This window comes from Clostridium ljungdahlii, assembly GCF_001636845.1.
Lineage (GTDB): Bacteria > Bacillota > Clostridia > Clostridiales > Clostridiaceae > Clostridium_B > Clostridium_B ljungdahlii_A.
Genome location: NZ_LITT01000046.1, coordinates 230,687 through 288,357 on the forward strand (window position 1 = coordinate 230,687; position 57,671 = coordinate 288,357).

At 29.9% G+C, this 57,671-nt stretch carries 52 protein-coding genes and 2 pseudogenes (1 of these 54 cut by a window edge); 12 read left to right on the top strand and 42 right to left on the bottom strand.

All coding sequences use genetic code 11. The annotated features are described in order from the left end of the window. The 3 genes from WY13_RS15120 to WY13_RS15130 all read right to left on the bottom strand — a co-directional run. Nucleotides 1-520, bottom strand: partial view of an ABC transporter permease gene (locus WY13_RS15120; RefSeq protein WP_063556441.1) — the 5' portion only. It extends 203 nt beyond the left edge of the window; only the first 520 of its 723 coding nucleotides appear in the window; its start codon is at nucleotides 518-520; its stop codon lies beyond the left edge, outside the window. Further along, complete coding sequence (locus WY13_RS15125) at nucleotides 520-1,362, bottom strand: ABC transporter ATP-binding protein (RefSeq protein WP_063556442.1); 843 nt, start codon at nucleotides 1,360-1,362, stop codon at nucleotides 520-522. Before WY13_RS15125 ends, WY13_RS15120 begins: the two co-directional genes overlap by 1 nt. Nucleotides 1,363-1,505: 143 nt before the next feature. Beyond that, nucleotides 1,506-2,513 (bottom strand): LytTR family transcriptional regulator DNA-binding domain-containing protein, encoded by a 1,008-nt coding sequence (locus tag WY13_RS15130; RefSeq protein ID WP_063556443.1) that lies wholly within the window; start codon nucleotides 2,511-2,513, stop codon nucleotides 1,506-1,508. Nucleotides 2,514-2,719: 206 nt separating this feature from the next. Between WY13_RS15130 and WY13_RS15135 the strand changes: the two genes are divergently transcribed. Then, on the top strand, nucleotides 2,720-3,640 hold the full coding sequence (locus WY13_RS15135; RefSeq protein ID WP_063556444.1) for a DMT family transporter: 921 nt from the start codon (nucleotides 2,720-2,722) through the stop codon (nucleotides 3,638-3,640). A 5-nt stretch (nucleotides 3,641-3,645) separates the two neighbouring features. Here WY13_RS15135 and WY13_RS15140 read toward each other — a convergent pair whose 3' ends face one another. The 7 genes from WY13_RS15140 to WY13_RS15170 all read right to left on the bottom strand — a co-directional run bounded on the left by WY13_RS15140 (nucleotide 3,646) and on the right by WY13_RS15170 (nucleotide 14,313). Further along, complete coding sequence (locus tag WY13_RS15140; RefSeq protein ID WP_063556445.1) at nucleotides 3,646-4,518, bottom strand: cation diffusion facilitator family transporter; 873 nt, start codon at nucleotides 4,516-4,518, stop codon at nucleotides 3,646-3,648. A 22-nt stretch (nucleotides 4,519-4,540) separates the two neighbouring features. Next, nucleotides 4,541-8,065, bottom strand: a complete 3,525-nt coding sequence (gene pglX, locus WY13_RS15145; protein WP_063556446.1) for a BREX-1 system adenine-specific DNA-methyltransferase PglX — start codon at nucleotides 8,063-8,065, stop codon at nucleotides 4,541-4,543. Between the two features lie 157 nt (nucleotides 8,066-8,222). Then, complete coding sequence (locus WY13_RS15150; protein ID WP_063556447.1) at nucleotides 8,223-8,543, bottom strand: hypothetical protein; 321 nt, start codon at nucleotides 8,541-8,543, stop codon at nucleotides 8,223-8,225. A gap of 66 nt (nucleotides 8,544-8,609) precedes the next feature. Then, complete coding sequence (locus WY13_RS15155) at nucleotides 8,610-9,704, bottom strand: YibE/F family protein (protein ID WP_347459434.1); 1,095 nt, start codon at nucleotides 9,702-9,704, stop codon at nucleotides 8,610-8,612. A gap of 93 nt (nucleotides 9,705-9,797) precedes the next feature. Further along, nucleotides 9,798-12,038, bottom strand: coding sequence for an ATP-dependent Clp protease ATP-binding subunit ClpA (gene clpA, locus WY13_RS15160; RefSeq protein ID WP_063556448.1), 2,241 nt, complete (start codon nucleotides 12,036-12,038; stop codon nucleotides 9,798-9,800). 2 nt (nucleotides 12,039-12,040) lie between these two features. Beyond that, on the bottom strand, nucleotides 12,041-12,340 hold the full coding sequence (locus WY13_RS15165; protein ID WP_063556449.1) for an ATP-dependent Clp protease adaptor ClpS: 300 nt from the start codon (nucleotides 12,338-12,340) through the stop codon (nucleotides 12,041-12,043). A 254-nt stretch (nucleotides 12,341-12,594) separates the two neighbouring features. Then, nucleotides 12,595-14,313 carry a cell wall-binding repeat-containing protein gene (locus WY13_RS15170; RefSeq protein WP_063556450.1) on the bottom strand — a complete coding sequence of 573 codons (1,719 nt, stop codon included), beginning with the start codon at nucleotides 14,311-14,313 and terminating at the stop codon, nucleotides 12,595-12,597. Between the two features lie 230 nt (nucleotides 14,314-14,543). Here WY13_RS15170 and WY13_RS15175 point away from each other — a divergent pair, with 230 nt between their 5' ends. Continuing rightward, nucleotides 14,544-14,750: an alpha/beta-type small acid-soluble spore protein gene (locus WY13_RS15175; protein ID WP_063556451.1), complete on the top strand. Its 207-nt coding sequence runs from the start codon at nucleotides 14,544-14,546 to the stop codon at nucleotides 14,748-14,750. A 59-nt stretch (nucleotides 14,751-14,809) separates the two neighbouring features. Here WY13_RS15175 and WY13_RS15180 read toward each other — a convergent pair whose 3' ends face one another. After that, nucleotides 14,810-16,804, bottom strand: a complete 1,995-nt coding sequence (locus WY13_RS15180; protein ID WP_063556452.1) for a methyl-accepting chemotaxis protein — start codon at nucleotides 16,802-16,804, stop codon at nucleotides 14,810-14,812. A 259-nt stretch (nucleotides 16,805-17,063) separates the two neighbouring features. Here WY13_RS15180 and WY13_RS15185 point away from each other — a divergent pair. Then, nucleotides 17,064-17,516, top strand: a pseudogene (locus WY13_RS15185) (iron chelate uptake ABC transporter family permease subunit); the annotation flags it as partial. A gap of 305 nt (nucleotides 17,517-17,821) precedes the next feature. After that, on the top strand, nucleotides 17,822-18,367 hold the full coding sequence (locus WY13_RS15190; protein ID WP_013239126.1) for a flavodoxin family protein: 546 nt from the start codon (nucleotides 17,822-17,824) through the stop codon (nucleotides 18,365-18,367). Nucleotides 18,368-18,435: 68 nt separating this feature from the next. Here WY13_RS15190 and WY13_RS15195 read toward each other — a convergent pair whose 3' ends face one another. From WY13_RS15195 to WY13_RS15220, 6 genes are all read right to left on the bottom strand, one after another. After that, complete coding sequence (locus WY13_RS15195; protein WP_063556454.1) at nucleotides 18,436-19,605, bottom strand: CynX/NimT family MFS transporter; 1,170 nt, start codon at nucleotides 19,603-19,605, stop codon at nucleotides 18,436-18,438. 46 nt (nucleotides 19,606-19,651) lie between these two features. Next, nucleotides 19,652-19,858 (bottom strand): helix-turn-helix domain-containing protein, encoded by a 207-nt coding sequence (locus WY13_RS15200; protein ID WP_063556455.1) that lies wholly within the window; start codon nucleotides 19,856-19,858, stop codon nucleotides 19,652-19,654. A gap of 12 nt (nucleotides 19,859-19,870) precedes the next feature. Next, nucleotides 19,871-20,407, bottom strand: coding sequence for a DUF2975 domain-containing protein (locus tag WY13_RS15205; RefSeq protein WP_063556456.1), 537 nt, complete (start codon nucleotides 20,405-20,407; stop codon nucleotides 19,871-19,873). Nucleotides 20,408-20,454: 47 nt separating this feature from the next. Beyond that, the gene (locus tag WY13_RS15210) at nucleotides 20,455-21,219 is read right to left on the bottom strand and encodes a hypothetical protein (RefSeq protein WP_063556457.1); all 765 of its coding nucleotides are present in this window, start codon (nucleotides 21,217-21,219) and stop codon (nucleotides 20,455-20,457) included. A 252-nt stretch (nucleotides 21,220-21,471) separates the two neighbouring features. Continuing rightward, the gene (locus WY13_RS15215; RefSeq protein WP_063556458.1) at nucleotides 21,472-22,365 is read right to left on the bottom strand and encodes a hypothetical protein; all 894 of its coding nucleotides are present in this window, start codon (nucleotides 22,363-22,365) and stop codon (nucleotides 21,472-21,474) included. Then, nucleotides 22,362-22,880, bottom strand: a complete 519-nt coding sequence (locus WY13_RS15220; RefSeq protein ID WP_063556459.1) for a PadR family transcriptional regulator — start codon at nucleotides 22,878-22,880, stop codon at nucleotides 22,362-22,364. The genes WY13_RS15215 and WY13_RS15220 overlap by 4 nt, the downstream gene beginning before the upstream one ends. A 204-nt stretch (nucleotides 22,881-23,084) precedes the next feature. Between WY13_RS15220 and WY13_RS15225 the strand changes: the two genes are divergently transcribed. The 4 genes from WY13_RS15225 to WY13_RS15240 all read left to right on the top strand — a co-directional run bounded on the left by WY13_RS15225 (nucleotide 23,085) and on the right by WY13_RS15240 (nucleotide 29,901). Beyond that, nucleotides 23,085-24,983 carry a sigma-54-dependent Fis family transcriptional regulator gene (locus WY13_RS15225; protein ID WP_063556460.1) on the top strand — a complete coding sequence of 633 codons (1,899 nt, stop codon included), beginning with the start codon at nucleotides 23,085-23,087 and terminating at the stop codon, nucleotides 24,981-24,983. A gap of 238 nt (nucleotides 24,984-25,221) precedes the next feature. After that, nucleotides 25,222-26,277, top strand: coding sequence for an NAD(P)-dependent alcohol dehydrogenase (locus tag WY13_RS15230; protein WP_063556461.1), 1,056 nt, complete (start codon nucleotides 25,222-25,224; stop codon nucleotides 26,275-26,277). A gap of 305 nt (nucleotides 26,278-26,582) precedes the next feature. Continuing rightward, entirely contained in the window at nucleotides 26,583-28,484 is a 1,902-nt protein-coding gene (locus tag WY13_RS15235) for a sigma-54-dependent Fis family transcriptional regulator (protein ID WP_063556462.1), read from the top strand. Nucleotides 28,485-28,734: 250 nt separating this feature from the next. Then, entirely contained in the window at nucleotides 28,735-29,901 is a 1,167-nt protein-coding gene (locus WY13_RS15240; RefSeq protein ID WP_063556463.1) for an iron-containing alcohol dehydrogenase, read from the top strand. Nucleotides 29,902-30,361: 460 nt separating this feature from the next. Here the strand turns inward: WY13_RS15240 and WY13_RS15245 are convergent, their stop codons facing one another. The 7 genes from WY13_RS15245 to WY13_RS15275 form a co-directional block, all read right to left on the bottom strand. Further along, complete coding sequence (locus tag WY13_RS15245) at nucleotides 30,362-30,577, bottom strand: heavy-metal-associated domain-containing protein (protein WP_063556464.1); 216 nt, start codon at nucleotides 30,575-30,577, stop codon at nucleotides 30,362-30,364. 34 nt (nucleotides 30,578-30,611) lie between these two features. Then, entirely contained in the window at nucleotides 30,612-33,062 is a 2,451-nt protein-coding gene (locus WY13_RS15250; protein WP_063556465.1) for a heavy metal translocating P-type ATPase, read from the bottom strand. 219 nt (nucleotides 33,063-33,281) lie between these two features. Further along, nucleotides 33,282-33,548, bottom strand: a complete 267-nt coding sequence (locus WY13_RS15255) for a metal-sensing transcriptional repressor (RefSeq protein ID WP_063556466.1) — start codon at nucleotides 33,546-33,548, stop codon at nucleotides 33,282-33,284. 128 nt (nucleotides 33,549-33,676) lie between these two features. Continuing rightward, nucleotides 33,677-34,507 (bottom strand): HAD family hydrolase, encoded by an 831-nt coding sequence (locus tag WY13_RS15260; protein WP_192845043.1) that lies wholly within the window; start codon nucleotides 34,505-34,507, stop codon nucleotides 33,677-33,679. Between the two features lie 148 nt (nucleotides 34,508-34,655). Next, a complete protein-coding gene (locus WY13_RS15265) occupies nucleotides 34,656-36,041 on the bottom strand; it encodes a DUF4179 domain-containing protein (RefSeq protein WP_063556468.1) in 1,386 nt (461 codons plus the stop codon). After that, nucleotides 36,038-36,595, bottom strand: coding sequence for a sigma-70 family RNA polymerase sigma factor (locus WY13_RS15270; RefSeq protein ID WP_063556469.1), 558 nt, complete (start codon nucleotides 36,593-36,595; stop codon nucleotides 36,038-36,040). The genes WY13_RS15265 and WY13_RS15270 overlap by 4 nt, the downstream gene beginning before the upstream one ends. A 198-nt stretch (nucleotides 36,596-36,793) precedes the next feature. Next, nucleotides 36,794-37,702: a WG repeat-containing protein gene (locus WY13_RS15275; protein ID WP_063556470.1), complete on the bottom strand. Its 909-nt coding sequence runs from the start codon at nucleotides 37,700-37,702 to the stop codon at nucleotides 36,794-36,796. A 312-nt stretch (nucleotides 37,703-38,014) separates the two neighbouring features. Here WY13_RS15275 and WY13_RS15280 point away from each other — a divergent pair, with 312 nt between their 5' ends. Beyond that, complete coding sequence (locus tag WY13_RS15280; protein WP_063556471.1) at nucleotides 38,015-38,731, top strand: TerC family protein; 717 nt, start codon at nucleotides 38,015-38,017, stop codon at nucleotides 38,729-38,731. 116 nt (nucleotides 38,732-38,847) lie between these two features. Here WY13_RS15280 and WY13_RS15285 read toward each other — a convergent pair whose 3' ends face one another. From WY13_RS15285 to WY13_RS15305, 6 genes are all read right to left on the bottom strand, one after another. Beyond that, on the bottom strand, nucleotides 38,848-39,330 hold the full coding sequence (locus WY13_RS15285; RefSeq protein ID WP_063556472.1) for a PadR family transcriptional regulator: 483 nt from the start codon (nucleotides 39,328-39,330) through the stop codon (nucleotides 38,848-38,850). Nucleotides 39,331-39,335: 5 nt separating this feature from the next. Then, nucleotides 39,336-40,187: a DegV family protein gene (locus tag WY13_RS15290; RefSeq protein ID WP_063556473.1), complete on the bottom strand. Its 852-nt coding sequence runs from the start codon at nucleotides 40,185-40,187 to the stop codon at nucleotides 39,336-39,338. A 287-nt stretch (nucleotides 40,188-40,474) separates the two neighbouring features. After that, nucleotides 40,475-41,038: a uroporphyrinogen decarboxylase family protein gene (locus WY13_RS21920; protein ID WP_347459436.1), complete on the bottom strand. Its 564-nt coding sequence runs from the start codon at nucleotides 41,036-41,038 to the stop codon at nucleotides 40,475-40,477. A 3-nt stretch (nucleotides 41,039-41,041) separates the two neighbouring features. Further along, complete coding sequence (locus WY13_RS21925; RefSeq protein ID WP_242866526.1) at nucleotides 41,042-41,590, bottom strand: hypothetical protein; 549 nt, start codon at nucleotides 41,588-41,590, stop codon at nucleotides 41,042-41,044. Between the two features lie 66 nt (nucleotides 41,591-41,656). Next, nucleotides 41,657-42,832, bottom strand: a complete 1,176-nt coding sequence (locus WY13_RS15300) for an MFS transporter (protein WP_063556474.1) — start codon at nucleotides 42,830-42,832, stop codon at nucleotides 41,657-41,659. A gap of 86 nt (nucleotides 42,833-42,918) precedes the next feature. Beyond that, the gene (locus WY13_RS15305; RefSeq protein WP_063556475.1) at nucleotides 42,919-44,031 is read right to left on the bottom strand and encodes a uroporphyrinogen decarboxylase family protein; all 1,113 of its coding nucleotides are present in this window, start codon (nucleotides 44,029-44,031) and stop codon (nucleotides 42,919-42,921) included. Between the two features lie 150 nt (nucleotides 44,032-44,181). Between WY13_RS15305 and WY13_RS15310 the strand changes: the two genes are divergently transcribed. Both WY13_RS15310 and WY13_RS15315 read left to right on the top strand, forming a co-directional pair. Continuing rightward, a complete protein-coding gene (locus WY13_RS15310; protein WP_063556476.1) occupies nucleotides 44,182-44,538 on the top strand; it encodes a hypothetical protein in 357 nt (118 codons plus the stop codon). Further along, complete coding sequence (locus WY13_RS15315) at nucleotides 44,523-45,749, top strand: PucR family transcriptional regulator (protein ID WP_063556477.1); 1,227 nt, start codon at nucleotides 44,523-44,525, stop codon at nucleotides 45,747-45,749. Before WY13_RS15310 ends, WY13_RS15315 begins: the two co-directional genes overlap by 16 nt. A 48-nt stretch (nucleotides 45,750-45,797) precedes the next feature. On the opposite strand, the gene WY13_RS15320 is transcribed toward WY13_RS15315, so the two are convergent. After that, nucleotides 45,798-46,589, bottom strand: a complete 792-nt coding sequence (locus WY13_RS15320; protein WP_082848535.1) for an ABC transporter substrate-binding protein — start codon at nucleotides 46,587-46,589, stop codon at nucleotides 45,798-45,800. A gap of 101 nt (nucleotides 46,590-46,690) precedes the next feature. After that, nucleotides 46,691-46,960, bottom strand: coding sequence for a hypothetical protein (locus WY13_RS15325; RefSeq protein WP_063556479.1), 270 nt, complete (start codon nucleotides 46,958-46,960; stop codon nucleotides 46,691-46,693). A 363-nt stretch (nucleotides 46,961-47,323) separates the two neighbouring features. Between WY13_RS15325 and WY13_RS15330 the strand changes: the two genes are divergently transcribed. Continuing rightward, the gene (locus WY13_RS15330; RefSeq protein ID WP_063556480.1) at nucleotides 47,324-48,352 is read left to right on the top strand and encodes an AI-2E family transporter; all 1,029 of its coding nucleotides are present in this window, start codon (nucleotides 47,324-47,326) and stop codon (nucleotides 48,350-48,352) included. A gap of 327 nt (nucleotides 48,353-48,679) precedes the next feature. Here WY13_RS15330 and WY13_RS15335 read toward each other — a convergent pair whose 3' ends face one another. From WY13_RS15335 to WY13_RS15380, 10 genes and pseudogenes are all read right to left on the bottom strand, one after another. Continuing rightward, entirely contained in the window at nucleotides 48,680-49,114 is a 435-nt protein-coding gene (locus tag WY13_RS15335) for an MOSC domain-containing protein (protein WP_063556481.1), read from the bottom strand. A 14-nt stretch (nucleotides 49,115-49,128) separates the two neighbouring features. Continuing rightward, nucleotides 49,129-49,605, bottom strand: coding sequence for a cyclic pyranopterin monophosphate synthase MoaC (moaC, locus tag WY13_RS15340; protein WP_063556482.1), 477 nt, complete (start codon nucleotides 49,603-49,605; stop codon nucleotides 49,129-49,131). A 24-nt stretch (nucleotides 49,606-49,629) separates the two neighbouring features. After that, nucleotides 49,630-50,118 carry a MogA/MoaB family molybdenum cofactor biosynthesis protein gene (locus WY13_RS15345; RefSeq protein ID WP_063556483.1) on the bottom strand — a complete coding sequence of 163 codons (489 nt, stop codon included), beginning with the start codon at nucleotides 50,116-50,118 and terminating at the stop codon, nucleotides 49,630-49,632. A gap of 71 nt (nucleotides 50,119-50,189) precedes the next feature. Then, nucleotides 50,190-50,459 carry a hypothetical protein gene (locus tag WY13_RS15350; protein WP_063556484.1) on the bottom strand — a complete coding sequence of 90 codons (270 nt, stop codon included), beginning with the start codon at nucleotides 50,457-50,459 and terminating at the stop codon, nucleotides 50,190-50,192. 387 nt (nucleotides 50,460-50,846) lie between these two features. Then, nucleotides 50,847-52,730 carry an LTA synthase family protein gene (locus tag WY13_RS15355; protein WP_063556515.1) on the bottom strand — a complete coding sequence of 628 codons (1,884 nt, stop codon included), beginning with the start codon at nucleotides 52,728-52,730 and terminating at the stop codon, nucleotides 50,847-50,849. A 169-nt stretch (nucleotides 52,731-52,899) separates the two neighbouring features. After that, nucleotides 52,900-54,425 (bottom strand): annotated as a pseudogene (locus WY13_RS15360) (HAMP domain-containing sensor histidine kinase). After that, complete coding sequence (locus tag WY13_RS15365; protein ID WP_063556485.1) at nucleotides 54,422-55,105, bottom strand: response regulator transcription factor; 684 nt, start codon at nucleotides 55,103-55,105, stop codon at nucleotides 54,422-54,424. The pseudogene WY13_RS15360 and the gene WY13_RS15365 overlap by 4 nt, the downstream one beginning before the upstream one ends. Nucleotides 55,106-55,663: 558 nt before the next feature. Then, entirely contained in the window at nucleotides 55,664-56,449 is a 786-nt protein-coding gene (locus WY13_RS15370; protein WP_063556486.1) for a hypothetical protein, read from the bottom strand. Beyond that, nucleotides 56,449-57,144: an ABC transporter ATP-binding protein gene (locus WY13_RS15375; protein ID WP_063556487.1), complete on the bottom strand. Its 696-nt coding sequence runs from the start codon at nucleotides 57,142-57,144 to the stop codon at nucleotides 56,449-56,451. Before WY13_RS15375 ends, WY13_RS15370 begins: the two co-directional genes overlap by 1 nt. Before the next feature lie 2 nt (nucleotides 57,145-57,146). Continuing rightward, nucleotides 57,147-57,515 carry a GntR family transcriptional regulator gene (locus WY13_RS15380; protein ID WP_063556488.1) on the bottom strand — a complete coding sequence of 123 codons (369 nt, stop codon included), beginning with the start codon at nucleotides 57,513-57,515 and terminating at the stop codon, nucleotides 57,147-57,149. Nucleotides 57,516-57,671: the final 156 nt, after the last annotated feature.

Here is a 57,671-nt window from a genome sequence, read left to right on the forward strand (position 1 = left end):
TCATAAATAAAAACATGCATAGAGGGGTACCAATAGTCCCTGTTGCCATTTGATTTTTAGATATAATTCCAATTACAGCTCCAATTTCTACCATACTAATTAAAACTACAATCGTTATAATAAAATACATTAACAAATACTGCAGCTGAATTTCCAACATAAAAAATATAGCTATATTTACAATCATTGAAATGAAAATAGTTATAAGTGCCTTTCCAATTAAAAATTCTGCAGGAGAAAGCGAAGTTAACATAAGAGTCTTCAATGTATTTTTTTCCTTTTCCTCTGCTATTAACATGGCCATTATAAGTGTGGCCACCATAACCAAATTCATATTAAGTATCGTATTTAAAATATACATTTTACCTTGTTGTGAATTCATTATATTCCCAAATATCTTTAAATATATAACACAAAATATTACTGGAAGTGCAGCCATAAAAAGTACATTTATATTTTTAGGCAGTTCCTTTAACTCCTTGTTAAATAATGCATTTACTCTTCTCATTGAAAATTCCATTATAATTCCCTCCCTGTAATATCTAAAAATATTTCTTCAAGATTTGGCTCCATTGAATGAATGGATAAAATCTTTCCATCTTCCATCCAATTTTTAATTTTAATTGCTCCATCTCCATTATTCTTCACGGTTACTTCTTCGTTATTTCTTAAAACAACTTTGATATTGTCTTTTGCATATTTTAACTTTAATTTTTCAGGAACTCCTATATCAACTATCTCTCCTTCATTTAAGAAAGCTACTCTATGACACAGCTTGTCAGCTTCATACATATTATGAGTAGTTAAAAATATAGTTGTCCCTTCTCTATTAAGCTCAAGAAGTAATTTGTGAACTTCTAAAGCCGTGCCAGGATCTAAAGATGATGTAGGTTCATCAAGAAATAACAATTTAGGGTTGTGAATTACTGCCCTTGCTATCATAAGTCTTTGTTTCATTCCTTTAGATAGTTTCTTCACATCCCTTTTTCTATACTCTGTCATTTTCACTTTTTCAAGTATTTCATCTACATTTTTCTTTTTTACCCCATTTATCTTTGCAAATAGCATCAAATTATCATCAACTGTAAGTCTTTCGTATAACCCACTGTTATCTGAAAGCACTCCTATATTTTTAAAAATATCTTTTTTTTGTGAACGCAAACTTTTATCAAATATTTTCACATCGCCGCCTGTTGGCATTAATTGGCAGGTGAGTATCTTAATTGTAGTAGTTTTTCCAGCTCCACTTGGTCCTAAAAATCCAAATATTTCTCCTTCTTTAACATCCAGAGTTAAATCTTTAATTGCTGCATTTTCCCCAAAATCTTTTCTAAGATTTTTAATAGAAATAACATTTTCCATATTTAAAAACTCCTTTCAGTTTTACTATGGTTAATTATTATACAAATGCTGCTATTAAACCATAAAATCAACATGAAAAGAGTAATACAACTTATGAATGCTGCTTTTTTAAAACTGAATTTTCACATTTTGAGTTAAAAGTATCATATATTTAGAATATCTTTTAACTCTTTCATTCTCCCTTTTGAAAGTGGAATAGAACTTTTACTTTTATCATCAAGACTTAAACTATAACTATTTCTTGTCCACATCACAACTTCACGTACCCTTTGAAGATTTACCAAATAAGATCTATGACATCTAAAAAATCCGAAATGCTTTAGCCTTTTTTCCAGGTCTGTAAGTGGCATCATGCATGGAAACTTTTCTCCTTTTATGTTTAAGTTACTTACACCCTGTTCACTTTCTACATAATCTATTTCCATAGGATCAAAGAGAATCATTCTTTCATCAATTTTAGCAGGAATCTTTTCAATTTTATATACTGACTCATCTCCACTATCTGATTCTTCCTGGCTGTTTTCCTCTCCCTGTATTTCTTTTAATCCATTTTCATCTACGCTATAGGATTTTCCACCAAGGAGTAGTATATCTTTAAAAGATACAGAAGTATTGACTACAATTGCACCACCTAAAATCAATTGATCCATACTTTGTATTATAAGTTTTGCATCATATCTGTCCATATTAAGTATAGGTTCTTGAAATATTAGAAACTTAGGTTCTTTAAGCAATTCCCTTGCAAAGCTAAGTCTCCTTTTTTGAGAATAAGTAAGCTTGTTTATTTTAGTATTTTCAATATCTATAAGAGCAAGCTTTACCATTATTTCCTTATAATTAACTTTAGAATTGGCCATATTCTTATAAAATTTCATATAGGATTTTACAGTCATATTTTCATAAAAACCTTCTTTTCTAAATACAACGCCTATGTATTTCATATTTTTTCTTATATAAGTTTTGTTATCTTCTCCATGAATATATATCTTCCCCTTAGTAGGCACCTCTTTGTCTAAAATAAGATCAATCAATAAATCACTTATTTGATCACTACACTCTATATTTATCAAATTACCCTTCGTAACTTTAAATGTTATATTATTTATTACAATATCGCCTTTTACCTTATATAACTCACTTATTTCCAGCAAAACTAACCATCCTTGTACGATATATTTAGATTAGTAAAGTCAACCTATAAAACTCTTTTAAAACATTTCCAAATATCACAGTACAATTATAAATTAAGCTTGATTTCAACTCAACATTTATTTGACCTATATCCAAAATTTTACCTTCACTTAATTTTAAAAAAATGTATAATATAATTATTGCTTAAAGAAAGGAATTGACATAATTGGACAACAAAAGTTTTTTTACAAATAAAAAAGTAGTAATACTACTTGCATCTTTTTGCTGCATACTATGGGGAAGTGCTTACCCTGGAGTTAAAAGTGGGTATGCCCTTTTTAAGATAGGCTCAAAAGATATATTTTCAGAATTGTCTTTTGCCGGCTACAGATTCATACTTGCAGGATTAATGGTTTTAATAGCAGCCCTATTTTCTTCTAAAAACATATTTTCAATAACTAAAAAAAATGTCAAACAGATTATCCTACTTGGTTTGACTCAAACTACTCTTGAATACATATTTTTCTATATTGGACTTGCTAATACCACGGGATCAAAAGGCTCTATAATGAATTCTACTGGCACATTCTTCAGTGTAGTGCTGGCCCATTTTTTGTATAAAAATGATAGGATAAATACTAAAAAAGCCCTAGGCTGCATACTTGGTTTTATTGGTGTGCTAATTGTAAATTTCAGCAGTGAACTTTTGAGTTTTAGCTTTAAATTTACAGGTGAAGGTTTTATTATATTATCTGCTTTTGTATTTTCTGCATCTTCAATTTACGGAAAACAAATCTGCAAAAATATAGATTCAGTGCTTGTAACAGGGTACCAACTCCTTATAGGAGGTTTAGCTCTTTTAGCTCTTGGAATTTTCAATAAAGGCTACGTGACAAACTTTACAATTGGTTCTACTGCTATTTTATTATATTTAGCAATACTGTCAGCTGCTGCCTTTTCAATTTGGACAGTGCTATTAAAATATAATAAGGTTGGCTTTATTTCCATGTTTAATTTTGTAATTCCTGTAGCAGGTACCATTCTATCTTCTATATTTTTAGGCGAAAATATCTTTAATCTTGAAAACATTGCAGCTCTTGTGCTTGTATGTATAGGAATTTTTATAGTAAATAGGGATTCAAAATAATAAAATTATTTTGAATCCGGTTCTACATGTATAATTGCATGTTTGATTTTAAATTCTCTATTTAACATTTCTTCTATTTCTTCTGTGATTTCATGACTTTTAACTACAGTAAGCTTAGAATTAACTCCTATTACAATATCAATCAAAATATTATTACCATGAACACGTGCTTTCGTCCCTTTAACGCAGCTCACACCATCAATTTCCTTTATCTTAGAAACTATACTATCTAACTGTTTGCTATCAAAGCCATCTGCTAAATTATGCGCTGCTTCCTTAAAGATTTCTCCACCTGTTTTACAAATTAAAATTCCTACTAGCACTGCTGCCAGTGGATCTATCCATGGAAATCCAAATTGAGAAGCTATAATTCCAGCAGCAGTACCCATGCCCACCCATGCATCTGAGAGGTTATCTTTTGCAGCAGCCATCAGTGCAGAGCTGTTGATTCTAAGTGCCACCCTTTTATTATATACATAAACTGCATATATAAGTATTGCACAAATAATAGCAACCACTGCTGAAATCATATCTGGTGCCTTGTTCTTTAAAAAAATAGTGGAGTACACTGCATTGTAAATTACATCTAAACCTACGCCTATCATTATGATAGAAGCAACAAGTGAGGATATAGTCTGTGCTCTCAAGTGACCATAAGCATGATCGTCATCTGCAGGTTTTTTAGATATTTTGAGTCCTATAATAATAGCAAGTGATGCAATTATATCCGTGGAATTATTTATTCCATTAGCTATAAGTGCTTTAGAGTGATAAAAATAACCTAAAGTTAGTGTAATCATTGATAAAATTATATAAGCTATAATACTAATACGCGCTCCATTTTCTGCAATTTTAAGATTTTTATAATCTTCATCCATACTTTTCTCCTTAAAATAGAAATTATATTTTGCACAGTAGCTCTTTAAAGTTTTTATAGTTAGTTTTGACACCTTTATCTAAATTTATTTCTATTTTTGTAGAATCCATGTATTTCATCATTTCATCATACTTTTCCAGTTCATCTATTTTTTTAAGAAGTACTAAAAGCTCTTTTTTCATTTTCTTTTTTTTCGAACATCCACAATCTTCTTCCATTACATTAAAGAACTCCTTCCTTTTTTTATACAATATACTTTTAAGCTTTCTTATATAAATTGTGCTTATTTTATATAAAGTATCTTTATCATATCTGTGCATATAAACCAGGCAATTAAATGTCTTTTCCTTGCCAGATGTAAACATCCAATATATAGGTCTCTTTTTATACATCTTTACATGATCTTTAAAGAAATCACATGTAAAGTACCTCCTTATAGCGTCTTCATTTGTTTCATGCTTCTTTTTTCCAAGGGCTTTTACAATAAATTGAAGATTTTCTGATAGATTTTTTTCTCCAAAAGTAACGCTTACAAATTTTACAAATTTATCTACTATATCATCTTCAAAATAGTGTTCTGAAAGTACAGGAATTATATTATCCTTATCGGGTGAAAAAGTAGAGTAACCCCACGTATCGCTTTTTTGATTTTTAACCTCCCATTTTCCATTTTCAAGTTTCCATTTATCATAAAAATTTCCTCCAGCATATACAATTCCATCTACATCTAAAGAATATCTGCCAAACATACATCCCACAGCATAAGAAATAAAACCCCTTATATCTCTTGATAAATCTGCTTTTCTAATAGTTATTTCCTCATCTGGTACTTCTGGCGTCAATTCATTTTTAAGTCCATAAATTTCTATAAAAATGCTGTTTAATTCTTCTTCATTAAATCTTAATCTAGTAAACTGTTTATCAGTGAATATTTCCCAAGTATTAAATGCATCTGACAAATGAGTAGTATTTTTTTGATTTTCATTGCTTTCTACTGATAACTGTTCACTATCAACTATCAATTTTCCACTCTCAACTGACAAAAGAGGATGCCTTGTAAAATTCCAGGAAATTTCAAAAAAGTCCCAATCCAATTTAGATATAACTATGCACTCCTTACAGAGTGAATCTATTTTTTTTCTGACAATTATTTTATTGTTCATATATATAGGAATTTGCTTAACAGTTCCTGCAGTTAAATTTAATGTTGGAGATATAAATTCAAAAATATTCCTCATTATTTTAGTATTAAAAAAAGCCAGTATATAATTGTAATCAAGCTTATTTTTTACAAATATAGAGTCTGCAGATTGGTCAAAAATAAAGCCTTTGTTTAACACCCTTATAGTATTATTTCCTGAAGTTATCCTTTTCCAGCTTATACCTCTTTTAAAATAAAATCTCTCATTTCTTATAACGGCACCTTTTTCTTCTTTCAACTTTTCTCCATTGTGTTTCCAGTAAACTACTTCCGAAATATTTCCATACCATTTTCGGGCGTCTCCTCCCATTTGATAGGGTATCCAATATTTATTTTCATTATTTTTACCTGTGAAATTAATAGTTTCATATTCCACCTCAAACCACTGTCTTACATATTTATCATTATTTCCGGTCTGCATACCAGTACAGGGGAATGAAACATCAGCTATAACTTTTGCTTCATTTAATACTTGAATTTCACTATCTGTAAGCCAGTAACCAAATCTATTTTGTGGAATGTTATTCATTTTACCTTGCTTTACTTCATACCTGTAACCCACAGCTGGATTATTTATTGCCTCCTTAACCTTCTCTGGCTGGATGAAAACTCCCTTAAAGCGTGACAGTTTAATATAATTTTCTTTAATTTGTGCATTATAATTTCTTAAAGTGAACGTACAGATTGGAACTGTTGCTTCTTCAAATGCAGAATACTCCAGCTGTATTAAATTATTTATGTTTTTATCATCTACTATAATTTTCCTCAGCTTTTTATAAGACTGTATGAACATCCACACAAAAGGTGTCATAAACCCCAATTGACCGCTCACCTTAACTTTTGAAAAACTATATACCATAAATGCAGAAAATATATCTGACTTTCCTTCTGGATACTTCTCTCCAATATATTTAGCCAAAAGTGGATTTAAATATTTGTTTCCTATATAAGGTGGATTTGCTACCAAAATATCATAAGGTTTAAGCATTATTTCACTCTGCTTTATAAGCTGCAGCATAAGTATTAAAACCTTTTTTCTCCTGCTTTCTTCAATCACATTATTAGAAATTCCGTCCCTTATATACTCTAGTCTATTCTTAAAAAATTGCATATTGAATTTATCTAATTGTAAAAGGGAACCATATATTTTTGCATTCTTAAAATTTTCTATGAAAGACTTTGTTCTGTTATAATTTTCTCCTGAATTTTCTCCAGCTATATAAGCTATGTCTTTATCGTCAAGGCTATTAGTCTCTTGTATAGATACTATGTTAAACCTTATAGACTTTTTATTTGTGTTATTAAGTAACTCTTTATCATACCTCATCCCCCTCATTATAATTGAAAAACGTGCAAGCTGACATGCCCTATCATCTATGTCCAGCCCATAAAGATTATTTTCTATTATAAGAGTTGGTATATTTACCTTTTTATATCCACATTTTACATATATATCATATAACAGATCAAACATATATATAAGTATGTGCCCCGAACCGCAAGCAGGATCAAAACATTTTATTTGTTCAACCTTCAATTTTTTATCTATATAAGGTTTCAGTTTATGACCTATATCCTCTTTTTTCTCTGAATTTTCTATATAAAATTCCCACTTTTCCTTTAAATCATTGTGCTCTGGATGTAACTCTATCCAGTATCGTCCCAGAGAATTTTGAACCATATATTTTACTATCCAATCTGGTGTAAACAGCTGTGTTGCACAGGGAATTTCTTCTTTAGTATACTTCTTTTTTGACTTTATTATCCTATTTTTTTCTTCAATTTCATAGTATTCGTAAAGCCATCCTATAATTTCTATGTTCCTCCAATCGTTTTCAGATATAATATTCTTATCTAATAGATTTTTTATAAAAGAACCTTCTTTTATGAGTTTATGTGGAAAGAGTAATTCTACATAGTTTTTATTCTTTTTAAACACAGAAGGCAGTATTTTATTTAAACTGTTCCATTCAGTTATTATTATATGCTTAAATAATTCATCTACATTTTCATTTAATTTCATTTCATCAATTTTTTCACTATCCATATTAAATTTCAAATCATTTGCTTTTGCTAATATATTTATTTCAATGTCAGCTGGATTAAAACAAGATAATACTCCTATTTTTGTAGGAATATAATGATTCACTTCCATAAATCTGATTGAAATAAATCTATTAAACCAAATATATGCGGTTTCTTCAATGATTTTGTTATAAGCATTATTATCTTTTTCATTTAAGCTTTCAATTTTACCCTTTCCCATATCATATAATGATGCTTTAATTTTTACTTTAAGTTCTTTTCTACTTTGAATGGCAAAATTTTTTATTATACTTTTGTTCACTTTTGCACTTCCTAACTTAATGCATTTTCAAAAAATAACTAGTGAGTATGCTAATCTATTTTCTTTCAAACGCCTAAATAAAATTTCTATAAAAAAACACTATTAAAATCATTATATCAAATGATTTTAATAGTGTTTTTAAATTACTGTCTATAAATTACTCTTTTTTATCAGAGTCAAATGTATCTTTAATAGAATCCAATACTGATTTTACAGTCTTATTAGCCAGTTCTTCTATTTCATCCATTACTTCATCTTTACTTTTTATTCTACTTATATATATATCCAATTCTTCTTTTGCAAAATTTCTTACGGTTTTTAAAACCATATATTCTTCGTTACCTTCTTTAGGAATTATAGTATCCCCGCTTTGTATATTTGTAAATATAGGATTATCTGAAGTTATCTGACTTTTCAATTCTTTTTTATTTTCTCCATTTCCATCTAAAACAGCATAAAAATTTATAACAGTTTCCATTAATGTTCATCTCCATATTTTCAAATTGTTTCACTATATTATAATATTGTTTTAGATGAAAAAATGTTACTTTTCCTTACCTTTGTTCAGTTTAATTAAAAACGCAGTTATAACTGCTGTTATAGGTACTGCAAATATAAGACCTATACTTCCTGCCAGAGCTTTTAAAACTTCAGAGGCAATAACATCCTGATCCAAAGCTGTAGAAATAGATGTACTATAAGAGTAAGATGAAATCATAATCATTATGTACATGGCCCCTCCTACATAAGCAAGTATCAAAGTATTGGCCATAGTACCCATAATATCTTTTCCCACATTCATACCGGATTTCACAAGTTCCTTCATAGTCATATCAGGTTTTACTTCTTTTATTTCCATTATAGAGGAAGCTATAGACATACTTACATCCATAACTGCTCCAAGCGCTCCCATGATTATTCCTGCAAACAGCAAACCTGAAAAATTAAAATTAGCATTTTGTGAGGTATATATAATAGACTGCATTTGATCATCAGTAAGTCCATTTAACATCATTATAGAGTTCGAAAAGAAAGCTATAGCCCCTGCAATAAGCACTCCACCAGAGGTTCCTATAATAGCAGCAAGTGTTTTTTCATTTTTACCACTTATTATAAGTAGGTTCACTACGGTTACAAAAATACATACTGCAATAGATACTGCCATTGGGTTGAATCCTTGTAGTATAAGTGGTATAAGTACTTTTATTACCACAATTCCAGTTATGGCTAAAGTTATCACAGATTTAAAGCCTTTTAAGCCACCTATAGCTATAAGTAATATAATTAAAAATGCAGCCAAGCCATATAGATATTTATACCTTACTATCTCATAAATATAAGCTTTTTTCACATTGTTTTTTGAGTCATATTGTATATTGACTAATACTTCATCTCCTACTTTTGCAAAACTCTGTGTACTGCTTCCTTCATCTTTGATTTGACCACCTGCAAAATTTTGAACTGTAATAACTTTGCCTTTAAGACTTCCCGATATAATCTTTACATCTGCATTGGAAAATCTTTGGGAATTCTTGTCTCCACCTGCATGTATTTTAATAACTTTGCCATGAACTGGTTTGTTATCGGTATCTGAAGTTCCGCTTGCCATAACTTTTTCAGAAAACATACCTACAGTCATTACAATAAAAGCCAACAAACTAATTACAATAATCTTGCTTACTTTTTTCACTTTAACTCATCCTTCCGTCATAGACCCCCTCTAATATTTAACTTACTGTCCTTCTACTTTAATCTTTATGCTATCATTTTCTATATCTATGACGCTAACGGTATCCTTAATTTTATTGTCAAAGAGCACTTTATCTACAAAATAAGGCTTTATTTCCTGCTTTACTATCCTCATTATCTCTCTTGCACCATATTCTAATGACACGCCTTTTTTTGCCAGCCATTTATAGCAATTATCTGTAACTCTTATCTTTATATTCTTAGTCAAAAGTTGCTTTTCAAATTCACCCATGGCTTTTTGTGCTACACGATATGCCATCTGTTCATTCATTCCATTAAAAAATATTATTTCATCCAATCTATTTCTGAATTCTGGAGAAAATACTCTATTTACTTCCTGGGAAATTGCATCATCTTTTACAATTCTATTTCCAAATCCCATAAGTGACTTTCCTAAATATCTTGCTCCTGCATTTGAAGTCATTATAAGTATTACATTTTTAAAATCAGTTTTTCTTCCAGTATTATCTGTAAGAGTAGCATAATCCATAAGCTGCAGCATTATATTAAGTACATCTGGGTGTGCCTTCTCTATTTCGTCTAAAAGCAGTACACAGTAAGGAGTTTTCCTTATAGTATCTGTTAAAAGTCCACCTTCTTCATATCCTACATATCCTGGCGGCGATCCAATAAGCCTTGCCACTGTATGCTTTTCCTGGTACTCACTCATGTCAAACCTTATTAGTGGAATATTTAAAGCATTTGACAGCTGTTTACTTATTTCCGTTTTTCCCACGCCTGTTGGGCCTACAAAAAGGAGGTTTGCCACAGTTTTGTTGTCTTCATTAAATCCAGCTCTAGACCTTTTAATTGCCCTTACTACAGCCTTAACAGCCTCATCCTGCCCGAATATCTTTTCCTTAAGAATCTTATCTAAATTCTTAAGAACTTTTGTCTCATCCTGTGACAACGTTCTCTCTGGTATTTTTGCCATAGATGAAATTGTCTTTTCTATATGTTTCTTTTCAATAACTATTTGTTCTTCATCTTTTCCATGAAGCCTTGCATAGGCACCAGTTTCATCTATTACGTCTATAGCTTTGTCTGGCAAATACCTATCATTTATATATTTTATAGATAAATCTACTGCTGCTTTTAAAGCTTCATCTTCATAAACCACATTGTGAAATTTTTCATACTGTCCTTTTATTCCTAAAAGTATATTATAAGTATCTTCTGCCGTAGGCTCCGGTACTTCTATTTTTTGAAATCTTCTAGCAAGAGCTCTATCCTTTTCAAATACCTTTTTGTATTCGTCGTAAGTAGTAGAACCTATAAATCTAATTCTCCCACTAGTCAAAAAAGGCTTTAAAATATTTGCAGCATCAAGAGATCCACCAGATACAGACCCTGCCCCTATTATAGTGTGTATTTCATCTATATATACTATAGCCTTATCTTCCTTTTCTATTTTCTTCAATATATTTTTTATTCTCTCTTCGAAATCTCCCCTGTACTTGGTACCTGCTAAAATAGATCCCATATCCAAGGAATATATCTTACTGTCTTTTAAATTTTTAGGCACTTTGCCATCTGCAATTAAGCTCGCCAGGCCTTCTGTAATGGCTGTCTTTCCAACCCCTGGATCTCCTACATGAATTGGATTATTTTTGTTTCTTCTTGAAAGCACCTGAATTGTTCTACTGAGTATATCATCTCTGCCAATCAAAGGATCTATTTCACCATTTCTTGCCTTTTCAGTAAGTTCTACTGAGAAATCTGCTATTTGAAAAAATAAGGGCATATCCTGTTCGTCAGATGAGTATATAGCATCATCTTCAATATTATAATTAAACATATTTGCTGGAGTTCCATGAGTTATATAATTTAATATATCTATTCTCTTTATCCCTTGTTTTTTTAGAAAAAAACTGGCAAAACTCTGTTCTTCGTCATATATGGATATAAAAATATCTCCTAATTTTATTATTTCCTTTTCAGCTGCTAAAACATGTTCGCCTGCAGAAGTTAATATATTTTGCAAACTTACAGTTTCCAGCGGCTCTTTTTTTTCTGTAACTTGTATATTATCACTAAAATACTGCAGCAAATCATTTTTTATATCCTGTACACTTCCGCCGCATCCTTCTACTATTTCCATTCCCTCCGGAAAAAATAAGGCAGCATATAATAAATGTTCTGGTGTAAAATATTCATGCTTACAATACTTTGCTTCATTGTAAGCTGCAGTCATAATTTCATTTACTATTCTATCTAGTTTCATAATTATTCCTCTTCCATACTAAATTTTAGTGGGAACCCACTGCTCTCCGCCATCTTTACAGCTTGCATTATTTTAGTAGCAGCAATATCATAAACATATACGCCCGCTACTCCTATACCTCTTCTATGTACATCATACATTATTTTGGTAGCTTCTACAGCACTTTTTTCAAATATTTTCATTAAAACTTCAACTACAAATTCCATAGTAGTATAGTCATCATTGTGTATAATGACTTTATACATAGAAGGTGGTTTAATTTTCAATTGAGGACTTTGCTTTAAAACAGTTTTTTGCGTCATTTTAACAACTCCATAGGTGTAAGGCATTTTCAAAGAAATAACCAGTTAGTATACTAGCCTATTTCTTTCAAATGTCTAAATATATAATACATAAAATCATTTTAACATAATTTAATTTCAAAGTGTACAATAATGAATTGATATTACTGGAAAAGTAGATCACGGAAGCTTCAATTATACACATTTGGAAAGTAATTAATTGTATGCATGTAAAAAAACATCCCTATAAAAAGGATGTTTTTACATACCATTTTTTACTTTACAGGATAATAACTTCCCATATCAATATTCATAAGTTTCAAAGATGAATCCTTGTATTTATAAGATCCCCTCGCCCATCCAATTACATCTGCATGACAGCTTCCTGATATATCCTCATAAACCTTTAATTCATACACTCCATCACCATCTATGTCAGACACTGTAAATCTTGGTCCATGACCTACGTATGGATCTAAACTTTCTCCATCCTTTTTAATATTTTGTATGCCTTCATCTCCTGTCAAATCCACAGAACAAGTCTTATCAAGAGATTTTGAATACATTTTAAATGTATCATATCCATCAAGGTTAAAAGAAAGATCACTCTCAGGAAAAGGATTTAAAGAATTTTCAGCACCATATTTTCCAAGTTGAACAAATTTATTATCTTTTAAAGTTTCTATATCACAAGTTTGTATACTACTATTTCCCCCATTTTCAACTACTGCTGTAATATCTGGGATTCCATCTCCATTTATGTCTGCAAGCACGATATCACCTTTTCCAGATGAAAAATCTTTAATAGTCTTGGAATCAATTATTTTTCCATCTGAAGCATCCTGCACATATAATATTGGACTTAAATCATCACCTTTACAAGCTAGTATAACATTCTCAGGTTTTCCATCATTATTTACATCAGCAGTTTTAAAATCAATTATTTTATTTTCTTGAAAATCTCCATCAAGATCTAATTTAACGCCGTTAAAACTATTTTCTATAGAAGAATTTACAGAACCTTGTCCACCCAAAATATATAGGCTTGTGTATTTTGAATCATCTATATATTTTTTTTGTACATTTGCATCTACTCCATCAGTTAAGATTATAGGTGCATTTAATTTTGAAGCAAGTGCACTACCAGATAAAGCATCTGGGAAATTTTCACCATTGGCTAAAATTACGCTTTTAGAATCCAAATTGAAATAGTTAGCTATTTTAATTGAGGTTTCATACCTATTACTGCCGCTAATTCTAACTAAATCATCACTTTTTATATAAGCCATAGCATTTTTAATCTGATCTTCAACTTGACTATCCAATGCACCTGTTCCACCAACTATATAGATCTTAGATGGATTTATAGAAGTTATCTTCTGAATTATACTATCTGGAATAGAATTAGATAAACTCATAAATATAGGATATCCTTTAGAAGCTGCTACACTTGATATACTAAGTGCATCTGGAAAATTCAATCCATTTACAAGCACTACAGGAGTACCTTTTGAAGGATTTATTTCATCAACTATGGAATTGTTGGTTTCAAATCTATTCTTTCCTCCAAGTCTTTTTATATTGTTAAAACCTAATTGATTCAAGCAGCTTATAACCTGTGGACTTACAGATGCATCTCCTCCTAAAACATATATAGTTCCATCTTTAGATACATAATTTTCTATATAACTTAAAGAGTCATCCTCGGAAGGATCATTAACATCATCCATAAGTAAAATAGGTGCATTTAATTTTTTTGAAAGTACAGAACCTGCAAGAGCATCCGGGAAATCTTTTCCTGATGCCAATATAACATTTTTTACTTCCTTTGAATCAAATTGTCTGCTTATATTTGCAGAGGTTTCATACCTGTTAACACCATATATTCTAGAAATATTGTAATACTTTCCACTGTCTGCAAAAACATTATGAAAAGATGATGCTATAATGGCACAGGTTAAAGCCATAGTTACTTTAATAAATTTTTTGTTCATACTACTGGTCCCCTTTTGTATAATCTAAGTAAAAATGTATGTATTATTTATCTCCTCATATAGAAGAGTCCCTAGTTTGAAAGTTAACTTATACAATATATTATAATGCATACATAAATCCAATTGTATTCTACTATGAAGCTAAATTAATTGTCAAATAAATGAATAATTTACTAAGTATATCTTCGTATAAAAGTATAAAACTAATATTAAAATGGAGGTGTTACTTTATGAGTAGAAGACCTTTAGTTCCAGAAGCAAAGCCAAAACTGGATAAATTAAAAACAAAGTATTCAAACGAATTTGGCATGGAATTTAACGACAGCTATAAGGGAAACAAGACTTCAAAATTAAATGGCCATAATGGCGGACTGGTTGGCGGCTTAATGACTAAAAAAATGGTAGAAGAATTTGAAAAAAATCTAATAGATAAGTAATTGTAAAAAAACAGTTAGTATCCTTAGAGGTACTAACTGTTTTTTTACTATCATATTTTCTAAAGTTTAAATTTAGTAACTTCTTTTTCCATATCATTTGTCATATCTGCCAAAGTATGTGCTGTTGCTGATACTTCCTCAGTGGATGCATTCATTTCCTCAGACGATGCTGCTATTTCCTGAGACGAAGCTGAAACTTCTTCTGCAACAGAAGATATTTCTTCAATCTTGCCAAGTATATCGGACTTTTCATTGTCAATGTTTGCTGTTAAACCAGTAACTATATTAATTTTGGAACCCATTTGAGTTATTTCATTGACTATGAGCTTGAATGAATCAATTGTAGTATTTACAATTGAAATTTGTGAATTTAACTCACTTTTTATTTTTCCTGATGATTTTACCATTATGTTTGAATCATCTGATACATTACTTATCAATGTGCTTATATTTTTTGAAGATTCCGTTGTTTGCTCTGCCAATTCCCTAATTTCTTCCGCAACTACTGAAAAACCTTTACCTGCCTCTCCTGCCCTTGCTGCTTCAATTGCTGCGTTTAATGCAAGAAGATTGGTCTGCTCTGCTATACTATTAATTAGACTTGTTATTTCATCTATTTGTTTTATATTTTGACCAAGGGTAGTAGTCTTTGATATAAAATCATTAAAAGAATCACTTAACTTATTCATAGACTGGGCAAGTTGTTCCATTTCAGTATTACTTTTTGCAGACATAGTATTTATACCCTTTGCATTAGAGTCAACTTCTTTTATAGAATTAATGATTTCAACTAGTTCGCTTCCAAATTTATTTAGTATATCTGTAATGTTTACTAAATTTTCTGCCTGGGAACTTGCACCCTTTGCAACATCCTGCATTGACGTTGCAACATCACTTGATGAAGCTGATATTTCTCCTGATATTGAAGATAAATTGTCCGCATGACTGTTAATTTCTGAAGAGTTTGTTCTAATAGTCTTTATCATACTTATAATTGATTCCTGCATTATTTTTACAGCTCTTGCTAGATTACCAGTTTCATCCTTAAATTCCAAATATTTAGGACTTATCTCTGAACTCAAGTCACCAGAAGATATCATCTCTAAATATTTAATTGCTGCAATAATATTTTTAATAAAATTTTGTGAAAACATAAATATAAAGATCAAGCCTAAAATTATAAAAGCTATAGATGCTGCACCAACCCATAATTTTAAAGTGCTTTCATAACTTAATACTTCGGCTTTTGGTGAAGTAACTCCAATGGACCAATTAGTACCATTAACAGGTGCATATCCTAAATATTTTCTTACACCACCATAAGTATATTCTCCAACTCCAGATTCACCATTCATCATTTTTTTCTCAATATCCGCAAGAGGCTTTAATTTGGCATCTTTTTTAGCGTTTTCATTAATATTGTCTCCTTTTAAAACCATTTGCTCATTTACGTTGGCAACTGCCGTACCTTGCTTATTTATCATAAATGCTTGTCCGCTTTTTCCAAAGGTAATATCTTTTGTTATATCATTTAATGTCTTACCATTCCTTGCTGCAGTAATTACACCAACAACTTGATCTCCATTTTTTATAGGTGCTGCATATACTATAACCATAGCATTTTGTGTTTTACTTAAAACAGGATCAGATACATTTTTTTCACCTGCCAGAGCCTTTTTAAAGTAATCTCTATTTTTTATATTAGCTGTTTTACCATTAGTATTTACAGCATTTCCATTTTTATCTACAATATTCATCTCAATATGCCCACTTCTTTTTACTTCTGCATCTAATATAATCTTTTTATTCTCCCATGAATTGTTCATATCACTTATCTGTGTTTCGCTAGCTATAGCCTCTAAAGCATTCAGCTGGCTTTCCACCCTGCTATTAACAGTTTTTGCAGACTCTTTTGCTATTTGAGGTAGAACTTCATTTACATTGCCAATTAAAGCTTTTGACGAAGTATAATATGAAATTATTCCCAGGCCTATACATATAATTGCAAGTAAGAATCCCATGTACAACATTAACTTAGCTTTAATACTTTTCATTTTGCATCCTCCTTTTTTGATAACCTTTACAAGAGTGAGCTATATAATACACTTCTTATATTAAGAATAACATAATTTGATAAGTTTTTAACATAATTATAAAAATTTTCTTTATTTATGGTATTAATTGTTGATTCGTCAATAATAATTTTATTATCTAAAAAATATAGAATAATTACAATACTTATATTAGTGAATTTATTATTCATGTATACCTTATAATATTAAAAATTAGAGGAAGATATGTTGATAGTAATGGTTATTTCTTAATGTTAGAATTCCAAGAATTTTATCCGCATTAATGATTGGATCAGGTTTGTCTGTTGCTGGAGCTACCTATCAAGGTTTATTTAGAAATCCTATGGTATCACCAGATATACTTGGTGCTTCTGCTGGTGCTGGATTTGGTGCAGCTTTCGGTATTCTTATGTCATTTAATCCTTTTGGTATACAGATTTCAGCATTTTTATTTGGGCTTGCAGCAGTAACATTAACATATTTAATAAGTGTGATTATAGCAAGAGGCACTAATGTTTCAAAATTAAGGATAATTATTATCCTTTCTTCAACTCTAATTACAGCTTCAGTTGTATCCATTGGTGGTATGATTGGATGGATAGGACTTATAATACCACATATAGCTAGAATAATTGTAGGACCTAACTTTAAAAGATTATTGCCTGCATCCATATTCATTGGAGGTACATTTTTGTGGGATAGATATGGTGCAGAGGAAGCTCTTCAAATTCAGTTGGCAGCTAAAACATTGCATCCCTATAAATTCCAAAATATTGATATAAAACAAGAAGCAAAGAATTTTTATAAAACATTTTTCAATTATAACTTAACTGACGATGAAGTTAATAGAATTTTAGATGGGAAATCTCTAGATTAGAGATTAAAGCAAAATTTTTTGTAAACTTAAAACTATTTCAATGAAATATTGATATTGTCTTTATTTAGGACTATGATTATGTAATAATAATTATATTTTAAAATTGAAAGGAGATATTACATATGAAAAAAGTAATATTGTTAAGCGGAAGTCCAAATCCAGAAGGCAACACTGTGCAAGTGCTTAAAGAATGTGCAAAAGTCATAGAGCAAAATGGTGTTTCAGCTGAAGTTGTGTCCTTAGCTGGAATGACTTTAAAAGATTCCATGAACCCTCAAGGAGGCTATAATGATGGATTTGATGAAATAATTGAAAAAATAAAGGGTGCTAAGGGACTCATTGTAGCATCACCTGTTTATTGGGGAACTGCAAGAGCAGAGCTTATGACAGCACTTCAAAGAATAGCTATGGCATCTATGAAAGGTGGAAATTTCTTATCCAGAATGGTAGGAGGACCTATTGCTGTTGCAAGGCGTGCTGGCCAGACATCATCAATACAGGAAATGCTTATGTTCTATCTCTACAATGACATGATTATACCAGGCTCAACATACTGGAATGTAGTCTTCGGACAAAAACCTGGTGAAGCTTTAAAGGATGAAGAAGGAATGAGAACAGTAAAGAGATTTTCTGAAAATATAGCTTATTTGGTAAATAAACTGGATTAGTCCTATAGGAAACGAGCATGGATTTTTGTGCAGCAAGCACAGTCTATGCTCATTTTCCATTTTAATAACTATATCGTTACATCTTCTCCTGCTTTATTTCCTACAATAATAAGACATATTGCCATAATAATTAATCCTGTAAGTGGTATATTCCAGGAATGAAATAAATCAAATACACCTCCAATTATAAAAGGTCCGATAGCTGCTAGGGTATAACCTAATGATTGTGCCATTCCTGATAATTTTGCTGCCTCTCCTGCCCCACTGCTTCTAAGTCCAATAAAGGACATTGCAAGGCTAATGCAACCTCCTGAACATAAACCGCACAAAAGAACAGAAACTACAATAATCATAGTACTGTTTGCGATCAAGAACATGAATATACTAACTGCATAAATGCAGGAAATGGTACCTGTTACCAGCTTCTGATTTTTTCTTCTTACTGCTAGTAAAGGAACAGCAAAAGATGCAGGAATCGCAATTATTTGATAAGCCGAAGCATAATATCCTGCAATCTCAACGTTAATTCCTTTTGCCTGTAAAATCGTAGGAAGCCAGGCCACAAAACAATAATACAAAAGTGATTGTATCCCCATATACAAAGCAACATACCATGCAATAGGTGACTTGTACACATTTTTCTTGAGACTATCATCTTGAAATTGATTTTTGCCTTTCAATTGTAAATTCCACTGGAAAAGCCATATTATCATAGTAACAATTACAAGTACAAGCCAAATTGCCAGGGCATTTTTCCAACCTAAGCCTGGATCTTTTGAAAGTGGCACACTAATTCCAGAAGATATACCTGCAAAAATAGACATTGAGGTGGTAAAGACACCTGTTATCATTCCAATTTTTAAGGGAAACTCAGATTTTATAATACTTGGAATCATTACATTACCCACTGCTATTCCTATACCAATAATGGCTGTTCCAATAAATAAACCAGCTGTCCCTGCAAAAGAACGAATCACAATTCCAGCTGTCATAAAAATTAATGCATAGAACATAAGGTGTCCTGAACCATATTTCTTACTTAGCTTACTTACAAAAGGTGATACAACAGCAAATGCAATCAAAGGAATGGTTGCAATAATTCCTGATGAACTTGCCGAAAGATTTAACTGTGCTTTTATTATACTGATAAGCGAACCAACTCCAGTAATAGGTGATCGCAGATTAAATGCCATAAATATAATTGCAATAATTAATAAAGTTTTATTTTTTCCATTCATTTTAAACTTCTCCTTATCGTATTTTTAACTGTGAAAAGAGTATTAATTATTCTTTTTTATATTCTAATAAATCTGCAGGCTGACAGCTGAGTTCACGACAAATTGCCTCAAGTGTTGAAAACCTTATTGCCTTTGCTTTGTTATTCTTGAGTATTGACAAATTGGCATTGGTAATTCCTACCCTATTTGCAAGTTCTGAAAGGGAAATTTTATTTTTTGCCATCACTACATCTAAATTAACTATAATTGCCATAATCTATCCCACCTAAATAGTCAAATCATTTTCATTTTTTATTTTTACTGCTTTCCTGAGCACTTCCCCAATGACTAGAGAAATACATGCTATTATTATAAATATAAAAATATCTATGTCAAGATTTCCATCATTATCAAATCTAAATAACATTCCATAATGCCCATTTACTATATAATTTATTTGACGTACAATACCCCATAGAAAAACATAAACACCTGTTTTAGTAAATCCATTTGCATTTTCAATAATAAATATCTTATCTTTCCTAATTCTTTCAATTATATTTTTCAGCTCATAAATTATAAAACTAACCATCAATACATTCAGCTCTGAAAAAATACAATATTTTATAGTAATATACAATTTTGTATGAGCGTATACAGGTAATGTTACTAATAAAGGAAATGGGAAAAAACAAATTAAACAAATCAAACTCATTACAAATGCTATGTTTAGAATTACATTTAAAAAGCTTATTATAAAGTTTTTTTCTCCATTAAATCTAACAATAAGTTTTTCCATTAAATTTATTCTTTTACAAAACATATTATATTCATCCCTCCAATTATCATATATTTCTTAAATTACACAGTCTATTCTTCTCCTGTCTGTTCAATTACTTTTACTTCTCTATTAAGCTCTTGAATTACTATAGAAGCCTGTTTTTTAAAAACATCTGTCTTGTATACAGTACCTATACAGCCTTTTTCATAGTTAATTCTCTTTTTAATATAAAAAGTCATTCCCTTTGGATACACCAGTTTCTTATTGTGGACTTTAAGCAGACTAATTTTTGCAGTTTCAGGAAAAAACACCTTTTTATATCCTGCTTGTTCAAGCTTCGGCTGTTCAAGTGTTACATGTGCACTACCCATCAATATCAACACTTTTTTATGGGAAGGAATTTCTTTTAGTATATTCTTATTTATGTATTCATCTCTTGTAGGATTAGTTGAATTTGGAACATTTTTACCAGAATCTGACCACCAATCTACACCTTTTACTACAATACCAAGCTTATTTGCTATTAAATGAGAATAGAGCATCTCACCTGGTCCATCTGCAAAATTACCACTTTCTAGTTGTTCAGGTCTACTTTCAATCAAAAGTAAATCTGGTCTTAAATTTTCAATAACTGATTTTAAATTCAAATAGGAATAAGGTTTTGAATTTAACGTCATGTTATGATAGGTTCCTAAAAAATAAATTTCTTCACTACCTTTTGCATATTCTCTAAAATAAAAGTCTCTTGAAAAAAAACACATAATATAATCTGGTATAATCATAAATATTACAAGTACTATACAAATTATTGCTAATACACAGTTTCTAAATATTTTGATATACTTTCTCCCCATTATTCATACTACCCCCTTTGTATGAATCTTACATTTTATTGTATTATATATCAATTTTAATTGAATTTCAATAGTTTTTTATTGTTTTTCGATATAAAATTATCGTATTTTAATACATTCTTAATCATAGCATTGTAATAAAATAGATGAAAATTATAAGGGAATAGAGAAACTTGATGGGCAAAAATAATAAACCATATGGTGGAACTAATATCCATCATATGTTCTTAGTTAGTAACCAAAATAAAAAATTTATGAATTCAATTGGTTTATTGCCAATTTATTTAAATGTAATTTATTTTTTAAAATAATCACTGATATAACTCCAAATGTAAACATAGAAGTTGATAATTCAAAAGAATGCCCTATACGAACTGATACTGGCATATAAAAATTAGGAAATATTAATGGAGACGTTATTAATATACTAAAAATTAATCCTGTTGTTATATAAGTCAGCCAATTTTCAATACCTAATGAATAAATTATTATAACAGCTAAGATAGACCATAAAAATCCTCTAAATAACTGAAATAAAATTATCACTGGATCTTGGCTTGACATATGTGTGAAAAAATTCATGATATGTGTACTCCCAGTATAATAATATCTCAAATCGGCAAATTGCCATGCAACAAAATATCCAAATACAAAATAAATGATAACATAAACAATCGATAAGAGTATCATATTTGGAATTGCACTTATAATGATGGTTTTTATTTTAAGATTACTATATTGGAAATTTGTTTCTCCTTTAAATTTTCCAAGAATTAGAACTGCCAACAGCGAAAATACAAAGATGTGTATGGCACCCGAAGTAACATTTCTTATTAATTCTTCTAAAGGCATTTTTACAGCGCTATTGAAATACAAAGTTTCTATTTGAGTCATAAAATATTGTGTTCCCCAAAAAATGATAAAACTAACTGCTACAAGCTTATAACTTCTCAATCTGGATTTAACAATAAACAAGGTTAATATTATTGTATTTAGAATACAATAAATTAATACTGGTATAACTGTATTCTCTGTAGACTCAGGACCATGTTTAACTCCAATAAGAATAGACGAAACTGCCATACTTATAAACATTATTGTAATTAGCAAAATTACTTTTAGTAATAAAATTGTAACTTTTTTCATAATAGACCCATCCTCTCTTTATAAATATTTAACCATTGAATATCTACTTCAAAATGCATAATTGAAGCTTCCAAAAGTATATCCATAAATTTATTTCTTTTTGTCTTATTAATATTTTTTATATTATTAAATTCATTTAGTTGCTTTTCTATGATATCTATTTGTTTATCTATATACTTTTTTGCATCTTCATTTTGGATCTGTGTAAGAAACATCATTTTTAAATAAAATTCATCTTTGGTTTGTCTCATTACAACTGGTTCTGATAACCACTTATGCAGCTCATTTTTGCCTTTGTCTGCAATTGTATAAACAAATTTATCTGGTCTATTTTTTTGAGATATTTCCTGCTTCACTATTTCATTTTCATTTTCCATCTTTTTTAATAAAGTATAAAGTTGACCAATGTTTATGGACCAAATACAACTTACTGATTTTTCAAATTCCTTTTTTATTTCATAGCCATACATTGGCCTTTCATTAAGTAAACCTAATATAGCATGTTTTGTTGACATTAATAGTACCTCCTAAAAAATAAAATTATATATTATATGTCAATAAAAATATTGGAAATTTTAATTAATATCTACTGTGAATAAATTAACATTTACGCCCAAGTTATGATAAAATTATATATTATAATTTCAAAATAAATATAACTATAAATTAATACACTAGTATAAAGTTATTTATGATATACAAAGGAAGGTAATCTAATAATGTTTAAATCATCTACTCATAATGAAATAGTTAGTAGGTCTCTTAATAGGTGCATTAAATATCATATGGAAAAAGGTATCCCAAGGCCTAAACGAAATCTTAACCGTAAAGAATTGGACAACTTAATAAAAGAAAACAGCTATATTATGAAAATAGCAAGACCATTTATGGAAATACTTTATGATTTTCTAAATGGATCAGGTTTTTCATTATATCTTACAGACAAAAATGGAATTGTATTAACTATTATAGGTGACAAGGATATATTAATAGAGCAAGCAAAAGCTGGAATTGTAGAAGGTGCTGATATGAGTGAAAAAAGTGCTGGTACAAATGCAATAGGAACTGCTCTTTTTGAAAATTTGTCAGTTCAAGTTTCGGGCAAAGAACACTTTATAAATATTTTTCAGATTTGTACCTGCTCTGCATCTGTCATACATAACGAACAAGGAAATATAATCGGATGTCTAAATCTAACTGGAAAACGTCAATTGGCTCATCCCCATACATTAGGTCTTGTTGTAGCAGCAGTAAAATCCATTGAAAATCACTTAAAATTAAATAAATCTCAAAATGAATTATTTAAAGCCTACCAATACTTAAACAAAATCATGAATTCCATAGATTTTGGAATTTTAGCTGTAGATAATAATGGAATCATTAAAGCTATAAATAACAGTGCATGTAATATGCTTTGTATAAACCAAAAAGATATTATAGATAAAAATGCATATAAAGTTTTATATAATTGGCAATATATACTTAATGAACTTAAATCAGGAAACTCATATGAAGATAAAGAAATTTTATATTCGGATAAAAGAAGAAGATTTAATTTAAATGTATATCCTATAAGGGATAAAAGTAATACCGTAACTGGTATGGTAGTTACATTTAAAGACATACAAAATGTATACAACTTGGTTAACAAATACACAAGTGGATCTGCTACTTACACATTTGATGATATAATTGGCAGCAGTGAAAAAATGATAGATTTAAAAAAACAGTTAAAAAGTATATCTAACAGTCCTTCCACTGTACTAATTCAAGGCGAAAGCGGTACAGGGAAAGAACTTATTGCCCAGTCCATCCACAATGACAGCAGCAGAAAAAACAACAGTTTTATAGCAATAAATTGCGGTGCCATACCCAAAAATTTAATAGAAAGTGAATTATTTGGATATGAAGATGGATCATTCACAGGTGCAAAACATGGAGGTCGTGCAGGAAAATTTGAACTTGCAAATGATGGTACTTTATTTTTAGACGAAATTGGGGAAATGCCTTTAGATATGCAAGTAAATCTTTTAAGAGTTCTTCAGGAAAACTGTATCACAAGAATAGGCGGAAACAGATGTGTAAAAATAGATATAAGAATCATTGCAGCTACTAATAAAAATTTGAGGGAAGAAATACATAAAGGAACTTTTCGTGAAGATTTATACTATAGACTAAATGTAATACCTATATATGTACCACCACTGCGGGAAAGAGATATGGATATTAAAATACTAATAGACTATTTTTTAAAAATAAAAGCTTTTAAACTTAAAAAACCTATTCCAATAGTAAGACCTGATATATATCAAAAGCTCTTAAATTATAATTGGCCCGGAAATGTGAGAGAATTGGAAAATTGTATTGAAAATATCGTAAATATGAATGGAAATACATCTTTCAACTTCGAAAATAGTATTTCAGCAAATAAGCAAACTAATCCTTGTACTACAAAATTTAAATATGATATGTATTCATTAAAAGATTTGGAAAAAGAAGCAATAATAAATTGTATGAGTAATTGTAATGGTAACATTGCAAAAGCTTCTAAAATTCTGGGAATAAATAGAAGTACTTTGTATACAAAGATAAAAAAATATCAAATTAATTTTTCTTAAAGTGTATGTAAACACAACTTTGTCGTAAAAAGCAACATTATTTTCTTAAAAAATGTTGCTTTTTACAGCATTTTTCAATTATCTATATTAACTTTATAAAGTCTCCGCCCCCTAAATTCAACCTTTTCATGATAAAAAATATACTGGCACAACATTTGCTTATATATTTAAATAGATATTTAAAAATACCATTTTATTTAATAAAATTTTTATATTTAATTTATTAGGAGGTTCTATTATGAAAGGTTTTGCAATGTTAGGTATTAACAAATTAGGATGGATTGAAAAGAAAAACCCAGTACCAGGTCCTTATGATGCGATTGTACATCCTCTAGCTGTATCCCCATGTACATCAGATATACATACGGTTTTTGAAGGAGCACTTGGTAATAGGGAAAATATGATTTTAGGTCACGAAGCTGTAGGTGAAATAGCTGAAGTTGGCAGCGAAGTTAAAGATTTTAAAGTTGGCGATAGAGTTATCGTACCGTGCACAACACCTGACTGGAGATCTTTAGAAGTCCAAGCTGGTTTTCAGCAGCATTCAAACGGTATGCTTGCAGGATGGAAGTTTTCCAATTTTAAAGACGGCGTATTTGCAGATTACTTTCATGTAAACGATGCAGATATGAATCTTGCAATACTTCCAGATGAAATACCTTTAGGAAGTGCAGTTATGATGACAGACATGATGACTACTGGTTTTCATGGAGCAGAACTTGCAGATATAAAAATGGGTTCCAGTGTTGTAGTAATTGGTATAGGCGCCGTTGGATTAATGGGAATAGCCGGTTCCAAACTTCGAGGAGCAGGCAGAATTATCGGTGTTGGAAGCAGACCCGTTTGTGTTGAAACAGCTAAATTTTATGGAGCAACTGATATTGTAAATTATAAAAATGGTGATATAGTTGAACAAATAATGGACTTAACTCATGGTAAAGGTGTAGACCGTGTAATCATGGCAGGTGGTGGTGCTGAAACACTAGCACAAGCAGTAACTATGGTTAAACCTGGCGGCGTAATTTCTAACATCAACTACCATGGAAGCGGTGATACTTTGCCAATACCTCGTGTTCAATGGGGCTGCGGCATGGCTCACAAAACTATAAGAGGAGGGTTATGTCCTGGTGGACGTCTTAGAATGGAAATGCTAAGAGATCTTGTTCTATATAAACGTGTTGATTTAAGCAAACTTGTTACTCATGTATTTGATGGTGCAGAAAATATTGAAAAGGCCCTTTTGCTTATGAAAAATAAGCCAAAAGATTTAATTAAATCAGTAGTTACATTCTAAAAATTCATATAAAATATAAAAGAACTGTCACATTAAAAAAATGCGACAGTTTTTTACCTAAAACATTGGACAAGATACTTCCTTTCTTATAGATGCAAAAAACAATCAATCCGATTCATAATTATAAACTGATAAATCTTCGTATTTCTAATTACGAATTTAAGATTTAATTAATATCTACTATGAGTAAGTCAGCATATTCACCTAAATTATGATAAAATTATATATTATAATTTCAAAATAAATATAACTATAATAATAACCTAAGATAAAGCTATTTATATAAAAAGGAAGGTAATCTAATAATGTTTAAACCATTTACTCATAGTGAAATAGTCAGTAGGTCTCTTAATAGATGCATTAAATACCATATAGAAAAAGGTATACCAAAACCTAAACGAACACTTAGCCGCAAAGAATTGGACAACTTAATAAAAGAAAACATCGATATTATAAAAATAGCAAAACCATTTATGGAAATACTTTATGATTTTTTAAGTGGATCAGGTTTCTCATTATATCTCACAGACAAAAATGGAATTGTATTAACTATCATAGGTGACAAAGATATTGTAATGGAGCAAGCAAAGGCTGGAATAGCAGAAGGTGTTGATTTGAGTGAAAAAAGTGCCGGTACAAATGCAGCAGGAACTGCTCTTTTTGAAAATTTGTCAGTTCAACTTTCAGGCAAAGAACATTTCATAAATACTTTTCAGATTTATACCTGCTCTGCGTCTGTCATACATAATGAACAGGGAGATATAATTGGATGTCTAACTTTAACTGGAAAACGTCAATTGGCTCATCCCCATACATTGGGTCTTGTTGTATCAGCAGTAAAATCCATTGAAAATCACTTAAAATTAAATAAATCTCAAAATGAATTATTTAAAGCCTACCAATACTTAAATAAAATCATGAATTCCATGGATTTTGGAATTTTTACTGTAGATAATAGCGGAATAGTCAAGGCTATAAATAACAGTGCCTGTAGTCTCCTCGGCATAAACCAAAAAGATATTATAGATAAAAATGTTCATAAAGTTTTACATATATGGCAGTATATACTTGATGAACTCAAATCAGGGAATGTATATACGGATAAGGAAATTTTATATTCAGATGAGAAGAAAAGATTTAATTTAAATGTATATCCTATAAAAGATAAAAGTAATACTGTAACTGGTATGGTAGTTATATTTAAAGATATACAAAATGTATATAACTTGGTTAACAAATACACAAGCGGATCTGCTGCTTACACATTTGATGATATAATTGGTGACAGCGAAAAAATGATAAATTTAAAAGAACAGTTAAAAAATATATCTAACAGTCCTTCCACCGTACTAATTCAAGGTGAAAGTGGTACAGGAAAAGAACTTATTGCGCAGTCAATTCACAATGACAGCAATAGAAAAAACAAAAGTTTTATAGCAATAAACTGCGGTGCCATACCAAAGAATCTAATAGAAAGTGAATTGTTCGGATATGAAGATGGATTATTTACAGGTGCAAAACGTGGAGGACGTGCAGGAAAATTTGAACTTGCAAATGGTGGTACTTTATTTTTAGATGAAATTGGAGAAATGCCTTTAGATATGCAAGTAAATCTCTTAAGAGTCCTCCAAGAAAATTGCATTACAAGAATAGGTGGAAATAAATGCATCAAAATAGATGTAAGAATTATAGCAGCTACTAACAAAAATTTAAGGGAAAAGATAAAAAAAGGAACTTTTCGTGAAGACTTATACTACAGACTAAATGTAATACCTATATATGTACCACCACTGCGGGAAAGGGATACGGATATTAAAATACTAATAGACTATTTTTTAAAGGTAAAAGCTTTTAAACTTAAAAAACCCATTCCAATAGTAAGACCTGATATATATCAAAAGCTTTTAAACCATAATTGGCCTGGAAATGTTAGAGAATTAGAAAATTGTATTGAGAACATCGTAAATATGAATGGGAATACATCTTTTGACTTTCAAAATAATCTTTCAGTAAATAAGCAAACTAGTCCTTCTTGCACTACAAACCTTAAATATGATATGTGCTCATTAGAAGAATGGGAAAAAAAAGCAATAATAGATTGTATAAATAATTGTAATCATAATATGTCAAAAGCTTCTAAAATTTTAGGAATAAATAGAAGTACTTTGTACACAAAGATAAAAAAATATCAAATTAATTTTTCTTAAAGTGTATATAAAAACAACACTGTTGTAAAAAGCAACAATATTTTAAGGAAAATTGTTGTTTTTTACAACAGTATTTTAAAAGATAACTAAACTCTATAAAATATCCATCTAGATTCAATCTTTTCATGATAAAAAATATACTGGCACAATACTTGCTTATATATTTAACTAAATATAAACCAAAAAATTTAATTACCCCAATAATTAAATTCTAAAAAAGTAATGTAACTTAATAATAAGGAGGACAAAAATGGGAAGATTTACTTTGCCTAGGGATATTTACTTTGGTGAAAATGCCTTAGAAAATTTAAAAAATTTAGATGGAAATAAAGCAGTAGTTGTTGTAGGTGGAGGATCTATGAAGAGATTTGGGTTCTTAGCCAAAGTTGAAGAATATTTAAAAGAAGCAGGTATGGAAGTTAAATTAATAGAAGGTGTTGAGCCTGATCCCTCTGTTGATACTGTTATGAATGGTGCTAAAATAATGAGAGACTTTAACCCGGACTGGATAGTATCAATAGGTGGAGGATCTCCCATCGATGCTGCTAAAGCAATGTGGATATTTTATGAATACCCTGACTTTACATTTGAAAAAGCAGTAATTCCTTTCGGAATTCCTAAATTAAGGCAAAAGGCACAATTTGTTGCTATACCTTCTACAAGTGGAACAGCAACTGAAGTAACATCATTTTCTGTAATAACAGACTACAAAGCTAAAATAAAATATCCTCTTGCAGATTTTAACCTTACCCCTGATATAGCTATAATAGATCCGTCTCTTGCAGAAACAATGCCTAAAAAGCTTACAGCACACACTGGAATGGATGCACTTACTCACGCAATAGAAGCATATGTTGCAAGTTTGCATTCAGATTTTTCAGATCCACTTGCTATGCATGCTATAACCATGATTCATAAATATTTATTGAAATCTTATGAAGAAGATAAAGAAGCTAGAGGCCATATGCACATAGCCCAATGTCTGGCTGGAATGGCATTTTCAAATGCACTCCTTGGAATAACTCATAGTATAGCACATAAAACTGGCGCAGTATTCCACATACCTCATGGGTGTGCTAATGCCATATACTTACCTTATGTTATAGATTTTAACAAGAAAGCTTGTTCAGAAAGATATGCTGAAATAGCTAAAAAGCTCCAACTTCCAGGAAATAATGAAAATGAATTAATAGATTCATTAACTGAAATGATTTGTACTATGAATAAAAAGATGGATATTCCTCTCACCATAAAAGATTATGGTATAAGCGAAAACGATTTTAATGAAAACCTAGATTTTATAGCTCACAATGCTATGATGGATGCCTGCACTGGATCTAATCCTAGAGCAATAACTGAGGAAGAAATGAAAAAGCTCTTGCAGTGTATGTATAATGGGCAAAAGGTTAATTTCTAGTTTAAAAATTAATGTATTTGTTCACCATAGGTTTTATCCGATGACTACCTGCTCTAATACTCCCACGCACATAGCGAAAGCGACTATCACCAAATCAAAGATTTGGGATATCTGCTTTTCTCCAAGTGTGAGTAAAGAGCAGCTACGTCCCTGGATAACGATTTTCCCTAAAGGATAACGCCTTCTAAGTGCTAAAGACACTAAGAAGCCTGTTAATAACCATCAGGTGGAGTCAAAACTCCATCTGATGCCAAGAACTCTGTTTATATTTAGAAAAGTATACACAAACTAAAGTAATATGCTCCCCTTAGAGTAGACAGATTGAATAACAAAAATCTGTTTATTATAAGGGGAGTATTTTTATGCCTATGAAAGTTAAGTATACAGATGCAGGAAAGAAATATATTGTTTAAAATTATTTTCTATTGTGAAGCATCTTCTTTATGTTAGATATTGAATATTATACCTGCTCTATGGAAACAACTTCATAACCTGCATCTTCAATAGCAGATTTTATATCAGCATCTTTAATTTCACCACTAGACTCAACTAAAGCTGTTTTAGAGTCTAAATCAACAGATACATTGGCTGCACCTTTAAGTTCCTCCAATGCTGTTTTTACATGATTAACACAGTGTCCACAACTCATTCCTTCAACGATTATCTTCTTTTTCATAACTTATTCCACCCTTCATTTTATAAATGTTTATTTATATTGATGGCTTAAAGCCTTTCAATCTTAAAGCATTACTTAAAACTGATACAGAACTTAAACTCATGGCAAGAGCTGCTATCATTGGATTTAGAAGTGGTCCCCCAAATATGTGAAGTACTCCCATAGCTACCGGAATTCCTAAACTATTATAACCAAAAGCCCAGAACAAGTTTTCCTTTATATTTTTTATGGTTTTCTTGCTTAAATCTATAGCTGTGACCACATCCATTAAGTCACTTCTCATTAAAACTATATCTGCAGATTCCATAGCTACATCTGTACCAGACCCTATAGCTATACCTATATCAGCCTGTGCTAAGGCTGGTGCATCATTTATACCATCTCCAACCATGGCAACTTTCTTGTTTTCACTTTGAAGTTTTTTAACTTCCTTTGCCTTATCTTGTGGTAAAACTTCTGCAAGTATTCTATCTATTCCAACCTGATTAGCTATAGCTTCAGCAGTTTTCTTGTTATCTCCAGTTATCATTGCCACTTCAATTCCCATAGAATGAAGTTTATCTATAGCTTTTTTACTGTTTTCTTTAACCGTATCTGCTACAGCAATTACACCAATTACCTTATTTTCAAGAGCTACATACATAGGAGTTTTGCCTTCATTTGCTAAAGTTTGTGATTTTTCCTCTAATTTTTCTAAAGAGATATTACTTTCAACCATAAGTTTTCTATTACCAAGCAATATTTTACTGTTTTCTATACTACCTTCTATTCCATGACCTGGTACAGCTTTAAATGACTCCAATTTTTTTAATTCAATTTTCCTATTTTCAGCTTCTTTGACTATTGCTTCTCCCAAAGGATGCTCCGATAATTTTTCACCTGAAGCTGCCAATTGCAGTAAATAGTTCTCATCTATATCTGAAATTGTAATTATATCTGTAACCTTTGGATCACCTTCAGTTATAGTTCCTGTTTTGTCAAATACTATAGTTTGAATTCTATGCGCTGTTTCAAGTGCAGTACCACTTTTTATAAGCACACCATATTCAGCACCTTTTCCGGTACCAACCATAATAGCAGTTGGTGTTGCCAACCCTAAAGCACAAGGACACGCAATTACTAACACTGATATAAATATAGTAAGTGAAAATACTCCAGTTTCACCATGTATATACCAAGCTAGAGCACCAATTGTAGCTAATGCCATTACTACCGGTACAAAGTATCCTGATATAACATCTGCTAATTTTGCAATAGGAGCCTTTGACCCCTGAGCTTCCTCTACTAATTTAATAATCTGTGCCAGTGCTGTATCCTTACCAACTCTTGTAGCTCTATACCTAATAGAACCATTTTTATTTATACTTGCTCCAATGACCTTATCGAAAGGATTTTTCTCTACAGGTATACTTTCCCCTGTAAGCATGGATTCGTCAACTGAAGTAATTCCCTCTGTAACCTCTCCATCTACAGGTATTTTTTCACCAGGTTTTACTACAATTATATCTCCAACTTCAACTTCATCTATGGAAATTTCTATTTCCTTATTTTCTTTAATTATAGTAGCAGTTTTTGGTGCAAGCCCCATAAGCTTTTTTATGGCTTCCGAAGTTTTTCCTTTAGCAACGGACTCCAGATATTTACCTAATGTAATAAGAGTAAGTATTGTACCTGCTGATTCAAAATATAAATGATAATTTGTATTTCCTATAAAAATTTCATATACTGCAAAAACACTATATATAAAAGCAGCAGATGAGCCTATTGCTATAAGTGAATCCATATTGGGACTTCTTCTAAATAATGATTTAAATCCAACAATAAAATACTTTCTACCAACAATCATTATAGGTAATACTAAAAGTAACTGTATTATGGAAAAAACTTGTGGATGATTCATTGGGTCTATAGCCTGTGGAAGCATATATCCCAATTTTTCACCAATCATTGGTACCATAGCTATTATAAGTAATGGAACTGCAAATACAGCAGATATTATAAACCTATTCCATAACGACTTTATTTCTTTTTCTTTTTTTCCCTTATCTGTATCTACAGAAATTTCTTCTTCTAAAGCTTTATATCCTGCTTTTTCTATTGCCTTTTTTATATCCTGAACATTAACTTTTGAAGCATCAAATGCTATACTTAGCTTTTCTGTAGCAATATTTACATTTGCTTCATATACGCCTTCTAGCTTTTTTGAAACCCTTTCTACTGCTTTAGCACAAGCTGCACAGGTCATTCCTTCTATTTTTAAGATTTTATTTGTAGTCTCAATTAAGGCCTTATATCCAGCTTTATCTATTACACACTGTATATCTTGAACATTAACCTTTGACTCATCAAAACTTACATTTAATTTTTCTGTTGCTAAATTAACATTAGCATCTAACACACCATCTAGTTTTTTCGAAGCTCTTTCCACTGCTTTAACACAAGCTGCACAAGTCATTCCTTCTATTTTTAATGTTCTTTTTATCATTGCTCCTTCCTCCTTCTGTTCTGATATACATAACTTTAAAATTACTATCTATATTTTAAGCTTTTACATTTAGTATTATATTTACCCCACACCTGAGGGGTGGTATTTTACTATAAGTTATCATTTATGCTTTTACTCTACACCTCCTACATTGCTATATGCAAACTCTTTAATGTAAGATGGAAAGCAAGAGGAGGCATATATTTTTTTAGTTGTATATTACTCTTTTAGTAACTTTGAAAGTAAACCTATTATCTCATCTACCTTCTCATCACCACTATCGTTAATAAAAGCATCTTTTACACAATTATTAAGATGTTGTTTTAAAATAAGCAAATTAGCTTTTTTTAGCAATGATTGAGCTGCAACCATTTGATTGGATATATCAATACAATATCTTCCTTCCTCAATCATTTTTATTATACCTTCTATTTGTCCTTTTGAAGTTTTTAAAGCTTGTATGGCCTTCTTTTTTTCTTCGTTCATTTTTCCTCCCTCCCCCCTAGAGGGGGTACAGTTATATTATATACTATTCCTAAATTTAATTCAATATCAGTTTAACACTACTATACCATCTTCAAACCTTTATTATACATTTAACATAAATAATCTTCTTAGCTATTACCAATATTATACTCAAGAAACTTAGCCACTCCATCCTCATTATTTGAACCAATAATTCCTGTAGCCAACTTTTTTAGTTCATCATATGCGTTTTTAACTGCATATTTTTCATCCGCAAACTTGAAAAGTGGTGCATCATTTAAATTATCTCCAAAACAAATAAGCTTGTCTGCTTTTAAACTTTCCTTTAAGTATTTAGCTGCTAATCTTTTATTAGCATTATAATTCATTGATTCAAGCCAGAAAAAACCTTTCGCATAAATTTCCTCTGTGTAATGAAAACTGCCCTTTATTACTTTTGTAAATAATTGATAGGTGTCATCTAAAACACCCTTTGCTTCTATTGCAAAAATATTTATTATATTATAATTAACTATTTCTGAAAAATCACTTACCTCAGTAAGCCTTGTATCACCATGCTGTATTCTTGAATTTATGTATATATCTTGCCCTTCATTAAAAATGCCCCTATAAAATATCTTTTTATTTCCATCTGAATCCACTGCAGATACTACAGGTGAAATTTCTTTTAATTTATAATATTTTAAGATAAAATAAACCGTACACTCATCTAAATAGTTTTCTACTATATTTTTAGCCAAAGTAGTGTCATATATGAAAGCTCCATTATTTAAAATAATAGGTATATTTAGATTTAATGGTTCCAATATACTTTTACAAGCTTCATATGACCTAGCTGTAGCAATAGTAAATTTTAATCCTGAATCTATTAACTTATTTATAATTCTAATTGAATTTTTACTTACGACTTGATCTGAATTTAATAAAGTTCCATCCAAGTCTGAAATACATAACTTCAAAATATTCAGTCCTCCAAACGCATTCATGATAATTAAGTCACAAAATTTATTATATCTCTAAAAGTTACAAAAATATAGATTTAATTTTCTAAGTTCTAAGATGGTACAATAATTTAGCGTAAATTACTTTAGCAAAAAATCATTTATATTATTTTTTTAGATCAACTGTAAACTTATTATTTTCAAGTACAATTATATCACTCATATCATCAGTTCCAACATAAATATCTCTATTAGTTCTATCCTTAAAAGTCATTGAAATAGTATCTTTATTATTGGTTACATCCTGTTCATTTCCTACATCTTCCCTATCTAATTGTTTCTTGTTACTATCATATAAATATAGCCTATTTTCTGGTATACCGATACAGATTCCTTCAGCTTTATATTTCACATATATTTTACCGTTTTTTCGTTCTATGCTAGTTACAATCAATCTACTTTCATTGTTTTGTTTTAAAACAATTGGCAAATTATTATTGAATTTTATAGGCTCTGTCTTTTTAGATCTATTCTCTTTATTGAAACTTCTATGATAAGGAGTTATATAAAGTTTATCTGTGCCTTTAGGAACTGCTGAAAATGTAATCAAGCTTGGGCTTTCTTTGTCAGCGTAATTTACGGTATCTTTATTAGGAGCAAAACTTCCACCTTGCATACTCAAATAGTTTCCTCTATTATCTGTGATTATAAAATACAGGGGATCAGCCATAGAATCAAGAGAAGTATCACATTTGAAATCAAAAGAAATTTGTGTACTAAGTGGGGTTATATTAATATCTTTGATATCCATATATATATCTTTAAACTTTATATTCTTATTTATTTTTATTGTATTTGTTTTATTTTCAATTTCCTTTTTTGATACATTAAATTGAAATTCCCATGGACCATTTATTGTCTTAAGATCTTTTTGACCTTTTTGGTAAATTTCAAAATCTTTATAAACAATTTTCATATTTATATTATCTGGTATTTTAATAGAGGATACATCAAGTTCGTCTACAGTTACATAGGTATAGTTATCTATAAATTTCTTGTTTCCACCTCCTCCTACATTAATTTGCTTTCCATTAATAAATACAATTGGATTCATTGTAGCAGGAGGTGAATTTTCAGGAAGCTTTTCAGTACTTTTAAAAGTTGCAGCAATTATAAGTTTATTACGATCAATCGCTATTTCATTTAAAGTGACTTCAAATCCATTTTTTTCTACAGTTTTATTTATTACTGAAGTATATTTATCAAATTCATGATTATTATAACCTTCAACATTCTTTATTATAGTTCCTAGTATAGGCATTTCCTTTGCAAAGATTGGATTAGTTTTATAAGTAACTACTCCTGCCAGGGTTAAAATAGCCAAAGATACAGCTGCAAATTTAGTCATCTTACCTAAATTATATCTTTTACTTTTTATATGAGAATGCAATTTCTTCTTAAACTTTTTCTTATCTATATCATTTAATTCAGTTTCGTCATATTCTTTCAAATCTACTTCAGCATAATTTAACAGTTCATATATATCTTTCATGGCTTTTTCACCTCGCTAAAAATAATTTTCCTTAGCTTTTTTCTTCCCCTACTAAGTCTGTTATTTATTACTTCTTTGTTAACATTTAATTTTGCTGCTATTTCTTTAGTACTTTCACCATTAAAGTATCTGCGAATAAATATCTCTTTATCTCGTGGTTTTAGCTTGGACAATAACTTTAATAATTCATCATAAGTTTCTTTTTCTAAAATCCTTTTATCTACAGTATCATTAATTTGTATTTCTATACCATCTATATTTTTGCTGTTCCATTCTTTAATCAATTTTCTTTGATAATCTATTGCTTTATATTTGGCAATGGCAGCTATCCAACTTTTAAAGCTATTATCCTTGTGAAATTCGTCTATATTGTTCCAAATACCTAAGAAAACATCATTAACACATTCATCTACACTCCCACTATTTTTAAAATTGAAAAGTGTTTTTTTTACTATGGATTTTATAAGGCCACCATAAATATCTACAATAAAATCCAATGCCTTAGGATTTCTTTTGTGCAATTCTGAAACTACATTATCATTATTAATTTTCACTAATCTTCTCCTTTCCATAAAAGCTTCTACATTACTTAAGTCGTAAGATTTATGAAAATCATATCAAAATATGTTTAAATTAAAATTATTTTTCAATCCAAATATTATATTATATAAAAATAATGAGCATGGATTCACTCTTACACAAATCTATGCCCATTTCCTCTTTAATTCTTAACTTTTAATTTTTAATTGTATTTACTGTTCTTTCCAAATTCTTTTTCCCTCTTTGTCAATATATATATATTTATCATCCAATATTACCATAGCTGCTCCATTACAAAAATTATTTACATCATCAAATTGAGGTTTCAATACGAATTTTCCACTTTTATCAATGCATCCCCATTTATCATTTATCTTCACGAATGCTCGTCCTTCACTAAAATTAAGAGCTTCATCAAAAATGGGTTCTATTACAAACTCATCTTTTTTATTTATGTATCCATATTTTTCATCTATTTTTACATTAGCTACGTCTTCATAAAAACCATCTGTGCTATCATATTTAAGTTCTATAACTAAATCACCTGATTTATCAATAAATCCATATTTAAAATCTTTCATAACTTGAGCTAAGCCTTCATGAAAATCAAAAACGCAATCAAAATCACAGTTTATTACTTCATTTCCTTTGCTATCAATGTACTTCCATTTATAACCATCATTTACCCTAGCGACCTCTTCTGAAAAACTAAAGGCATTTTCGTATTTCAATGCTATTGGGTAACTTCCTTTTTTATCTAAAAAGCCATACTTACTATTTTTGTTTACCAGTGCCATTCCATTTGAGAACTCATCAATAAAATTAAAACTTGGTTCTATAACCATATTATCATTATGGTCTATAATCCCCCACTTTTCCTTTATTTTCACAGGAGCAAATCCATCGGAGAAATTCCATGACTGTGTATATTTATAGTCTATAACTGTTTTTCCACTGCAGTCTATATATCCCCATTTATTGTTCATCTTAACAGCAGCTAAACTATCCAAAAAATCCCATGCATATTGAAATACAGGTTCTATGATAACTTGTCCATTATTATCCATATAACCCCACTTATCACTTAACTTAATTCTAAATAAATTAGTATAGTTTTTCATTTAATTTCCCCCTATTTGCAATCGTTTTAATTTCATATAAACATCTGTTCAAATTTAATTTTATCACATATAGGAATTAAATAAAATAATAAGTCAGAATTTTCTATACTCATTATTATTTAAAATGTATGTAGATTTAAAAACCTTATTATATGATAAATTATTTTACTTTATATACTTTATATCGTATTATTTATGTGTTACAATAAGTTATAGGAAAACTAAATAAGTAATATTCATTATATTTAATGAATATATTACTTTGTACAATACTAACTTAATTTAAAAATTAGGATAAAAGGAGTAAACGGCGTGGATAATTTAACTACTTTTTTGCTAGGGGCTCTACAAATTACTTTATTAGATATAGTATTAAGTGGTGATAATATAGGAGTTATCGCCCTGGCAACTAAAGATTTACCAAAGAATCATGCAAAATCTGCTTCTATGATTGGAGTATTTGCTGCGATTTTTCTAAGAATAATATTTGCTTGCCTTATCACTTACATAATGTTAATAGAATGGCTTCCTATAAAATTAATAGGTGGAATTTTACTTATAAAAATAACCTGGAATTTCATAAGCCCTAAATCTGAGAAGGAAAATTTAAAAATCAGTCCTTCAAATAAATATTTTCGTGCAATCTCAAGTATAGTAATAGCTGATGCTACCATGAGTCTGGACAATGTACTTGCAATAGCTGCTGCTGCTCATGGACATGTACCTAGTATAATATTTGGATTGGTATTAAATATTCCTATAATATTTTTTGGGAGTCAGTTTGTAGCAAAACTTATGAATAAACACCCTATGGTAATATACTTAGGAGGTGCTGTACTGGCCCATACATCCTTAAATATGATGCTAGAAGACAAAATATTGGCAGGTTTCACATCACCTGTACTAACAAATGTAGTATCCTTTGGCTTTGCAATTATAGTACTACTATATGGATTCTATAGAGTAAACAAACCTGTAAGTTATTCCTTTAAAAAATTTAAGGAAGATTATTTTAAAAGTAACAGTTAATATAATAAACCAATATGTTGTATGTAAACTTCTTAGTACAACAACCACTTAGAAATCGTTATCCAGAGACGCAGCCACCCTAATACTTCCACTTGGATAAATGGGAGTTAGGGTGGCTAGTCATCGGATAAATCCTTATTCTCTTCTAATTCGTCATACAAATCTTTATATACAATTTTAAATACTTCTAGAGAATCTTCTATTTTATCTCTTAGAAGATTTTTTCTATTTTTCAGTTCACATATTCCTAAATCCGTAAGAGTATATATTTTTTGCATTTTATTTTTAGAATTATCCCATTTCCCAATTACTAACTTATCCTTCTCCAGTTTTCTTAGGATTGGGTAGATTCCCCCTGTACTTGGTATCCACCTTCCTCCTGTTCTTTCTCCTATTTTATGAGATATATCATTTCCATTAGTTGGACTTATGCTTAAAATATAAAGTGCATATATAGGAAGAAGTCCTTTTGTAAAAACCTGCCCTACAGCTTCTTGTTCCTTTTTTACCTTTTTTAATTCTGCCAGTTTTCTTTTATATTCTTTATAAAGAAATTTTTCTTCTTCCTTTATATTTCCTTTAGAATCAAATTTATTCATAAAATTTATTCTTCCTCAAATAATACTAACCCAACTAAACCAGGTCCACTGTGAACTCCTCCTACAGGACTTAATGCTCCTCCAAAAATTGCAGAAGTTACGTTTTTATGATTTTTTATTGAATCAAATATTTTTTTTGAATCCTCTAGTGCATGACCATGTACAATACACAATTTACACTTTTTTTTGTCAAGAATTCCATTTGCAATTTCAACCAACCTACTTAAAGATTTCTTTCTTCCTCTTACCTTATCATAAGTATAGTATTTTCCATCATTATTATCAATTGATACAATAGGTTTTATATTTAAAAGTTCCCCAATTGTACCTGCTACTTTACCTATTCTACCACCTTTTTTCAAATATTCTAGAGTTCCAACCACAAAAAACAGATCGATTTTACTCCTTACAATTGGTATTGTCCTAACTATCTCATCAAAACTTACACCTTTTTCTATGAGATTTGCACAATTAGTTACTATAAAACCCTCCCCAAGAGAAATTGATTTAGAATCAAATATATATGTCTTAATTTTAGGATGATTTTCACTTACTAACTTTACTCCGTTATAAAAGCCAGTTAATCCGGCAGAGAGAGTTACAACTATGGCATGTGTGTAATTTTCTTTTTCTAAATTTGTAAACAAATCTTCCATTTCACTCATGGATGGCATAGACGATGTAGGTATTTCCTCATCAAAATTATCATATACATATTCTGGAGTTATAGTTACTTTATCTATAAATTCTTTGTCTTTATATATTATCCTATAATGAAGTACTTTTATATTATATCTTTCTATGGTACTGTTACTTAAATCACTAGTACTATCTGTTATGAGTGCAATCTTTTCCAAAACTTGTTCCTCCCTACTTAGGCATTTTCAAAAAAATATTCGTCGCATCTTTGACTTGTTATCTTCTTTCAAATACCTTATCAAAATTTGTCACAATAATTATATCACTCGCACAGCTATTATCAATAGTGATATATATCTCTATTGATAATAACTTGTCTTATTTATTAACTATTAATTTTTAATTCTTAACTATTAACTAAAAAACATAGCACCATTGCAGATTTACTACAATGATGCTATATTTAATATAAATTTCATAAAAATATTTATTCAATTCAGACGCACTAGTTGTCAAGAGCAGCTGCAACCATAGCCTTTACATTTTCAACTTTGGCATTTGGAGGTATGCTGCATCCTGATGACATAATAAGTCCTTGAGGTGCAAATTCTTTAACCAATCTTCTAGCATACTTATAAACTTCATCTGGAGTCCCCAAAGTTAAAAGTGAAGGTGCAACATCTCCCATGAAACACATATGCCCTCTTAATACTTCTCCAGCTCTAAAAATATCTGTTGTGCTATCTGGTGAAAAAATGCATTTACCTTTAGGCAAGTCAAGGAAATAATCTATAAACCTATCCCAACTCATATCCAGATGAAGGTAAGCAATAGAACCTTCCTCTGCAATAATATCTATAATTCTTTTTGTGTACTGCCATGAAAATCTTTCAAATGCCTTTAAAGAAAGAAAGTCACCTGCTTCCCTTGCCCCTCCTGTAAATACTGCTAAAGGTTTTACTTCACGGATTTGCTTTCTTAACACTTTCTCATTTTCCTCTTCCATAACATCCATAGCTGCCTGAACCTTGTCAGGAATCTTGTGTAAATCGATAAGGAATTTAGATATTCCTCATGCAGGACATAAAGCACCAAACGGTGCGCCAGTCATTACACGACCTTGGCATAAGGGAACAATCCCTGCATCAACAAAATTCTGCTCTATTTGCGGAGCAAATTGACTGAAATACTCTACTTCCTTAAGTCCTTCAGGTATATGCTTTTTGGCATATTCCATGAAAAAATAATTCCAGCCTTTATCAATTATAGTATCATAATCATCTTCCGTCATATACGATTTTTCATCAATCTGCCAAATCATGTTATCAGGCAATTCTCTTCCTGGTACTTTTATTTTAGAAAGGAAAAATGCACCCATGGATGATGGGTATGTCCCAGGTATCTCTATGCTGTCAATATCTCCAAGTGCCTGCATACCCTTTAATAGTTCCATATTACCATACACTACATCATTGACAAGATCTGATAGCTTTCCTCCTCCGTTCTTGGTGCAAAAAGCATCTGCATTAAGTACAATTGGTACCCTATCAGTCTTTTTCATATTTATTACATCTTTAAGTCTGTTAAGATGTTCTTCATACAATTCTTTTCCAGTTTTCATATTAATCCCCCATTTAATTTAAATTATTAACAATTTTTGTTTTTGGATAATAATTTCTAAATAACTTTAAATTGCAACCTTTTGTTTTTTAGAACTTTTAAAATTCACCACTAAATGAATAACTGCATAAATAATAAAACATACAAGTGAAAATTCAAATGGAAATCTCAATGATGTTATATTAAATATTTTTTCAATAAATGCAAATACAAATCCTGAAATAAAACCACCTATACTCATAAATGCCATGGCAATAGACATTGCAACAGCAGTTCCAGATGCTGGAACTGCTCTTCCCACCTGCATCATGATAGCGGTACCAGAAAGGCTGAATCCTATACCAACAATAGTTGCTCCAATTATAAAAAGGATTAAATTTGTTCCACATACAAAGAATATAAATCCCACAGAAGTTAATACAATACCTATAGGAATAGTGAACTTGGATAACATTCTAAATGCTGTGCCAAAAACTGCTCCTGCTATCATTCCACCAACTGTAAACATGGTAAGTGCCACTCCTGCTCCAGCAGCATTTCCATAGTGATTTGTAAGTACCAATGAAGACATTCCTGTAAGCATTGGATATACTAATAACATTAAAATACCATATATACTTGACCATATATATACATATGCCGGCATTTTAACTTTTGTAGAATTAGATTTTGTAGTCAACGGAAGTTTTGGGAAGAAGAGTATAACTATAATAAGTGATACTGCGCCTAAAAGATAAGCAAGAAAAGTAAATCTCCAATTAACTGCACAAAATATTCCACCAAGAAGTTGAAATACTATGCCGCCAACGTTTCCAACAACAACACCTGCACCCATAAGATTTTCCGCTTCTTTTGGTTCAAAAAGAGTTAATGTAAGAGCACCACCAAGAGGTGACATTATTCCAAGCCCCGCTCCTAAAATTCCCCTCATAACAAGAATTAACCCAAAGTTACTTATAAAATAAGGACCAACTCCACCTATTAAAAATAGAACTATTGCAATAATAGTAAGATTTTTATAAGTTATAACTGTGCCAGCTAGTTTCCCCGATATCAATGAAAATGGAATTAAAAGCAAAGTAGGTATAGTAGCGATAAGCACAACTACACTAAAAGGTAAATTAGGATAAGCTTGAGATATATTTGCCAGCGCAGGAGAAGTAGTTCCAGTTGCCATTATCAAAAATCCAAAAGAGAGTATTGCAAATATCCATAATGGTTTCTTTCCATTTACATCTTTCATTATTTCACTCCTTCTATTTTAATAATTATTCAAATCGTTTACATAAAACAAGATATTTCTACTATTTTTTATTTGTAATATATACTTTATGATTCTAAAGCAGCTGCAACCATTGCTTTTACGTTCTCTATTTTTGCATTTGCCGGTATGCAGCATCCTGCAGCCATAATAAACCCTTGTGATGCAAATTGGTCAATCAATTTCCTGCTGTACTCATATACTTCATCAGGTGTACCTAATGTTAAAAGTGAAGGTGAAACATCTCCCATAATACACATATGCCCTTTAAGTACTTCTCCGACTTTAAAAATATCTGTTGTACTGTCAGGATGGAAAATACATTTACTTTTTGGAAGATCACATAAATAATCTACAAAACGATCCCAACATAAATCGGAATGAAGATAAACATTTGCCCCTTCTTCAACCGCAACCTCCACGCCTTTTTTTAAATATGGCCATGCAAACTTTTCAAAGGCTTTTCCTGATATAAAATCCCCTGCCATACGTGATCCACCTGAAAATACTGCTAAAGGTTTATCGGCACGTATTGCTTTTCTTAGATCCTCATAACTTTCTTCAGCCATAACATCCATTGCAGCTATAACCTTGTCTGGTATTCTTATCAAATCTTTCACAAAATTTTTTATTGAACGACCAGCAAACAAGGTTTCATACGGAGCTCCTATCATAGCATTACCTATTATTGCTACAATACCTGCATCTTTATAACTCTGTGCTATTTTGGGCTGTATTTTTATTATATCCTCCATTATCTTTAAAGGATCTCCTAATCTATTTTTACAAAAATCTATATAAAACTTATTCCAGCCTTTATCGATTATAGTGTCATAATCATCTTCTGTCATAAACCCAACTTCATCAATCTGCCAAAGAGCATCGTCAGGTAATTCACGTCCAGGTAACTTAATATTTGCAAGAAAAAAGGCTCCTTTTGTTTGAGGAAAACATCCATATCCCAGTGTACAATCAATATCACCAAATAACTTCATGCCCTTAAGTAAGAGTTCATTTCCATATTCCATATTTGTCACAAGATCTGATAGCTTTCCTCCTGCTGCCTTAACACAAAAAGAATCTGCATTTAAATTAATAGGTACCCTGTCCGTTTTCTTCAGTGCTATAACTTTTTTAAGTCTTTCTAAATGTTCATTATATATCTCTAGTCCAGTTTTCATATAACTCCATACCCCCATTATTTATAGAATTACTTTATTTATATCTATAATTATACTTATCTAAATCTTACAAGTCATCCTACAAATGTTAAAAAGTAAGTTTACAAAACATTACACTTTGTAATATACTTTATCATGAGGTGGTTTCATATGAATATAGATATTAAGGTTCTTTCTTCTAAATTGGAACAGTATACTCACAAGTTAATACTAAAAAATGAAAAATGCACAAAAATTAACTTAGTTAAGTTACTTCTAAGCGGAATGAAATCATTTCATTCAAATGTTTTATATGTTGGAGACGCCTCAGATTTAACAAATCTTCAACCCACAAACTACCCAATAAACCTTTTGTGTATAAATTATCATAAGGCCTCTGCCTATTCTAAAAATTCAAATATTATTTTGATTGATACGGATAAAAATAAATATACTATTTTCAACGAAATACAGGATATTATCTTCAAGCTTAAAAATATAGATATATATATATGGAAGAATTATTAGATGCACTCATACATGAAAAGGGTATTCAACATATTATAGACATTGGATTTAAACTTCTCGGAAATCCTATTATATTTAATGATACTAGCAGCAAAATTATAGCCAATTCCATATGTAACAGGTCCATTGGTCATTATTGGGATGACCATATAAAAAAAGGTTACTTTTCCAATGATGCCATGAATTCTGCAAAATTTAATAGAATATGGCAAAAAGTTGATAGGCAAAACTCCCCTGTTATGGTAAAAGGCATAGATGATAATAATATGATTATTGAGAAAGTTACAATTGATAATGTTCTCATAGGATATATATCAGTTACCGAAGCAGAAAGACCTTTTAAAAATAGAGATATTGAACTGGTTTCATTACTATGTGACGTAATCGAAACTCAAATGAGAAATGATAAATTCTACAAATACACTAAAGGTACCACTTATGAAAGCTTTCTAAAGGATTTGTTAGATAACGCTGTTACAGATAGGGAACTAGTGATGAATAAAATACGATCTTTGAATTTTGATATTAACTCAGGAGCTTATATACTTATTTTTGATATCAACCAGTATTCTCAAAAAAAAGTACCATTGACATACTTGAGATATAAAATTTCTGGTATTATTCAAGAAAATAAATCGTTGATATATAATAATCACATTGTATTGCTCATTAACGATCATACAAAAATTATCATTTTTGAAAATAAATTTGAAGTTTTAAAAAAATTTCTTAAAAAAAATAATTTATATGCGGGGCTTAGTAACTGCATAACAGACTTTACGAATTTACAATATTATTATAAACAATCATTAAAGGCAATTGAACTTGGGGTTAGCCTTAATATTGACAAGGTGTTTTATATATATGAAAATTATGTAGTATACGATTTACTAGATAGTCTTTCTACTTATGAAAATATAGAAAGATTTTGTCACCCTTCTTTATATTTACTAATTCAATATGATCGCAAAAATAATACCTGTTTAACTAAAAGCCTCTATGTATATTTGATGAATAATAGAAATCAATCAGTATCTGCAAACGTCCTACACATACATCGTGCATCAATGTTTTATCGTATTGATAAGATAAAACAGATTATGAAAATAAATCTTAACGATCCAAATATTATACATCATATATACTTATCCCTTCACATCCTTGAATTAATGCATAAAAATGAATTTATATTTGAAATAAATAAACAATAAAAATTTAGCAGGCTCCCTATGTTTTAAACAGAGAACCTGCTGTCAATATTATTTGTATATGTCATATCCAAACCATTTAGTCGATAGCTTAGACATAGTTCCATCCTTTTTAAGATCATCTAATGCCTTATTTAAAGCTTCTTCTAACTTTTTATTCTTCTTTTCTATACCTATTCCTATAGGTTCCTTTGTAAGTCTATCCTTCAAAATAACATAATTACTTTTATCTTTTGAAATATAATATTGTCCAACTTGAGCATCGCACACTACTGCATCAATTCTACCTATGTTAACCTCGTGGAAAGCTTCTGTTATCTTGTCATATTTTTTAATTTCTTTTATTCCATTTACTTTTGCAGCAGCCTGTTCCCCTGTGGCTCCAAGTTGTACACCTACTATCTTACCTTTTAAATCATTTTTAGTTTTTATAGAGTTATTTCCCGCTTTAGTTATTATTATTTGTCCACCGTCAATGTAAGGCCCTACGAAATCTATTTTCTTTTTTCTCTCGTCAGTCATACTCATAGAAGCTAGTATAACATCAAATTTCCCCGACTGCAGTGCTAGAACTATACCATTAAAATCTGTGACTACTATATTTAACTTTACCCCTAATTTTTGAGCAAGTGCATTGCCTAAATCTATATCAAACCCAGACAATTTGTTCTTGTTATCTCTAAATTCCATAGGTGGATAGGAATCATCTAACCCTATAGTTAATTTACCTGCATCCTTAACTCTATTAAGGGAATTATCCTGTTCTCCTGCATTAGTACCACATCCTGTAAAAAGCGTAAACACCATAATTGCACTTAACATTATCATACCTATTTTTTTCATATTTTTTTGCCCCCTCATTTTTTATAATTATACATTTAATGCTATAATTATGCAATAGTAATATTAAAAAATTGGGAAATAAAAAATATGTATTTCACTATTTAATATATTTTCTTAGGAATAAATGCTATACTGTATTTCATAGGTATATTATTTTTTAGCAAAGGTTTCTTTTTAGTTATTTGATTTATCTCTTCTAATGTTTTTGCAGTAAATACAATCTTTCCACCTCTTTTGCTGTTGTAAATACCACCACCTATTAAATATTTATTTGAATTTATATTGAAATTATTTACTTTAGTTTTCTTATACAATTCTTCAGATTTATCTCCCTTATAATTTATACTTACAAATATATTATAATTACTCATTTTACCTCCTAAGATTGATATTTATTAATTTATACTAAAAGTTGCAATCATTATGTTGTCTTAAAATCATTATACCGAACATATGTTTGTATGTCAAATATTATCTACTATAATTATATTTTATATTCTAAATTTAATGCCTAGAATACAAACCTTAGACTAACTAAAATATTTTTACAATAATAAAATTTGTCAAAATGTTCCTTTGTGTGAGTTAATATAAAGACTAGAACCCTTATATTATCATAAATTAAAAAATTATTATCAAAATTACTTGTTTTTATATAAAATACTACTTGAATTTTGGGTAAAATACTTTTTATAATATATAATATAATGACAATAAATTTAAGGAGAGATTAGATGTCTTTTATCAAAGAATTTTTTTCAAAAGAATCCACAAAACGAGTACTTTTTTTCACTTGTATAATACTAGTGGTTTATTGGTCTAAATCTATAATTGATTTGTTCCTATTAACTTTTTTATTTTCATACATAATGAATAGTCTTCAGAATTTTCTGCTAAAGCACGTTAAAAATGTTACTGTAACAAAAGAAAAAATTACAACAATTATTTTATATTCGCTGCTGTTTTTATTTATTATATTATTAGTTGTAAATTATATCCCCCAACTAATAAATCAAACAAAATATATGATAAATCATGCTTCACAATTTCAAATACATCCTACTAATACTAATTCGCATTTAGACATATTTCAAAAATATTTAGTAAGTATGCTAGGGCAAATAGATATAAAAAGTTACCTGAGATCTGGTTTCAACATATCCCTTCAACTAGCAACAAACGTAGGAAAATGGAGTGTAAACATATTTATTTCTATAATGTTAAGTTTATTTTTCATACTTGGGAAACATAACATTATTGAATTCTTGAAAAAATTTAAAGACAGCAAAGTATCGGGGGTATATAATTACTTGTGCTTTTTTGGTAAAAACTTTTTAAATTCTTTTGGAAAAGTAATGCAAGCTCAAATTATTATAGCATTCTTTAACACTATTATATCTGTTATAATGCTTTCCATTATGAACTTTCCACAACTAGTTACTCTTGGATTTATGATATTCATACTCAGCTTAATTCCTGTAGCAGGAGTTATAATATCACTTATCCCACTTTCCATGATTGCCTTCAGTATAGGTGGATTTACAAAAGTTATATACGTACTAATTATGGTTGCTATAGTTCATATTATTGAAAGTTATGTTTTAAATCCGAAATTAATGTCTTCAAAAGTAAAACTTCCTATATTCTTTACGTTTATAATACTTATAGTTTCAGAACATATAATGGGTGCCTGGGGATTTCTAATAGGTATTCCGCTTTTTATGTTCATACTTGATCTTTTAGATGTAAAAATTCGTGATTAATAAAATACAGCTTCAAAGTAAAAAATAAACTTATACTTCAGACATTTTTACAAACACAAGCTCATTAAATATTTTTATAAGTCTAAGCATAAAATTTACAAAAACCTAAGGCCTTTTGAAAACTCGTACCTCAAACAATTCAAAAGGCCTAAGTTTTTTTCCAAATTTTACACTAAGACTTATATACAAAATATTTAAATGTTCTTGTTTATTGTAAAAATACTCCTTCGTATAAGTCTATTTTTAATTAAAAGCCATATATAAAATTTGTAATTTGAAACTTATTGAATCAAATCGTAATCATCTATAACTATTAATTCTTAACTCTTAATTAACTAAAGTTATGCTATCTCCCTCAGATATCCATCCCTCTTCAATAACTCTTGTAAATATACCTTCCCTTGGCATAATACAATCTCCTACCTGCTGTCGTATAGCACATCCTTTATGACATTCCTTACCTATCTGTGTTACTTCCATAAGTACTTCACCTATTTTAAGTCTGGTACCTACAGGAAGTTCATAAAGCACAATGCCTTCTGTAGTAAGATTTTCTGCAAATTTACCACTAGATAAATTCTCAACTCCCTGTGCCGTCATTTTATCTATACTTTCTTGTGCAAGCAAACTAACTTGCCTATGCCACTTTCCTGCATGAGCATCATTCTCAAGTCCATTATCTTTTTTAAAGAACCCTCTACCTATAGGTTTTTTTATTTCACCTTTTTTTTCACTTATGTTTACTGAAATAACCTTGGCCATAGTTTTCCTCCTAACTATATTTCCCTCTTAAATATACCAGATTTTCCTCCACTTTTTTCAAGAAGCATAATATCGGATATTACCATTCCCCTATCAACAGCCTTGCACATATCGTATATAGTGAGAGCTGCTGTACTAACTGCCGTTAATGCCTCCATCTCCACTCCTGTCTTTCCCACAATTTTCGTGGAAGCTTCAATGTCAACTTTATTTTTTTCAAAGTCCAATACAAACTTTATGTCGCATCCAGATATATTTAATGGATGACACATGGGGATTAAACCTGAAGTATTTTTTGCAGCCATTATTCCTGCTACCTGAGCTACAGAAAGTACATCTCCCTTTTTTGCCTTTCCCTGTGCAATGATATCTAGAGTTTCCCTTTTCATGTATACGGAAGCTGTAGCCACTGCTTTTCTTTCAGTATTACCTTTTTCACTTACATCTACCATTTTAGCTCTACCCTGATCGTTTATATGAGTAAGTTCCATAAATATGTCCTCCTTTGTTTAAAGTTATCTAGCACATTCAGAATCCCAACCCATGAGTATGTCAATTCCATGTGGAAGTGCCGGAAGTATAACCTGAAGATTTTCTACAGCACCCTTTGGACTCCCTGGAAGATTTACAATTAAAGTTTTCTTTCTTATTCCGCTAACTGCCCTAGACAACATTGCCTTTGGAGTTACACTTAATGATTTCATTCTCATTGTCTCAGCAATTCCTGGCACATTTTTATCTATAACTTCTAAAGTTGCCTCTGGTGTTACATCTCTCACAGAAAAACCAGTTCCTCCATTAGTAAGAATTAAATTTAATTTCAAGTCATCACAGATATAACACAATTGTTTTTTTATCTCTTCTATTTCATCTGGTATAACTTTATAATACTCAACTTTATATTGAGATTTATCTAACATATTTTCTATAGCAGGCCCCGTTTTATCTTCTCGCTTACCCTGGGATCCCTTGTCACTCATTGTAATTATCGCTGTATTTATCATATGCAAACCTTTATTAAAAGGTTTTCAACTCCTTTCATTTAAAAACTGCCTAGTGCAGTTTTTAATATATTTTACTTTTTAATTTCATCGTATTCTACATCTATAACCTTTTTATTCGAGAAATTAAATGGGTCCTCTTTATCGTCAACCATATTATTTATATTTTCTGTTTTAGATGAGGTACTTTTTTTACTTCTAAAATATTTTTTTATTTTTACAAATGCAAATAATGCAGTTCCAGCTACTACAATAAAAGGGACTATTCTTACTAAAATAAAAGCTACCACTAATACCAACAATACTTTCCAAATTACCGGAAAACTTTTATTTACAAAATCCATATTATTTCCTCTCTTCCTTCATTTATTAGTATAACTCAATTATAGCATATAATTTAAAATAGTAAAAAATAATTTGAATAAATTATTTTTTACTATTCAACTATGCTTTCCTCTAATTTTTTTATTTTCTTATTAGTTTTATTAGTTTTATTTTTTCTAAAAGTTTTAAAATCCTCTATTGCTATTTTCTTCGAATGTTTTTTATTTTATAAACTAATTCCTTCAAATCAACATATACCAGAACCACTAAACTTATAGGTATAATAAATATAAATATAGTAAAAATAAACTGTAATATACTTTTAATTATCATATATCATTTCGCTTTAAATTATATATCTATAAATACTATGCTTAAAGTTAGTTTCATATACTAAATAAATTTAACTAATTTGTTTTTTGCTGATCAAAGGTTTTTATTAAATTGTGATTTTGAAGTTCATCACAGTATTCCAATTCCTTAGTATACTCTTCTTTTTCTTTTTTAAGTGCATCCGTTTCTGAAATTTTATTTCCTGTTGCCAAGTCATAATAAGTATTTGTCCAAGATACATATAAATTTTTTCCATCTATAAAGGAACCATTTCTAAAAATAACTTTCCCGCTGTCCCCATTTAACATATCTTTACCAAACATATAGTTTTTAGGCAAATTATATAAGTTTGCTAGAGTAGGATATAAATCCATCTGACAGGTGTACTTGTGATTAACTCCTGCATACTTGTCTTCTGGAAAATGTATTAAAAGAGGCACTTTTTGATATTTAAACCAAGTATAATCATCATTTTTGCTTTCATTCTCAAAACTAAAAAGCTGACTTTCATTATCCTTTGGTATAGCAAAGTGATCTCCATACAATGCTACAATAGAATTTTTCATTATTCCTTCTTTTTCCATTTCATCTAAAAACTCTCCAAGCTGTGCATCTGTATAATGTATTGCCTGTAAGTAATTTCCAAGAAGAGTGCCTTTATATTGACCTACGTCAAAACTCCCGTACTTGTCCACGGCCTCATAAGGATAATGACTTGTAAGTGTTACTAAGAAAGAATAATACGGCTGTTTAAAAGTCTTCATTTTTTCAAGTGACTGATTTAAAAACGACTTATCACTAATTCCAAGACCTATCTGTTCACTTGCATCAAAGCTGTGTTCTCCATAGAAGTCGTCAAAACTCTGGGCCTTATACATTACATTTCTATTCCAGAATCCTTCAGTATTACCATGAAGGGCTGCAGTATAATAATTTTTATCTTTTAGTTCACTTGCTATGGAATCATATTTATTTCCACTATAAGTATAGTAAGCTGCTCCTGACTGTGCAGGGTACAGTGAATTATTTGACATAAGCTCCGCATCAGAGGTGTTCCCCCCTGCAACTTGATAATAGTAGTTATCAAAATACATACACTTATTTACCCATCTATTTAAATTTGGTGTTATTTCCTGGCCATTTATTTTTTGATTTATAACAAATCCCTGAAGTGCTTCTACCTGAATTACTATTAAATTTTTTCCTTCAGCCAAGCCCTTAAAATTAGTTTCTCCTGTGGTGTTATTATTATTTTGTAAAAAAGTATTTATCTTATTTTCTTCATCCGTAGGTAATTTTTTTGAATTTTTAAGGCTATTACTTATATAGTTATATGAATCTACTATATGGAAATTTACATTTCCTATCATTGTAGTTAAGTATATTCTGTTGCTCATGGCAGTTAAGAGCGTAGGTTGTTCTTTAGATACTTTGTAAAATGTTTTTGCATTGATACCTACTCCTACTGCCAAAATTACTATAAAGCTTACCAGTCTTCTTCTCATAGGCACTATACCGAACTCTGCTTTTTTATACTTCCTCTTTAAAGGTACTAAAATAAGTATATCTACCAGATACCACAAATCTTTAACACTAGCTACACTAGTTACACTTGCAGATACACCTTTTAACAGCTTAGCATTTTTTATAGCTGCTACTGTAGTAATGTCCTTAAAATATCTATAGTACATCAAATCTGCTATAAATATTAAACTTAGTATTATATCTACTGTATATAAAAAACTTATTCTGCTCTTCTTTTTAAGAAGCAGTGAAAAACTTATCAATATCAATATAGATGCAGATATTGCAAGTCTTACAGACATTGGTACAAAGCCAGATGATATATCTTTTTCATAAGATATTAATTTCCAAAAAATTACAATAAAAAATAAAATTATATCTGCATTATCAAATAGTAAACTAATTGCAAGATTAAATAATCTGCTATTTCTCATATCCGCTGCAAAGTCAAATAATTTACTATTTTTTATATCCGTAATCTTCATTTCTTCTCCTTTTTATAATCGAATATTTTTTTTTAATTTATAAAAAGAATTTTACAATATATAAGTGACACTTGCATGGCAAGGATGTTAACAATTCATTAATAAATCGTTAACATTCTTAAACTTTATATACAACAAAATAGAATTTTATACCATTGTCTGTGTTTTTAACACCATATTTATATCCATGAAGTATCAATATATTCTTCACTATAGCAAGGCCTATCCCCGTACCACCTAACTTTCTATTTCTTGATTTATCTAGTTTGTAGAAGTTATCCCAAATTTTACCTAATTCTTCTTCTGGTATACCCTTCCCTGTATTTTCTACAGACACAATAGTTTTATCAGGCTCTTCTTCAATGGCAAAAGTTATAATTCCTCCTTCATAAGTATTTTTTATAGCATTAGTTGTAAAATTGGTTATTACTTGCTCCATTTTATCCCAATCTGCACAAACTTTAGTTTTTGTTATAATATTACAATTTATAGTTATACCCTTATCCTTTATTACTTTATAAAATCTCTTTATTACAGATTCTATAAGATCATCTATAAAAAACTCCTCTTTAGAAAGTTTCATGGTTCCAGATTCAAGATGTGATAAATTTAACATATCTGATACTAAATTTGCCATCTTATTACTCTCATCTATTATGATATCAATGTACTGGTCTTCTTCATTTTCTTTGAATATTCCATCTTTTAACCCTTCTGCATATCCTCCTATTAGATTTATTGGAGTTTTAAGTTCATGGGAAACCGCAGCTATAAATTCCTTTCTGGCCTTATCTATATTTCTTTCTTTTTCTATATCCTTTTCCAGTTTCTCATTAGCTGCATTAACTGAAGTTAGAGCTTTATCTAAATTATATGATAAAAAATTTAAAGTACTTGCCAAATTTCCTATTTCATCTTCATTTTTAATATTGCACTTTTCAGAGAAATCAAGTGCTGCCATTTTCTTTGCAGTTTCATTTAACTTTACTAACGGCTTTGAAACCATATTAGTATACATTAAACATAATATCAAGATTAAAACTATGGCACCTATATAAAAATAAAAATAAAATTCCTTTATTACTGAAGATGCTTCATTTACAGGTTGTAGAGATGTAATTGAAAATATTATCTCCATATTTTTTTATTAGGTACAACTGTTAATATATTTTTTGTACCATTAATTTTTTTTTCGGTAATTACAGTTACAGACCTGTTATCTCTTTTTACTTGCTCTAATAAATCAGAATTCATAGTCCAATTTACTATAATATCATTTATAGCTTTTATTCTAACTTTATCATAGCTTTGGTCTTCCAGTCTTGTTATAAATTTTATTTTTCCGCTTCTATCCATTATAACTATTTTAGCATTATTATCCTGTTCAAATCTTCTAATTAAATTAGCTATCTTATCTTCATCATTTGTCTTATTGTAAAGCGTTCTAAACTTTTCAACCTGATTTAGCATGTTGCTTTCTTTTTTGTTTATGTAAAACCTACCAAAAAATAGCATCTGAAATGTTAATGTACTACTTATAAAGATTATAAACACCAGGGCCGTTATTATAAACAATTTCCATGTTATATTTTTTCTTATTCTGGTAACAAGCTTGTTTTCACTTATGATATGACTTATTTTCATTGCTTTTTTACCTCAAATTTATAACCCACCCCTCTAACGGTGGCTATTAAATAGGATTTAACTCCTAATTTTTCTCTGAGTCTCTTCACATGGGTATCTACTGTTCTAAGATCTCCGTAATAATCTATTCCCCAGATTGCATCTAAAATTTTTTCTCTACTTAAAACTATATCCTTATTTTTTATTAAATAGCAAAGTAATTCGAATTCTTTTGGAGAAAGATATACATCTTCATCATCTACTTTAACCTCATGACCTTCTCTATTTATGTAGAGTCCATCATAACTATTTTGCTTATTCTGATTTTCTTCCTCAGAATAAGTTCTTTTCAAAAGTGCCTTTATTTTAGCTACCAATACTTTCGGACTTACTGGCTTAGTTACATAACTATCTGTGCCAAGTTGAAATCCTAAAAGCTGCTCCTCATCCTCAGCTCTAGCTGTAAGCATAATTATAGGCACATTTGAAATCTTTCTAAGTTCTTTACATGCTGTCCATCCATCCATTACAGGCATCATTATATCCAGCACTACTAAGTCTACATGATTTTCATTAAATTTTTCTAATGCTTCCTGACCATTTCCTGCTGGAATCATATTTAATCCTTCACTTTTTAAATAAGCTTCTATGAGAAACCTCATTCTTTCTTCATCATCTACCATTAAAATAGTCTTGTTCATTTAAATATCTCCTAAATATATTATTTTTTAGTTAATAATTAAGAATGAAGAATTAATAGTTAATGTGGATTTTTTTCCGTTACACTACAAAAAATCTTTGATTAAACTTTTCACCGCTTGTTTCGCTAAAGCGGAACATTGCTGATTTATATAAATTTAAAGATTTTTTGCGACAACTAAAAATCAACCTTCACTCTCAACTCTCAATTTTCAACTTTCAGCTCAAAAACTTACATACATAATTATAATATAATTCTATATACAAATTTACACAACAATATATTTAAAGATATTTAAGAAGTTTAGAAGTTTTCTAACTTAAAAATCAACTTATACGCAGGCATATTTTTACAATAATGAAGCTCATTTAAATATTTTGTAAATAAGGCTTAGTAAAATATTCGTAAAAACTTAGAACTTTTGAATTGTTTGAGGTACGAGTTTTCAAAAGTTCTTAGCTTTTTTAGAATTTTTTACTTAGACTTATCAAAATATTTAACTGAGCTGAAGGTTGTAAAAAATATCCGGAGTATAAGGTTGATTTTTCGTTTAGAAACTCTATAAATCCAATTTATTTTCTATAAGATATGCTGTAGCGTAGAATAATCCTATAAGTACTGCTACAGATACAAAAATTGAGACTATATTAATGTCAATACCATTGGCTACTATATTATTTGGATTAACAGAAGGTATATCTAAATTCAATACTTTTAGTTTAAATGTCTGAGGAAACGCCTCAGAAAAAATTTCAGCTATTTTTCCCTGTGCTATACATAAAATTACAAATATAATAAAAGATCCAAGCTTACCAAATTTTCTATTCTTTATTGCCACTTTACTTAAAGTTATAGAAATATATACTGTAAGCAAAAAGGTAATGTATATAACTAAAATAGCTAAAAAAGTAAATAATGCAAATTTAGGATTTATATTTTTTATAAATTGTATAAAACTTATTTTTATATCAATTACCCCACCTTGAACAACTTTAAATATTTGAATCCACATAGCCGTAAAAATAAATATAACAAATTGTACTACAGCCATTTGTATAAGAGCTGTTACGATTTTATTCATCAATATATTTTTCCCACTCTTAGGAATGGTAAAAAGTAAAATGGAAGTATCTTCACGTATATCCCTACTAAATAATTTTACATTCCATATGACAACTATAATTTCCGCCGCAAACCCTATGGCCATATTTAAAGCTAATATTGATCCTGAATTCCAAACATTTACTCTAGTAAATAATGCTACATTTAAAATTACTATGGCAGATATCATAATCAAAAAATCCTTAAAATATCCTTGAAGGTCATATTTTACTAACTTAAACATTACTTAAATACCTCCCTGTATATTTCATCTATTGACATTTTTCTCTCATTTCTAAGTTCTTCTGCATTTCCAAAGAGTACTATTTTTCCTTCAGATATAAAAGCCACATCATCAAATAATCTTTCAATATCGCTAACAAGATGTGTAGTTATAAGCACAGAACTGTTTTCCGTATAATTTTCAAGTATTGCATCTAATATTTTCTCTCTAGTTGTAGGATCCACTCCTCCTAAAGGTTCATCTAATATATAAAGTTTTGCCTTTCTTGAAAGTACTAAACTTAAATATAATTTCTCACTCATTCCCTTTGATAAAGTCTTAACTTTACTATCTGGATCCAAATTCATAAATTTTAACATGTCCTGTGCTTTATCTTCATCAAAATCTGCATACATATCTTTAAAAAAATTAACTGCATCTTCTATTCTCATCCACTTAAAAAGATAATCCTTATCTGGTAAATAGGATACTTCAGCTTTTGTTTTTGTGCCAGGTTTATTTCCATTTATAAGTATCTCACCTGAACTCTGCCTTAATATTCCTGCTGCAATTTTCAAAAAAGTAGTTTTGCCACTTCCATTAGGACCTAACAATCCTGTTATTTTTCCCTTTTGAATTTCTAAATTCAGCCCATCTAAAGCTTGTTTTCTAAAATATAATTTTTTTAAATCTGTGCTTTTAAGCAGCGGTTCCATATCTATTTACCTCCCTGTACTTTTTCTTCTACAATATTTATTATCTCATCCGAAGAAAAACCTAATTCCTTCATTCCTATTATAAAACTATATATAATATTCTCAGCCATTTCTTCTTTTAATTTTTCTACCATAGATATATCCTCCTTTATAAAAGTACCCGTTCCTCTTTGCTTATAAGCAATATTATTCCTCTCTAATTCTTGATAAGCCCTTTGAATAGTATTGGGATTTACTTTAAGTTTTGAGGACATTTCCCTTACAGAAAGCAGTTTATCTCCTGGCTTCAATTCTTCTTTTACTATTTTTCTCTTTACGATATCTATTATCTGCATATATATTGGTATATTGGAATCAAATTCAACATCCATTTTATCACCTCCATAAGTAACTTATCTAGTGTACTGATATAATAATACACTAATTTAGTAATAGAGTCAATATATTTATTTAAATAACTAAAATAATCCCTAAATTTTTTGCATTGATACAAATATTCTAGGGATGTTTTTTAATCTACTATTTAA

What these genes read in the sequence shown, in the direction of transcription:
- WY13_RS15320 (WP_082848535.1), bottom strand. Translation starts at nt 46,589, where the DNA reads ATGAAAAAAATAGGTATGATAATGTTAAGTGCAATTATGGTGTTTACG.
- WY13_RS15155 (WP_347459434.1), bottom strand. Translation starts at nt 9,704, where the DNA reads ATGACTGTAGGTATGTTTTCTGAAAAAGTTATGGCAAGCGGAACTTCA.
- WY13_RS15275 (WP_063556470.1), bottom strand. Translation starts at nt 37,702, where the DNA reads ATGAAAAACTATACTAATTTATTTAGAATTAAGTTAAGTGATAAGTGG.
- WY13_RS15265 (WP_063556468.1), bottom strand. Translation starts at nt 36,041, where the DNA reads ATGAAAGATATATATGAACTGTTAAATTATGCTGAAGTAGATTTGAAA.
- WY13_RS15310 (WP_063556476.1), top strand. Translation starts at nt 44,182, where the DNA reads ATGAATATAGATATTAAGGTTCTTTCTTCTAAATTGGAACAGTATACT.
- WY13_RS15205 (WP_063556456.1), bottom strand. Translation starts at nt 20,407, where the DNA reads ATGTTTTGTAAAAGAATAAATTTAATGGAAAAACTTATTGTTAGATTT.
- clpA (WP_063556448.1), bottom strand. Translation starts at nt 12,038, where the DNA reads ATGAAACTAGATAGAATAGTAAATGAAATTATGACTGCAGCTTACAAT.
- moaC (WP_063556482.1), bottom strand. Translation starts at nt 49,605, where the DNA reads ATGGAACTTACTCATATAAACGATCAGGGTAGAGCTAAAATGGTAGAT.
- WY13_RS15350 (WP_063556484.1), bottom strand. Translation starts at nt 50,459, where the DNA reads ATGGATTTTGTAAATAAAAGTTTTCCGGTAATTTGGAAAGTATTGTTG.
- WY13_RS15210 (WP_063556457.1), bottom strand. Translation starts at nt 21,219, where the DNA reads ATGGGGAGAAAGTATATCAAAATATTTAGAAACTGTGTATTAGCAATA.
- WY13_RS15345 (WP_063556483.1), bottom strand. Translation starts at nt 50,118, where the DNA reads ATGATAAATACAGCGATAATTACAATGAGTGACAAGGGATCCCAGGGT.
- WY13_RS15330 (WP_063556480.1), top strand. Translation starts at nt 47,324, where the DNA reads ATGTCTTTTATCAAAGAATTTTTTTCAAAAGAATCCACAAAACGAGTA.
- WY13_RS15355 (WP_063556515.1), bottom strand. Translation starts at nt 52,730, where the DNA reads ATGAGAAATAGCAGATTATTTAATCTTGCAATTAGTTTACTATTTGAT.
- WY13_RS15190 (WP_013239126.1), top strand. Translation starts at nt 17,822, where the DNA reads ATGAAAAAAGTAATATTGTTAAGCGGAAGTCCAAATCCAGAAGGCAAC.
- WY13_RS15300 (WP_063556474.1), bottom strand. Translation starts at nt 42,832, where the DNA reads ATGAAAGATGTAAATGGAAAGAAACCATTATGGATATTTGCAATACTC.
- WY13_RS15335 (WP_063556481.1), bottom strand. Translation starts at nt 49,114, where the DNA reads ATGGCCAAGGTTATTTCAGTAAACATAAGTGAAAAAAAAGGTGAAATA.
- WY13_RS15370 (WP_063556486.1), bottom strand. Translation starts at nt 56,449, where the DNA reads ATGTTTAAGTTAGTAAAATATGACCTTCAAGGATATTTTAAGGATTTT.
- WY13_RS15285 (WP_063556472.1), bottom strand. Translation starts at nt 39,330, where the DNA reads ATGAATAAATTTGATTCTAAAGGAAATATAAAGGAAGAAGAAAAATTT.
- WY13_RS15365 (WP_063556485.1), bottom strand. Translation starts at nt 55,105, where the DNA reads ATGAACAAGACTATTTTAATGGTAGATGATGAAGAAAGAATGAGGTTT.
- WY13_RS15150 (WP_063556447.1), bottom strand. Translation starts at nt 8,543, where the DNA reads ATGGAAACTGTTATAAATTTTTATGCTGTTTTAGATGGAAATGGAGAA.
- WY13_RS15230 (WP_063556461.1), top strand. Translation starts at nt 25,222, where the DNA reads ATGAAAGGTTTTGCAATGTTAGGTATTAACAAATTAGGATGGATTGAA.
- WY13_RS15125 (WP_063556442.1), bottom strand. Translation starts at nt 1,362, where the DNA reads ATGGAAAATGTTATTTCTATTAAAAATCTTAGAAAAGATTTTGGGGAA.
- WY13_RS15250 (WP_063556465.1), bottom strand. Translation starts at nt 33,062, where the DNA reads ATGATAAAAAGAACATTAAAAATAGAAGGAATGACTTGTGCAGCTTGT.
- WY13_RS15165 (WP_063556449.1), bottom strand. Translation starts at nt 12,340, where the DNA reads ATGACGCAAAAAACTGTTTTAAAGCAAAGTCCTCAATTGAAAATTAAA.
- WY13_RS15195 (WP_063556454.1), bottom strand. Translation starts at nt 19,605, where the DNA reads ATGAATGGAAAAAATAAAACTTTATTAATTATTGCAATTATATTTATG.
- WY13_RS15245 (WP_063556464.1), bottom strand. Translation starts at nt 30,577, where the DNA reads ATGAAAAAGAAGATAATCGTTGAAGGAATGAGTTGTGGACACTGTGTT.
- WY13_RS15235 (WP_063556462.1), top strand. Translation starts at nt 26,583, where the DNA reads ATGTTTAAACCATTTACTCATAGTGAAATAGTCAGTAGGTCTCTTAAT.
- WY13_RS15255 (WP_063556466.1), bottom strand. Translation starts at nt 33,548, where the DNA reads ATGAACGAAGAAAAAAAGAAGGCCATACAAGCTTTAAAAACTTCAAAA.
- WY13_RS15375 (WP_063556487.1), bottom strand. Translation starts at nt 57,144, where the DNA reads ATGGAACCGCTGCTTAAAAGCACAGATTTAAAAAAATTATATTTTAGA.
- WY13_RS15200 (WP_063556455.1), bottom strand. Translation starts at nt 19,858, where the DNA reads ATGGCAATTATAGTTAATTTAGATGTAGTGATGGCAAAAAATAAAATT.
- WY13_RS15215 (WP_063556458.1), bottom strand. Translation starts at nt 22,365, where the DNA reads ATGAAAAAAGTTACAATTTTATTACTAAAAGTAATTTTGCTAATTACA.
- WY13_RS15170 (WP_063556450.1), bottom strand. Translation starts at nt 14,313, where the DNA reads ATGAACAAAAAATTTATTAAAGTAACTATGGCTTTAACCTGTGCCATT.
- WY13_RS15220 (WP_063556459.1), bottom strand. Translation starts at nt 22,880, where the DNA reads ATGTCAACAAAACATGCTATATTAGGTTTACTTAATGAAAGGCCAATG.
- WY13_RS15140 (WP_063556445.1), bottom strand. Translation starts at nt 4,518, where the DNA reads ATGGATGAAGATTATAAAAATCTTAAAATTGCAGAAAATGGAGCGCGT.
- WY13_RS15240 (WP_063556463.1), top strand. Translation starts at nt 28,735, where the DNA reads ATGGGAAGATTTACTTTGCCTAGGGATATTTACTTTGGTGAAAATGCC.
- WY13_RS15180 (WP_063556452.1), bottom strand. Translation starts at nt 16,804, where the DNA reads ATGAAAAGTATTAAAGCTAAGTTAATGTTGTACATGGGATTCTTACTT.
- WY13_RS15380 (WP_063556488.1), bottom strand. Translation starts at nt 57,515, where the DNA reads ATGGATGTTGAATTTGATTCCAATATACCAATATATATGCAGATAATA.
- WY13_RS15315 (WP_063556477.1), top strand. Translation starts at nt 44,523, where the DNA reads ATGGAAGAATTATTAGATGCACTCATACATGAAAAGGGTATTCAACAT.
- WY13_RS15175 (WP_063556451.1), top strand. Translation starts at nt 14,544, where the DNA reads ATGAGTAGAAGACCTTTAGTTCCAGAAGCAAAGCCAAAACTGGATAAA.
- WY13_RS15225 (WP_063556460.1), top strand. Translation starts at nt 23,085, where the DNA reads ATGTTTAAATCATCTACTCATAATGAAATAGTTAGTAGGTCTCTTAAT.
- WY13_RS21925 (WP_242866526.1), bottom strand. Translation starts at nt 41,590, where the DNA reads ATGAAAACTGGAAAAGAATTGTATGAAGAACATCTTAACAGACTTAAA.
- WY13_RS15305 (WP_063556475.1), bottom strand. Translation starts at nt 44,031, where the DNA reads ATGAAAACTGGACTAGAGATATATAATGAACATTTAGAAAGACTTAAA.
- WY13_RS15325 (WP_063556479.1), bottom strand. Translation starts at nt 46,960, where the DNA reads ATGAGTAATTATAATATATTTGTAAGTATAAATTATAAGGGAGATAAA.